This window comes from Methylomonas sp., assembly GCF_023228165.1.
Taxonomy (GTDB): domain Bacteria; phylum Pseudomonadota; class Gammaproteobacteria; order Methylococcales; family Methylomonadaceae; genus Methylomonas.
Window position 1 is genome coordinate 1 of the sequence record NZ_JALOBS010000022.1, and the last position, 57,671, is coordinate 57,671.

Sequence of the window (57,671 nt, forward strand, 5' to 3'; positions counted from 1 at the left end):
CAATAGAGTTGAGAGCGCTTCACGAGCACGCAACGCAGATAATATTAAGCTTTTATAACGGCTGAGATTTGCTGCTACATCAGTGTTCATGAGAAGCTCCTGCCTTGCCTTGCTCGGATTTAATGACGAAGCTGCCGTTAACCGCGTATTCCGTGCCCGGCATCAGTCCGGCTACGATTTCGGTGACTTTGCCATCGGACAAGCCGGTCGTAACCGGTTGGGCAATAAAGCCACCCGGCACGCGAATAAAGACCGTCGCTTGGTTTTTCACCATCTGAATGGCATCGCTGGCGACTGCGACCGGAACGACGCTTTCCTTTGCAGGCAGATCGACGGTGATAAACAAGCCGGGCCGCCAGGCCATCTGCGGGTTGTCGAGCGTGACCCGTGCCGTGGCGGTGCGGGTTTGTTCTCCCATTAGTGCGCCCACGTAGGACAAGGTGCCGGTAGCCGAAGAGTCGAATGCCGTGGCTTTAATGATGACCCGCTTGCCTACCTGGACCACATTCAAATCCTTCGCCGAGACATTGATTTCCGCCCATACCGAGGACAGATCGGTAATCGTAAAGATACTGGCGTCTTCCTTGACCGCTTCGCCCTGGGCAATGTGCTTTTCGACCACCATGCCGTCGAACGGTGCGCGAATTTCATAACGATTGAGGGCGCCGCTATTAGCCGATACTGTAGGGCTTGCGCCGAGTGCGATCAGTTTTTGCTGGGCATTATGAACGGCAATTTCCATTTCCCGCATCACCTGCTGGGCTTGTAAATAATCCTGCTCCGCCGAGATTTTGTCTTCCCATAAATGCTTTTCCCGCGCGAAAGTGGCACGGGCCAGTTCCAGACGTTGTTGCGCCGACAACAACTCGCTACGCTGTTCCGATAACGCCGTACTGGCAATCACTGCAATCACTTGACCTTTTTTCACGGCTTGGCCGAGATTGGCGGAAACGCTTTCGACGACACCGGCCAGACGCGGCACCACATGCGAGGTTTTATCTTCATTGAAGCGAATTTCACCGGGTAGCGTAACAACGCTGACAATGTGGGCCGGGCGGGCGGTTTGCAGCGAGATACCGGTTTCAGCGATTTGCTGATCGCTCAAGGCCACTTTGCCTTCTTCTTTACTGAAAGCGAATTGAACCGTTTGACCATCATGTCTGGCCGTCACGTTCGCTTCGAAGACATGCGGCTCTTCAATCGCCTGGATGCTTTGCCAATACGTCTTTTTCGGTTCGAATTCGATCTGCTGTTGTTCACCGCTCGGGCGTGTCAGCCGCATGGTGAGCTGCACAGCCGTGGGTTGTAGCGGTTTATCCTGATCAAACGCATAAACCTGGAAGCGTGGTTCGCCGCCTTCTTCACTGAGCACGATTTCCAGCTTGAAATCACCGTCGCTGTAAACAGCGCCGCCGTGCGGCCCTTGATCCTGTTGGGCTGCATCGGCGTGTTCATGATCCTCATCGCTGTCTGCATCATGGGGCTTTGCGGCTGCATGGCTTTCTTCGCCGTGTTCCTCGCCTTCCGGCATCGACTTATCGATGTTCAGAATGAATAGGCTGAGCAGGAGACCGACAGCAATAATCGCGGCAATAGCGGTCCATTGTTTTTTGTTAATCGTGTTCATCGTGATACCTCGGGTTGGCTATTCGCCGCTGTCTCGTTCATGCCGCTGCCAACCAGACGTTCTACGTCAGCCACGGACTTGTGATAATTGGCCAAGGCCACTAAATACTGATTTTTGGCGCCAAACAGGGTGCGCTGTGCATCCAACACATCCAGAAAACCGAACTTGCCCAAACGATAACCTTCGCGGGCCGCGTCGTAGGCACTTTGCGCACCGGGCAGAATTTCTTGCCGTAAGGTCATGATTTCGGAATGGGCGATATCCAAAGCCTGATAGGCAGTGTTCAATGCCGTGGCGATGCGTACTTCGGTGTTACGCATGTCCTGTTCCGCTTTGCTCAACCGATGCTCGGCTTCCTGAATGCGGCCTTGATTGCGATCAAACACCGGCAAGGGCACCGAGAAACCCACCACTAAAGCGTAATCATTGGGCATCAGATATTTACTGGCGCCGACGGTCGCGGTCACATCCGGGATGGCCTTGGACTTTTCCATGGCGATGAGGGCCTGACGTTGGGTGATTTCAGTGGCCCAGCGGGCTAAATCAGGATTTTTAGACAGGCGTTGCGCCAATGAGTCCAGGGAAGCCGGTACCTGGATGTTTTCCAAATTACCGCTCACCGCCTCAAACCGCGGTGCCGTACTGCCCCAGCCAGCGGCTAAACGCTTGCGAGCGGCTTCCAGTTCCTTCTGAGCACGCATCAGCTCAATTTGCACCGAGGCACGCGCGACTTTGGCCTTGGTTTCTTCGACGGGCGATACTTTGCCGGCCTGTACCCGTGCAGCCGTCGTCACCGCCGTCTGATTCGCCAATTCATGCGTTTGTTGGGTTAGTGCCAACTGTTGCTGGGCGGCCAACACGTCAATAAAGGCTTGAGTCACTTGGGTAAGCACATCGGCACGTTTGGCTTCGTAGTCCCAATCGGCGAGCTGCTTGGTCAGCGCGGCGGCTTCGATGCGTGCGGTACGCTTACCACCCAACTCGATCAATTGACTGAGTTCCAAGGTAACTGAATCGCCATCGAAGCCCTGAAGAACCCGATTACCGAAGTTCGAAGCATTGGCGTTGAAAGTGGGGTTAGGGAGTAATCCGGCTTGTAAGGTGGAGGCTTCCTGAGCCCGGCTCTCCCAGGAATAGGCGGACAGTTCCGGGTTTTGGGTTAACGCTAAAGCCAGGGCTTGAGATAAGACCAAGAAGCCGGTCGGTTCCTCGACGATTGGCAGACTGGAATCACTCGGAACCTGATGGTCTGGTTGGGCCGGGGGCAGCGTGCCGTCTGTCGGGCTGGCATCTACCGGACCGGCAATGATGAAACAACACAATGCGATGCCAAATGACCGCATATAATTCGAGAACATGGAAAACTTCTCCGTAGCATAGAGGTAACGTCAGCAAAAAACACAGGTAAATCTGCGTCTTTGGCTGGTAGGTTGCAGCTAGGAGATGGGGCTAAATCAGTAAAACGATACTGCGCAAAGCGAGCAGTCGGGGATCGGTGAACGGTGGATCGAAAAATGCCGATTGCCGAATAAAAGGTCGGTCATGAAGCGACAACAGCGACAATAGGAAAAATATCGACAATAGCCCGCTATCAAGCGCTATTTTTACAAAATCCGTTAACGACAATGGGATGTGATCATCGCCATCCAGAGCGATGTCGGTGCATGGGGCGTTACAAGGTGCATCGTCGTCGGTGAAATGAACACCGGCTGTATCGCTGAAATGGTCGATTTTGTCCGGACCAATGCCATGATCATACCCGACGTGCTCCACAGCGACATGGCCATCCTCCCCAAAACACAGAACAAAGGCCGACGCATCGCGATGACCCAGGCCAAAATGACCAAGGATAGCGAGGATCAGCGCAATAGAGAGCCAGTTTTTGGAGTGTCGTAAGGTATTCATCTTTGATGAATCTAGCACACGAAGAGCGAAACACCCAGTTTTTTGCCGATGTACATCTACGCGGCTGAATTAGTAATCTGACTTTTTGGACTTCGAAATGGCTGCAAAAGGCCGCCAGTAGTGATTCGTGGTGCATGAAAATAGTCATTCCGAACCGTCGGCTTTCAGAAGAGTCCAGTATCGGCAAAGGCCGAGTAGGTAACATGCGCTTTTCCGATTTGTATCCCCCCCCCCGCCACTGGACTTTCGACAGATTAAAATGGCGGCTGGTGACGCGACTGCTTGTCTTACCCCTATCATTGATGTTTTGATTAACGCTGTCGCCACTGGCGAACGAATTGAAATTCGCGGATTTGGTGGTTTTTCAACGATTCCCCGTAAAGCACGTATCGGCAGGAATCCCAAGACCGGGGAGTCTGTCAGTCTACCGAGTCGGCACACCGTTCATTTTAAACCGGGCCTTGATTTGCGCAACCGGGTCAATGCTTCGAAACTGGCGTTCCCCACCATTAAAGGCCTGTAACCCTGTCCTGGGATCAGATTAACCATCCCCGGTACTTACGGTGCGATCCCTACTGACTGCCAAAGAAACTCATAGGAAACCGGAGGGCGATGTTGCGCTTTGGCTTGCTGGGCTTCGCCATGTTCGTAGGTGTGCAGCAAGAATTTGACTTGTTCCAATCCTTCCGGGGTTCTGATGGCCTCGCGCGGCGTTTGATTGTTCAATATCGGTAATGGCTTGTCAGCCCAGTCAGCGTAAAGCTGCCGAATTCTTTTCTCTATGAGCTCGCCTATTATCTCGGGTGGCAGGGGTATCGGTTCCGACCTTTCCGGGATGTCATGAGGCTGCATATTTGCCAGCATGCCTTTGGGGGCGGCCAGTTCCCGGCTGATAAAGGCCACCGTAGTGCCTGAAACCGCTTCGAACCAAGGTCTGCCTTCGTCCGCATACTGTTGAGTATGATAGGACACTTTGATTCGATCCTGGCGTTTGCCGGGATGAATACTGAGACTTCGCCGTGTCAGCCCATCTTCGCCTACAAATATACGGCTCCAACCTGCATCACGATTGCCTTCGATATCAGCTGCACTGGTCAAGGCCTGGTCCAATGCGTCCCAGTCCAGAACCCCGTAATGATCTGTCACGAACAGCAGCGATTCACCCGTGACATGATCAACCACTGGCGGCATTTCAAAGGCCCTGACAAATAACTGGAGCCAGTGAAACGGAATGATGGCACCAGTGATTTCCTTGGCGAGAGCAGAATCCGGATCGACGCCCTCTAATTCGTCTTTGAGTTCTTCCAACAAATCCCAGCTTTGTTGGCGGGGGAAGGAGTAAACGGCGCCGGACAGTTCAAAATGAGCGTCAACCGGCACGATGCGTGCCGCGATCAGATCGTACCGGTTGGCTTGTTGTGAGCCCGATTTTTCCTGGACGAGAACGGGCGGGTGTTCGGGTAGCATCACATCCCTTAATGTCAGGCATTTGCCGGGCACCACCGCCACAATTTCGTAAAGCCTGAGGGGTAGGGCCGTGAGACGCTCAAGCCATTGTCGCTGTTCAGCAGACAATAGCGGACCCCCTTTTCCCAGTAACAAATCCGCAACACGATAGTCCTGGTCTTTGAGGGTCAGCATGCCATCTGCCAGCAGCCATTCCATGGCATTGATCATAATGCCGGCATACGAGTCCTCGGGTAGGTCCTGAAGCCCGGCATATTCATCGTCGTCGAGTCCCCCAAAAAACCCTTCATCAATCTCGGCACGGGCCGGCTGCTCATACTTCGTGAACAGCCACTGGATGGCTTTCGGGACGGCTTCAGCCCGATCATGCGCAATCTGGGCGTCTGCTGTCTTCAAGCAGCACTGCTTATATTTTTTACCGCTGCCACAAGGGCAGGGATCGTTTCGGCCTAGTTTTTTCATATCAGGGCGACTTTAAGCCAACCCCAGGATTATTGCATTGAAATTTTTGCCGCACAGCCCGGCAACCCGACACGACTTTCTTCCTTTCCAATTACTTTCTTTATCGTTATTTTCTTTCGTTTTATGTTTCTTACTTTAATTATTACTTTCTTTGTTTCTTAATTACTTTGTTTCTTGATTTGTGCTAGACTATGTACACAGTCAAATTGATGGGGGCCGTCATGAAAGAAGAGCTTGATTCCGCAGTGGGTCGTCCCGCCGATATAACCGATGAGCGCATTATTGAAGCCGGCGAGGCATTGGTGAGGGCCAATCGGAATGTAACGGGCTTTGCCTTGCGCAAAATCACCGGCGGTGGCGATCCCAAAAGACTTAAAGAAGTGTGGGATAAGCACAATGTCAGTCAGTCGGTGACCAATGCAGAGCCGGTAGCAGAGCTGCCCGTCGAGGTCGCTGAAACCTTGGCGGCCATGACCAAGGTCTTGGTGGACAAAATCAATACCTTGACCGTGGAGTTAAACGACAAAGCCGTCAAGACCCAAGAGCGCCGTGTGGCGGATGTCTTGCGGGCTGCGGGCGAACAGCAGGCCCAAGCGGAGCGCGAACTTGCCGATGCTTCGCAAGCTGTCGATGAGTTAGAGGCTATGCTGGCAGAAGAACGGTCCAGGGTAGGGGAGTTGGAAAAACGTCTGGCCGAAGTGTTAGCGACTGATCAAGCTAAAGCGGTTGAACTGGCTACCTTACGCGAACGGCTAGAGGCGGTCGAAAAAAACGCGAAGGTAGCGGGCGAGCAGCATGTTGCCGAACAAGCACAATTCCGGCAAGCATTGGCGGATCAAAAGCGGGCGGCACAAGAATTGGCGGTAGAACGGGATAAAGTGAAAACGGAACTGACCAAAGTACAGACCAAGGCGGAAGCCGCTGAAGAGTCCCATAAGGAAGAGAGAAAAAGGGCTGCCACGGAGCTACAGCGAGTCGCCGATAAGCTTATAAAGCTTGAAGCGGAAAGAGATGGCGCCAAAGGGGAGGCGGGTAAAACCCGAGAAGAGCTTGCCAAGCTAACCGGCCAATTGGAAGCCATGAAAATCCAGGCCGCTCAGTTGATGCAGGCCATTGGAAACCAACAACCGGAAAAAACCGAAAAACCGAAAAAGGTATAAGGCATTTTGCGGCTAGAGCAATGAGCTTGGGGTGGTCGCGTTGGGGGGGGGGCTTGATGCTTGAGGCCGGCTTCTGAAAATGACACACCTATATTAATGGTACGGATGCCAATGTCAGAAGACGACTGCACCATCTTATTGGGCTAGAACCACTTGGTGAAGTCAACTATTGAGCAAAAAAATATCAATAGACATCTGCACAGTGCGTCATTTTGCTCAGCACTTCTCTTCATAAGAATATGGTTTGGGGCGCTAAATTGCTTTTTGGCGCTGTCCGACGAACCTAGAGAGGGGGGTTCTTAATGTGTGCAGTCAACTTCTGATATTCGTGCAGTCGTCTTTTGACATTTATGTCCAAAATCGACCGGTTTCGGACAGGGCTTAAAAAATATGTACTAAAGTAGTGTCACTTTTCAAAGCTGCAGTCAGCGGATGGTCAAAGTTGATGTCAGCAGATTAATCAACAATAAGTAATTCTGTCAGTTGCGACATGCCGGCTTATTTTTTAGTTATTTTTGTTTTAAGGTCGAACCCTGTGTTCGCAGTCTCCCCCCGAAAGATTTCTAGCCAACCCACCTATATTGAAAGGTATCTTAAGTAATGAAGTTGGCTTCTGATATTGTTGCAGTCGTCTTCTGACAGCGGTAGTAGCCAAAATAGATAGCCAAGTAGGTGATGGCCAAATTACATTGCGGTTCTAATTATTGGCCATATGATTTATACTGGGCTAAATTAAGTATACCCATTTTGGCCGCCCAACCATGAAAGTTGCTCGTATCTACCTTCGTGTCAGTACCGAAGAACAAGACCTTACCCGTCAAACTGAAATCGTCCATACTGCTCGGGCGGAAGGGTATTACATCGCCGGCATCTACCGTGAAAAGGCTTCGGGTGCTCGTGCTGATCGACCCGAGCTACTTCGAATGATTGCAGACTTACAATCAGGCGAAGTCGTCGTTGCCGAGAAAATTGATCGTATCAGCCGGCTTCCCTTGACCGAAGCCGAACAACTAGTCGGATCAATCCGGGCCAAGGGAGCAAGACTGGCTGTGCCGGGCCTAGTCGATTTATCCGATTTTGCGGCTGAGGCCGATGGTGTGGCCAAGATCGTTTTGGAGTCGGTGCAGGAATTATTACTTAAACTTGCCCTGCAAATGACACGTGATGACTATGAGACTCGCCGAGAGCGACAGCGCCAAGGTGTTCAGCTTGCCAAGATCGCCGGTAAGTATGCGGGTCGCATCCCTGATACCACGACACATCAGCGTATCGTTGCGCTGCGTGGAGCAGGACATACTATCAAACGGACCGCTGAGCTGGCCGGATGTAGCCAAAGCCAGGTCAAGCGCATATGGGCAGAGCATAAGGGCAGTCACTGAATTATAATCCTGATCAATTGGTCTGCTTTCATGCCCCTGCAAGGCAAGGGTTGCTTTGCGGAAATTGGCGACTGGCAATCCAGAAGTATGACGAAGCGGCACTGGACTGCGCATTGACAACCCAGATATTGATAGAGGTGATCTGCAATGAAAAAAGAATACCGTAGCCGTTTGATGGCCTCCGTACATGAAACCGCCGAAGGTTTGCATGAGGCTGGCGTCATGGATAAGCGTACCATGCGCAAATTCGACGAACTGTGTCTAACGCCAATCAGAGGGTGTCAGATTGGAGCGCAAATCGACTTGGTGTCTGTACGAACGGAGAAATAGCGTCAGAGTTAGCTGGGTTCGTGCATTTCTTACCGATTCCGGCTCAACGTCTATTCGCACAACCGGACACCTCATCCCCTTGGCGGACGATTTTTTCCGAATTCTGGGGCGCCCTGCATATTCCACCCCAATCCAGCCACCGATTCCGATACGATTACGTCAGTAGTGAATGATAGCTTTTGAAAGTGGCGAAATGTCGCGATCGACCCCTTGCTGCCAGTCACCGATGTCAGTCAGCTATGTCCGCAATCCTTCATTTAGTCGCCATTCCCTATTCAAATCAAACGGCGTAGCGGCTGTATAAAGGTCCTGTTGCCCAACGGTGAAACGACAAAACCCAAAGCATGGTATAGAAGACCCCTCCGCTGCAATTGGCGTTGGCCCGTACCAAATGTCGCCCAAAGAAATGAGTTTCTTGGCCAACAGGCTGTCACGCAAAATTCAATTTGCTATCGGTGTACATGATCGTGGTTGGGTTTACGCGAAATGATCGCGAGCATGGCGATAACAGAACAAATCGCTCCGGCGATGGTAAAGGTCAACGGTGCTCCAAAACTGCTCACACCGTATCCGATGGCAGGATAAGTGATTAGCCAAAACATATGCGTCAGCGCGAAATGTGCGGCATAAGCCTTCCCTCGATCAGTTTTTTGTGTATGTTCGGCCAGTAAGGTTGAAGAAGACAATGCGATGAGCGCCTGCCCCACGCCATTCAACAGCCATAGCCCGACGAACAACAAGAATGGCGGCTGCTTCATACCCGGTAACAGTATCAACCCCAAGACCACGCCACCTGTCAGCAAAGCACGTTCAGTCCATTGATGGCGTCGACCATGCAGTTCAGAAGGTCCTTTAGCGCTTGACTCGTAACGCCCCGTAGCCCATCCCAAAAACAGCGCGGTGACCGTGGAACCAAGGCCCAACCCTGACATCGCCAACACAAATTCATTTTCACCCAGCATCAATACATCTTTGACATACACCACCGTCGCCACGATCGCCGCCGCCCCAGCAATCGCTTCAACCAAATTCAACAACAATGCCCGTCGCAAAACAGCCTGATGAAGCAATATCCGGGTGCCATAGGTCAATTCACCCAGAAAGGTTCTGAACGAAAACTGAATACTCGGTTTGGATACATGCGGCAACACGCTGGCGGTGACTAGAGCGGCAGAAGCTAAATAGGTGGCGGCATCAAACCAAAACAACCAGTTCAAGCCTAGTAGAGTAACCAGTAACCCAGCGACAGCAGGGCCTAAAACGGCTTCCATATCGACCGCTATCCGTGAAAGCGATAGCGCTTTGACATACTGATCGCTGCCAACCACTTCTGGAAGAGTGGAATCATAGGTAGGCGTGAAAAAAGCTGACGCAGCGTTAATCAAAAATATCATCAGATAGACTTGCCATACGCTGTGTACAAACGGAAATAACGCCATCAAAACGACGCGAACGAGGTCGGCTAAAATCAACAACAGTTTGCGGTTCGTGCGATCTGCCAGCACCCCTGCCGGCTGGGAAAACAGTAAAAACGCCAGGATGCGTAACATCAAGGCATTACCTATCACAGTCGCTGCCGAACTGCCGCCCACCAATTGATGGGCGAATAGTGCTAACCCAACCGTCGTGGCCCCGCTACCCGCGAGCGATATAAGCTGGGCGGAAAAGAGTAAGCTGAAATTTCGATTGCGAAAAAGTGATGGCGAAGACTGTGGCGGTTGACTCATGCTTTTCAGATAAATGGAGATGATTTCCTATGAACTGTCCAATCCTCCCTTTTACTATTCGTCTATGCGGAAGAAGGCGGCCAGTTATGTGTTTCGCTCTGGCAATGGCGACACCATGCAAAGAGTGCATCGTAAAGTACCAAACCTTGTTTGAGCATGTCGTGATCATTATTGAAAATGTGGGATAGGCCCAGCGATATAGCATATAGCCCTGACGATTCGGGTGTCAGATTCAGTCTCGATGTGTCTGCGCCTCGCACAATGCTTGCCAGCTGTTGTAAGGCAGGATCATCCAGTCCGTACCGACTCAAAAAGGCATCGAAACTGCATAGTTCCCCGACATGTGAAAGTTCGGCGCCAGGAATGTCATAAGGAATAGCGCCTGTTTCCTCTGCTACTCGAAATACCTGATCGGCAGTGACGTAAACAAATTCAGCATCTTTATCTATGAAGCGGGCAATTAGCCAAGGGCAGGCAATTCGATCAATTTTTGGCCGTTCACGGGTGATCCATTGCATGGGTATTTCCTCAAGTTTTCGATTGAGCATCTAGCGCGGCTTTAAAGGCTTTGGCCAGATCACTGGCTATGCCTTCACCCCAGTAGTGCAGAAAAACAATCCTCGGGGATTCGCCGACCATGTGATTGTGTATCGTGGTAATGGCGATACCCGCACCGCGCAAAGCTTTCAGTACACCTTGCAGTTTAGTTTCCAGCACAGCGAAATCGCCTTCGACAATGGCTTTGTCATTGCTGCCGGCAAATACCGCCCAAGTATTCACCCCCATGGTTTTGCCAACCGGATGACCATCCATTTGTGTGGTTCGACCGATGGTGACTTTATACACTTCACCAGTTTTCTCTACTGGCGCACCAATAATCGTTTCGATGGGTTTGGGATCAAGCGAGGTTTTACCGGCATCAAACGACTTAGGTTTTACATGGGTTTTAGCGCTGCTGGTTTCCTTGATTTTGGCAAACACCTTGCCGATACTGGTCGCCAGACTTTCTGCATCGCCGCTGCCGCCGATGTGCATGAACATCACTTTTGGCGTATCCCACAAGAAATGGTTATGCAGGGCAGTAACCTCAATGCCATTTTCCAATGCTGAGCTCATCACCGGATTAATCTGGTCTTCCTGCAACACCATATCCCCCATCACCATAGTTTTATCGCCTACTGGCGAAAAAGCAGCCCATGAGGTGAATCCGGTCGCCGCTGTCATTTTCACGCCTGCCACGGTGACAGCCAGATCACTGCGTGGCACGGTGACTTTGAACGCATTTTCGGCGGTATCGAGTTTGCCTTTGGCGCCAGTCAGTTGCTCTATCTTGGCGATATCCAGTACGCCAGTATGCTGAGTTGGCTCTTGAGCATAGGCTACGCCCAGTAGTGATGAAATTAACAGCGCTAAAATTTGAGATTGGCGAATTGTGTTCATACGGTAACTCCTTGCTGGGCAAGCCAGATTTTGATGAAACTAAACAACAGACCGGCACCGCCACAGGCAGCGATGACGGGGATAACACCTACTTTGTAACGAAACAATGACAAAAGAGCGCACAGGCTAATGAGTGCAGAAACCGTATCAAAATGTCCTGCAAAACCTTGTGGCCAGAACACATGCCAGGCGAAAAACACCGCCAGATTGAGAATCACACCGACGACGGCAGCGGTAATGCCGGTCAGAGGCGCAGTGAATTTCAGCTTGCCGTGAGTCGATTCCACCAATGGACCACCGGCCAAAATGAATATAAAACTGGGCAAAAAGGTAAAGTAGGTCACCACCGTTGCCGCAATGGCACCACCTAGAAATAGCTGATCGGGACCGAAGATTTCTTTTACCCAACCTGCGACGAAACCGACAAAGGTCACCACCATGATCAGCGGTCCCGGTGTGGTTTCGCCGAGAGCCAGACCATCAATCATTTGATGTGGCGTCAGCCATTGAAAATGTTCAACAGCCCCCTGATATACATAGGGTAAGACGGCATAGGCGCCACCAAAGGTGAGTAGCGCCGCTTTGGTGAAGAACCAGCCCATCTGCGTCAATGCACCGCCCCAACCATAGCGAGCGCAAAGAAAACCGATTACGCCGCCCCACAAAATCAGGCCAACCAGTATCACTTTTACCAAGCCCGCCCAGCTAAACAGTGCATGCGGTGGTGTTGGCGTATTGTCGTCAATCAATGCGGGATCGAAGCTTGTTTTAGCCGAGCCATGTCCGCCGCCAACAGTGAATTTCTGCGGAGCAAGCTTACCGCTAATAGCGCCGAGGATGGCGGCCGCCAACACGATCAGCGGAAAGGGTGTATCGAATAAAAAAATGGCCAAAAAAGCCAATCCCGCCATGGTCCACAGCACCCCATTCTTAAGTGCCCTTGATCCGATTCGATACGCAGCAAAAATCACAATGGCCGTCACCGCCGGTTTAATTCCGTACAGTACACCGGCAATCCCCGTGATATGACCAAAGGACAGATAAATCCAGCTCAAACCGATCAGAATCAATAATGATGGCAGCACAAACAAACCACCGGCAACAATGCCGCCCCAGCTGCGATGCATCAGCCAACCGATATAGGTGGCCAACTGCTGGGCTTCCGGTCCCGGCAGCAACATGCAGTAATTCAGCGCATGTAAGAATCGCTTTTCGGAAAGCCAACGGCGCTTTTCCACTAACTCCTGATGCATGATGGCGATTTGCCCGGCCGGGCCACCGAAACTGACGAAACCAAGCTTTAACCAAAAACGGAAGGCTTCCCAAAAGCCAACCGGATCGGGCTTGATCAATGTATTCGCAGATGATTGATTTTCAGATTGACTCATCGTGTGTTTATTCCTTTCTCAAACGTTACCAGCAAGCCGTCAAACACTGCACTGGCAGCCGCGAGCAGTTGATCATCATCGTTAATGGCATCGCGAAGTCCAGCCAACACACTTTCAATACCAACGGCTTCGGGTGGTTGCACACCGCCGACATCCAGAAAATGTACGAGCCCACCCAGCCGTTTGAGTGCAGGTTGTTCAAGATCGAAACTGGCTAATAACACTTCAAAGGTCACCCGGCCATCCACATGACTAAACGAGGCACCGTCAAAATCGAAACCGAGAGCATTAGCGGGGCAATCACTGGCAGACGCTAACCAAAGCAAATGCGCTTGAGGATCGATAAAGCGCCTAATCAACCAGGCACAAGCCAGTCTATCCACCCATGGTCGGCAGCGAGTCGCCCAAGTACGGCCTTGATAATCATTGATTGATAGGCGTGAGATTAAGCCTTCAATCGAATGTGGCTCATCCGGGGATAATATTCGAACAGTCGACAGTTCGAGTTCGCTCAGCGCACTCTCTGTTTGCCGTTGCGCTTCATCGGGAAAGAAGTCGATAGCAGACAGGTTGGCAAACACTTTGCGCAGCTTTCTGGTCTGCTTGATAAAGTCTTGAGCCGTATCAACAGACAGTTCGCCACGTTGCTTGACTATGTCTGCCAACAAAGCAGAATATTCATCACGACGGTCGAACAGGCTAATGAAATGGCTATCGGTCGGCTCATCAGTCCGCAAAACCAATGCGCTGCCGCCATTCTCACGAACTTCTACCGCGATGATTTCTAATGTTTCGCGGCAAGGATCGCGATCAGGCATTAGGTAGACGCCATCACGCAGCACTGCCGCACCGCAAGCTTTCAATGACCGCCAGATACGCATCCGTGCGGTTGCGTTCTCGGTGGGAAGACTAATTATAAGTAAATGCCAAATATTCATGTAGCAAATATTACTACCATGTAAAATACATTACAAATTAATAGGCGGGGATTTGCCACACAAATCCCATCACCAAGCTCGACATCCATTGCAACGAATTGAGGTAATCCAGCGTGTCGTTTACCATAGGCAATAAAGTGCTACTTTTCTCCCACTGAATATTTTAAATATGACACCACCAAGATCCCGTCTAGCCTGGCTTATAGGCTTACCGTTGTTCTTATGCTTTCTCAATTCCAGTGTCCTGGCTCATGGCGTTGATGCCAATACCGAACGTTTTTTACAGGTAAACCAGGGCATAGCCATCGGACCGTTTTTGTATATCGGCGCCAAACACATGGTCACCGGTTATGATCATCTGCTGTTTTTAGTCGGTGTAATTTTCTTTTTATTCCGCACCAAAGACGTGTTGGTGTATGTCAGCCTGTTTACCTTGGGACATAGCTTGACGCTGTTATTCGGCGTGTTAAGCAATATCGCAGTCAATCCGTTTCTGATCGATGCGATTATCGGACTGTCCATTGTCTACAAAGGCTTTGATAACCTGGGCGGTTTTCAGCGCTTGCTGGGCTTTCAACCCAATACCAAATGGGCAGTGATGATTTTTGGCTTGTTTCATGGTTTTGGCTTGGCGACCAAATTGCAGGATTTCTCCTTGCCTCAAGCAGAGCTATGGAAAAATTTATTGGCCTTTAATGTCGGCGTGGAGATAGGCCAATTTGTGGCTCTGTTGTTTATCTTGATCACTCTCGATTTTTGGCGTCGACACCGTAGTTACTATTCCTTTTCCACCGCTACCAACACCCTTTTAATGACCGGAGGACTGATTCTGTTCGGTTACCAAATGACCGGCTACATCATCAACGGATAACACCATGAATGACACCAAGCCTCCCGTTCAATCGTTAAAATCCCTAACTATCGCGTCCATTTTTGCAACGCTGCTGGCTGGTCTTATTCTCATTACCGCCATCCTGCCGGCTGAATACGGCATTGACCCGACCGGCTTCGGACGCATGACAGGCTTAACCGCGTTATCCACGCAAACAACAGCCACGAGTCAGTCGCTGACGATTGCCTGTCCGGCACAGAACACCGCTGAAAACTTGGCGCAAAATGGTCAACAACCACCCACGACCCAGTGGCAGGATACTGTCAAAATCGTGGTGCCCGCCGGCGAGGGGCTGGAATACAAATTCCATCTGATAAAAGGCGCTGCCCTGGAATATTCATGGGCTACCGACGGAGCAAGACTTTATTTTGATTTTCATGGCGAACCGCAAGGCGATAAGACCGGTTATTTTAAAAGCTACAAAGAAAGTACCGACAATCAGTCGAGCGGCTCTTTATCAGCACCATTCGAAGGCTCTCACGGCTGGTTTTGGGAAAACAAATCCAGCTCGCCAGTGACCGTTGTACTGAATACCAAGGGTTCTTATCGGATTTTGGGTTTAATGTAATGACGCATATCTACCTGGAGATGTCGTATGAAACCATTAAAAAAAATTGACAAGTTAGTAAAAAACGAGAGACACAAAAAGTGAAAAATCTGGACGCCTAATGTCTAGTAATTGGAAAATGCATGACAATAAAACTCCTTTGATTTAAGGCTCAATAAAATGCCGGCTTTAACCATAGGCAAACTTGCCAAACAAACCGGTGTCACTGTAGAAACCATTCGCCACTATCAACGCATCGGTTTATTGATGGAACCTGACAAACCTGATAGCGGTTATCGCTGTTATTCAGCTGATGCGGTTAGCCGAATCCGTTTTATCAAACGTGCGCAACAAGCTGGGTTTACCTTGAAAGAAATTGCCACCTTACTATCGCTTGACGGGGCGCACTGTGCCGATGTACGGCAACTCGCTGAGCAGAAATGCCAGCAGATCGATCAACAAATCAGGGACTTAACGGCTCTTCGGCAGATATTGGGAGTTATGGTCAACGACTGCCAGCAGACAGCGTCATCCGCTCATTGCGCTATTCTCGATGCCTTTAGCGAAGACACATCAACCCAGCCCTAATTTTTTATCTCGGACTTGACTCTGTTCTAAGCAACAGGGTTTAGACTCCTTGCCAATATTGAGCATGGTTTGGATTAGGAGATTACTATGAATACAGACCCTGAAACCCCCGCTAACACCCCGTCATGGTTAGGTATCGGAGCCCTATTGGCTGCTATAGGGGCTTCGGCATGCTGTGTCGGGCCATTTTTGCTGTTGTCGTTGGGTATTGGCGGCGCATGGATAAGCACGTTGACGACACTGGAACCGATCCGACCATTTTTCATCATCTTAACCCTGCTTTTTATAGGACTCGGGTATCGAAAACTCTATCTAACGCCTTACCGTTGCGAGGAAGGTGATATCTGTGCCACATCCGACATCCAAAACCGACAACGCCTAATTTTTTGGTTGGGTTCCGTATTCATTCTGCTACTGCTGGCCTTTCCCTGGGTAGCACCTTTTTTCATGGCTTGATCGGAGTCCGATATGACCATTAAAACCAGTTTGTTAATTTTGAGCTTGTCATCAAGCGCTCTATGGATGCCGGCAGCCTGTGCTGAAACAACTGTTGCACAGCCAAACCAACAGCAAACGGTGACGCTGAATATAGAAAACATGACCTGTACCCTATGTACAGTCACCATCAAAAAAGCCTTGCAGAAGGTCAAAGGCGTAAAAGAAGTGACTGTCGATTACGATGCCAAAACTGCGGTGGTCACGTTCGATGGCCTAAAAACCGATAGTACAGCATTGATCAAAGCCACCACGAATGCGGGATATCCGGGTTCCCTCGCTCCACCGGTTTCTCGATAAAGCTGAGGGTTGGTCTATGTCTGATTGCTGCTGCTCAAATACATCCACCAAAACCAAACAGATTTGTCCTGAATGTGGTTCGACTTGTAAAAGTGTCGGTATGCCTACGCTTTACCATCAGGTTAGGTTTCCAGAGAACCAGTCGCTTATCACTGATAGCTATTATTTTTGCCCGGCCAAACTATGCTCGGTTGGGTACTTTTCCAGTGCGGATAACACTATTCCAAAACAGCATTTACGAAGCTATCCAGCGATTCAAAATAACGCACTTTGTTACTGTTTTGATATTGATGCCGAGCGGTATTTATCAGCGCTCAACGATCACAGGGAAGAACCGATCATAAATTTCATCAAGCAACGCACCAAAGCGAACGAATGTGCGTGTGACATCAGAAACCCGTCGGGTCAATGCTGTTTAGCGAATTTTAAGAACATGAGCCAGGTAACAGCTTGACTAACAAATCCGACGCCTGGATCGCTTGTGGTTCGGTACATGAAACCAGGTTAATTGCATTGTATTTTTGGAGCAATAGGGCTACGATAAATAAGTAATGAAGATCCCTACACTTAAGTTTTAGACTTTTATCTGGTTAAACTGAATCACATGTTCAGCAATCGCATAGTATTGATGTTAACGCTCATTATGGCTCTCATGCCTATGGCGGTGACCTATGCGCATTACACGGATGTTGCCAGTCAAATTGCGGCGTTGCCTGTTTCTATGACGGTGGACCATGCAAATCAAAACACTCAATCAGAGCAGCAAGCTGCCGATCATTGCCAACCGCATTCGTCACATCCCGATAAACTACAGTCATCTGGCTGTGGCTTTCATGTTTGCGCCGACTGCGCAGTGATCTCGACTTTTCAATTCATTTCAACTCATAGCCCAAGTTTTTATAGTCTTTCAGAAAAACTGGAGCCACTCTCCCTGATTGCGCCTCCGGCTATCAGGCCACCCATCTCTCCCTTCTAAGCGTTTTAGGTCGATAGTGTCTTTCCCTAAAGACACCGCTCGACTATTCCAGGTAACTCAATTCTCGTCGGCTCGGTGATTTTTGCCGTGTCTATGCCCCAACTGGTTACCATGTGACAACAACGTTTCGAGAACAATCATGTCATCCGTATTGCAATTAACCCGTTATCTGTCGGTCGCTGCACTGGTGCTGGCTTGTGGCTTTGCCGTTGCCAATGAACAGTCGCTGTTAACCCTGGAGGCGGCCACGCAAAAAGTCACACAGGATAATCCTGATCTGGCGCAAATGCTGGCCCGTGCTCAAGCCATGGCGGCCATTCCCTCGCAAGAAGGCAGCCTGCCTGATCCGCAAATCAGTTTTAACGCCATGAGTCTGCCGGTGGATAACTTTAATACCCGGCAAGTCGATATGACGCAAATGAGTTTCGGCCTGTCTCAAGCCATTCCGTTCCCCGGCAAGTTGGCACTCAAGGAACAGGCGGCCAACTATGAAGCCGAAGCGGCCAATCTAAATGCTGATGAAGTACGTCTGCGACTAATAAGCGACGTCAAAACGTTGTGGTGGCAAGTGTTTTATCTAGATAGGGCGCTGGAGATTGTCGCTAGCAATCACAGCTTGTTACACCAGTTTGTCGATATCGCCCGCACTAAATATGAAGTGGGTGAGGGTTTACAGCAGGATGTATTGCTGGCTCAGCTGGAATTATCCAAATTGCTGGATCAAAAGATTGGATTAACCGGCTTACGCCGCAGCACGGTAGCCAGATTGAATGCCTTACTGGATCAGCCGGCCAATCATCCCGTGCAAGTTTCCGCCACCTTGCCTTTGCAGTTGCCGGAGATCAAAACGGAAAATCAGCTGTATCAACAAGCAGAAACCGCCAGACCGTTGTTGGCCAGCGAACGACAAGCCCTTAATGCCGCCCAGACCAGGCTGGATTTCGCCCATAAAGACCTCTTGCCCGATTTCAATATCGAAGCTGCTTATGGTGCGCGGTCAAACATGCCCGACGGCACTCGCCGCTCGGACTTATTGAGCCTGGGAGTAAGCATGAACGTACCGATCTTCGCCGGCAGCAAACAGGAAAAAGCCATCGATCAGCGTACTAGCGAACTGCTGCAACAGCGCTATACCTTGCAGGACAAATGGAATAATGTGCGGGCACAAATCAGCCAAACGCATAGCGATTATCAGCGCGCCCAACAACAGTTTGTGCTGTTCGATACCGGCATCATTCCCCAAGCGAGGCAAACCGTGGCCTCCATGCTGGCCGGTTATCAGGTCAACAAAGTCGATTTTCTGAACCTGGTGCGCAGCCAGATCACGCTATTCGAATACGAAACCCAATACTGGAAAGCCTTTACCGAAGCGCAGCAAGCGCTAGCGCAACTAAGCGCGGATGTAGGCGAGGATGCTATTTATGAATAAGCAACTGCTATTGACCGCAGCCGCTATGCTGACAATTGGCCTGATTGGCGGTTACTGGTTGGCAGACAAGCCACAGTCTGAAACTATTACCAAAACAGCCACCAAACAACCGCTGTATTATCGCAACCCCATGAATCCATCGGCTACCTCGCCCGTACCCGCCAAAGATGCCATGGGCATGGATTATGTAGCCGTTTACACCAACGATGACATTGACGGATCCACTGATAAAACGGTCGAACGCAAAATTCTGTTTTATCGCAACCCGATGAACCCTAGCGTGACCTCCCCGGTACCCGCCAAAGACAATATGGGTATGGATTATGTGCCGGTGTATGCCGACGCTAACGCCGCCTCCGGCGATCCGCTTGGCACGGTAAAAATCGATGCCGTGACGGAACAAAATATGGGCGTCCGTACAGCGATTGCCAAACAAACTCTGCTTTCACATGTGGTTCGGGCAGTAGGGCGCATCGCTTATGACGAAGAACGTATCGTGCGTCTGCACCCCAAAACCGAGGGCTGGATTGAAACACTCAGGGTGGATAAAACCGGCCAATGGGTAAAACAAAATGAAGACTTATTGAGCATTTATTCGCCGCAATTGGTGGCCAGTCAGCAGGAATACGTGCTGGCCCTGAATAACCTGAAAGTGTTGGAAAAAAGCCCCATCGAAGACATTCGTCGCGGCGCGGAAGACCTGGTGAAGAGTTCACGCGAGCGTTTAAAGTTATTAGATGTGCCCACGCACCAATTGCATGACCTGACTGAAACCCATCACATCAAAAAAAGTCTGCACATCCATACCCCGGCCAGCGGTATTGTCATCAATATCGGCGCCCGTGAGGGGCAATACGTCACTCCGGAAACCGAACTGTACATGATCGCGGACTTATCCAAGGTGTGGGCCTATGCCGATATTTATGAATACGAGCTGCCCTGGGTTAAAGAAGGTGATCCGGTGGAAATGCGTCTGGCAGGGGTACCGGGACGTACCTTCAAAGGTAAGTTGGCCTTCATTTATCCCTACGCCGAAGCCAAAACCCGCACTATTAAAGTACGGCTGACCTTTGATAATACCGGACTGCTATTAAAACCGGACATGTTCGCCGAAATCACCATTCATGCCGGCAAACAACTGGATGCAGTGGTAATCCCTGCTGAAGCGGTGATTCGTTCCGGAGCCCAGACTCAGGTGTTCGTGGTGCGAGGCGCAGGCAAATTTGAGCCGCGACTGGTCACCACCGGTCTGGCATCCGGTAGCGATATTGCCATCGTCGAGGGGCTGAATGCCGGTGAAGAAGTGGTCACATCCGCGCAATTTTTAATCGATTCCGAATCGAGATTGCATGAAGCCACCGCCAAGATGCGCGAACCTGAAGCCGTGTCAACACCGAATAGTGAGCCGTCCGTCAATGATCATGGAGATCATCAACATGACTGATTGGCTGATCAACAGTTCGTTAAAAGACCGCTTTATGGTGTTATTGGCTGCGGCTATCCTGGCCTTGGCCGGCCTGTGGTCATTTAAAAACATGCCGCTGGATGCGATACCGGATTTGTCGGATGTGCAGGTGATCGTCTTCACCGAATATGCCGACCAGTCACCCCAAGTGATTGAAGATCAGATCACCTATCCTTTAACCACCGCCATGCTGGCCGTGCCGCATGCCAAAGTGGTGCGCGGCTATTCCTTCTTCGGCTTGTCGTTTGTCTACATCATTTTTGAGGACGGCACCGATATGTACTGGGCCCGTTCGCGGGTACTGGAATATCTCAATTACGTCAAAGGCCGTTTACCGCAAGGCGTCACACCCACTTTAGGCCCGGACGCCACAGGGGTGGGCTGGATTTACGAATACGCCCTGGTGGACAAAACCGGCAAACACGACCTGGCCCAACTGCGTTCCATTCAGGATTGGTATTTACGCTATCCCTTACAGACGGTGCCTGGGGTGTCTGAAGTCGCCTCCGTCGGTGGCTATGTCAAACAATACCAGGTGGAAGTCGATCCGAATGTACTGCAGGCCTACCAGATTCCATTATCCACGGTCATCACTGCGATCAAGCGCTCCAATAACGACGTCGGCGGCCGTTTATTTGAAATGGCGGAGACCGAATACATGGTCAGAGGCTTGGGATACATCAAATCCATTGCCGACCTGAATACCATTCCGGTGGGTGTCGATGCCAATGGCACACCGATCCGTTTGCAGGATGTCGCCCATATCCAAATCGGCCCTGAATTACGCCGCGGCGTCACCGAGTTGAACGGCGAAGGTGAAGTCGCGGGCGGGGTGGTGATCATGCGCTTTGGTGAAAATGCCCTAGCCACCATCGAGGCCGTGCGCGAGAAACTCGAGCAACTCAAAAAGGGCTTGCCGGAAGGGGTGGACATCGTCACCGTGTATGATCGCGGCAGCTTAATCGAACGGGCCGTGGACACTCTGAACGAGGCCCTAATTGAGGAACTGATCATAGTCTGCAGTCTGGTAGCTTTGTTTTTACTGCATATACGTTCCTCGCTGGTAATTATCATCACCTTGCCGCTGGGCATACTGATGGCGTTTATCATCATGAAATGGCAAGGCCTGAATGCCAATATCATGTCACTGGGCGGCATTGCGCTGGCGATTGGCGACATGGTCGATGGCGCGGTAGTGATGGTGGAGAATGCCCACAAGCATCTGGCCGCCGCTGTTGCAAAGAAACAGGCCGAACTCACCGAAAAAGAACGCTGGCAAGTCATCGGTGCCTCCTGTCGGGAAGTGGGTAGCGGCTTATTTTTCTCACTGTTGGTGATTACCGTCTCCTTCCTGCCGATTATCACCATGCAGGCTCAGGAAGGCCGTCTGTTCAGTCCGCTGGCCTTTACCAAAACCTACGCCATGGCGGCAGCGGCGATCTTGACCGTCACCCTGGTGCCCGTATTAGTCGGATATTTTGTGCGCGGCAAAATCATTCCCGAGCAAAAGAACCCGATCAACCGCTTTTTGCATTTTATACACGCGCCGGTATTAAAGTCGGCGATGCGTTGGCGGCTGGTGACAGTCATCCTGGCGGCACTATTGATGGCGTCAACAATTTATCCGATTTCCAAAATCGGCAGTGAATTCATGCCGCCTTTGGATGAAGGCGATATTTTGTACATGCCGTCTACTTTTCCCGGCATTTCCATCACCAAAGCCAGGGAAGTGTTGCAGCAGACCGACAAGATTTTAAAAACCTTTCCCGAAGTGGAGCATGTATTCGGCAAGATCGGCCGGGCTGAGACCGCCACCGACTCGGCGCCGCTGATGATGGTGGAAACCACCGTCAAGCTCAAGCCGCAACAGCAATGGCCCGACCCGAGCAAAACCACCCGAGCGCTGATGGCCGAAATGGACAAAGCCATACATTTTCCGGGTTTAGCCAACGCCTGGACCATGCCGATCAAAACCCGTATCGACATGCTGTCGACCGGTATTAAAACCCCGGTCGGCATCAAGGTGTCAGGGCCAGACTTGAATGTTCTGCAAAAGCTATCGCTTGAGATTGAACGTGCGATGAAGACATTACCAGATACTTTGTCGGCCTACGGAGATCGGGCGGTCGGCGGCTATTTTCTGGATTTTGATATTAGCCGGGAAGCGGCGGCCCGTTACGGACTGACCACGGGTGATGTGCAAGATGTGATTCAAAGTGCGATTGGCGGCATGAACATCACCGAAACTGTGGAAGGGCTGGAGCGTTATCCGGTTAATTTACGTTATCCGCGTGATCTGCGCGACAACCTGGAAGCCTTGCGGCGGGTGCTAATTCCAACGCCCACCGGCAGTCAGATACCATTAACCCTGGTGGCTGACATTAATTTTACCCGCGGCGCTGATGTGATTAAAACCGAAGATGCCCGCCCCAATGCCTGGATTTATGTAGACATTAAAACCGCTGATATTGGCGGCTTTGTAGCCCAGGCGCAAAAAAACCTGGCCGAACAGGTCAAACTCCCACCCGGTTACACCGTAGCCTGGTCGGGTCAGTTCGAATATATGGAACGGGCGGCAAAACGCTTGAAAATGGTGGTACCTATCACTCTGCTGCTGATATTCATCCTGCTGTATTGCTCGTTCCGTAATATCACCGAGCCGGCTATCGTCATGCTCACCATCCCTTTCAGCCTGATCGGTGGCATCTGGCTGGTGTACTGGCTTGGATTTAATCTCTCAATTGGCGTCTATGTTGGTTTTATCGCCCTGGCGGGCACAGCCGCTGAAACCGGCGTCATGGTGTTGAGTTTTATCGATATTGAGATGGATAAACTGCGGGCACAAAAGCAAGCACCGCTCAGCGCTGCAGAAATCATAGCCACAGCCGAAGCCGCCACGGCCCTGCGGGTGCGACCGGTTGCAATAACCTCGCTGGCCAACATCATCGGCTTGATGCCCATCATGTGGGCTAGCGGTACTGGAGCGGATGTCACTCAACGCGTCGCCGCGCCTGCGATGGGTGGCATGTTGACGGTGTTGATATTGAGTCTGCTGGTGTTTCCGGTGGTATACAGCCTGGTGCTGCAATTTCAGGAAAGCCGCAAGTTGAGAGTGCCTAGTTAATCTTTGATGAACTCTCTGTATTGGCATACACACCGTTTCACTAACTTTTTATCATTTCAATTCTTACAAAGGAGTAAACCCGATAACACACCAATAATCTAAAAACCGATGTGATTAAACAATTGAATTAATTTGGAGAAACCCCCATGAAAACCAAAATCCTGATCCCCCTGTTATTAAGCCTGGGTCTATTGTATGGATGCGCCGAAACCAACCCGCATCCCATGGATATGAGCCAAGCCGTGGAAAACGCAAAAACCAAAGCTGATCACGAAGCGTTGGCGCAGCACTATGAGGCAGCCGCGAAAGACATGCAGTTGAAGGTCGATGAGCATAAGAAACTACTCAGCAAATATGAGTCACATTCTTATCTATATGGTAAGAAGGCGCAAGACTTAAAAGCCCATTGCCGAAACCTGATCACCATTTATCAAAATGGGGTGGATGCTAATATGAGTATGGCAAAAATGCATCGCGAGATGTAAGCGAGTTTGGGTCGCGAGGGGGCTTAAGGCTCCCTCACTACAGAAAATAAAGTGGGAAAATCATGACATCAAGACTGCTGAGCTTATGTTTGCTGACCAGCGTGTTGATTGCTTGCAATCCGGTACCGCCGCATCCCATGAACATGAGCCAAGCGTTAAAAAACGCCACAACCCGCGCTGACCACGAGGCCCTGGCGGCACATTACCAAGCAACGGCAGACAAACTGCAAGCGAAAGCCGATGAACATAGGGTTCTGCTAAGCGAATACGCCGCAGATTTCGGCTTAATGCCGGAGGATTTTCACGAAGATTTTAGAGGACATTGCCAATGGCTAATCGATGCCTATGAAAAGGCGGTCAAGATCAATTTGGATTTGGCCGATCAGCATCGCCACCTGTATCGCCATGAGTGATTCGGACGATTCCCTACGGAATTACGACAATGAATGCTAGGGCTGTTGCGATACCCACCTTATCGACCCGCCGGTTTATTCATCGCTTAATTTTGACTCGGCTGTTTTTGGGGTGGTTGTTACTGAGTTTGGTGATCGGCGGTGTTGTGCTATGGCTAGAGGTCAACCGCATTCAGCAGTTCGTGCACGAACTGGCCCTGAAAGAGTCGGCAAACTTTAGTGGAGAATCCGCCCATAATTTGCAAGGGCTGGATGCCAAAGCCCGGCAGCATCTTGAAAAGTTAGCGGAAAAATTGGTCAACCAACATTTTCTAGTGGTTGAACTGTATGACCTCAACAAACAACTTCAGCTCGAAACTGTCCGGCCCGGCCTGGAGCTTGTCGAACGCGACATTAATCGTTTTCGTCATCAATTTCCGCAGCAGGGTGCATTTTCGCATCAGTTTCATTTACTGCGTGGCGAATGGCTGCTGGTGATCCTGGTGCCATTATCCGATCCTCAGAATAGTTTGTGTGGCTATTTCGAAGGCATTTATCAGGTCGATCGGGACACCTTGAACTCAATCAAAACCGGCCTGCTGCGTAAACTGCTGTTTGCCGCCCTGGGCATCACCTTCACTGCACTGTTGATCTATCCAATTATCTTGATGCTTAATCGGGAATTGATCAGGCTGTCCGCCGATTTACTGAAGGGCAATCTCCAGCTCATGAATGTACTCGGCTGTGCAATTGCCGAACGTGACTCCGACACCAATAGCCACAACTATCGAGTCACCTTTTATGCCCTGCGTTTAGGCGAAGCCATCGGATTACCCCGAGCCAAACTACGTGATTTAATTACCGGCGCCTTTTTACATGATGTTGGCAAGATCGGCATCCGTGATCTGATTCTGCTTAAACCGGGCAAATTGTCGCCGGCAGAATTCGAAGTCATGAAGTCACATGTGGCACTGGGAGTAGACATCATCAATAAATCCAGTTGGCTAAAAGGCGCGCGCGACATTGTTGAATGTCATCATGAAAAATTCGACGGCAGTGGCTACGTGAAAGGTTTAACAGGCGAGGCAATTCCTTTGAATGCCAGGATATTCGCGATTGTGGATGTGTTCGATGCGCTGACGTCCAGCCGCCCGTATAAAGAGCCATGGCCTGTATCGGATGCCATAGCCACACTGGAACAGGAGAGCGGCAAGCACTTCGATCCACGCCTAGTCAGTGTGTTTACACCAATGGCACGCCGTCTGTATGACGAAATCAGCCGGATTGACGAGCAACGAATGGAGGTGATGCTACATCACCTGATTGCACCGTATTTTTTAAACACGGGCGTTGAAAGGAGTTCCTAAAATAATGGTACCTAAAAATTTCACAACAATTTTAAATCGAACCGGTATCGCTTAATCAGTGTGTAGTCTGGATGGGTGTTGGCTTCATACCATTTATGGTGCTTGAACTGACAAAAGTAATCCGCCTCACTAGCCAAACAGGATAAGACCATGAAGAACGCTACCCAAGAATCCACCTATACCTGCCCCATGCATCCGGAAATTCGTCAGGCACAGCCGGGAAATTGTCCTAAATGCGGCATGACTTTAGAGTTGATAATCCATGAAGGTAGGCAATCGCAAACCGAATACGTGTGTCCCATGCATCCAGAAGTGGTGCTTAAAGAACCGGGTTCCTGTCCCAAGTGTGGCATGTCACTGGAAGCCCGTCCTGTTGCTGGGGAGGCAGAAGACAATACCGAACTTGTCGATATGAGCCGACGATTTTGGATATGCGCGGCACTATCATTACCTGTATTCGTTTTAGCCATGGCACACGATCTTTTGCCGAGGTTGATCACTAATGATCTCGTCAACCATTGGCTGCAATGGTTTGAATGTGCTTTAGCTACTCCGGTGGTTTTATGGGGAGGCTGGCCTTTCTTTCAGCGCGGTTGGCGTTCTGTCATTAATCGTAGTTTGAATATGTTCAGTCTGATCGCCTTGGGTATTGGTGTGGCCTGGGGTTACAGCATGGTGGCACTGTTATTCCCGGATATATTTCCTTTGATCATGCGTAATGTGTATGGTCAGGTCGCAGTCTATTTTGAGGCTGCTGCAGTGATTACCACTTTGGTTTTATTAGGACAAGTGCTGGAGTTGCGGGCACGTAGTCGCACCAATCTAGCCATCAAGCTGCTGCTGGAACTAGCGCCAAAAACAGCGCGACGTGTGTATGACGATGGTCGGGAAGAAGATATTGCCCTGGAACAGGTCCAAGTGGGCGATGTACTGCGCGTCCGTCCGGGTGAAAAAATTCCTGTGGACGGCATGGTGCAAGAAGGCGCAAGTCATGTTGATGAGTCCATGGTGACCGGCGAATCGATGCCGGCGGCAAAGAACGTGGGGGACAGACTGATAGGCGCCACCGTGAACAGCAATGGCAGTCTGTTGATGCGGGCCGAGAAAGTGGGCAGTGATACGCTATTGGCCCAAATCGTAACTATGGTCAGTGAAGCGCAACGCAGCCGGGCACCGATCCAGAAGCTGGCCGACACAGTGGCGGCTTATTTTGTACCGGCAGTTGTGATGATTGCCATGGTGACCCTGATAGTCTGGTGGCAATGGGGACCGGAACCCCGATTGGCGCATGCCGTTGTCAACGCGGTCGCTGTGCTGATTATTGCCTGCCCCTGTGCGCTGGGTCTTGCCACGCCTGTATCCATCATGGTCGGCACAGGTAGAGGCGCACAAATGGGGGTGCTGATTAAAAATGCCGAAGCGCTGGAAATCCTGGAAAAAGTCGATACGCTGGTGGTCGATAAAACCGGCACGCTGACGGAAGGCAAACCGCGTTTACTGGCAGTAATAGCGACTGCGGAATTTTCCGAAACAGAGGTGTTGACGCTTGGTGCCAGTCTGGAGCGGGCCAGCGAACATCCCTTGGCCGCAGCTATTGTCGAAGGCGCTGAACAAAAAGGCATCACGCTATCTGCGATCGAAGAATTTGAATCGGTCACTGGGAAAGGGGTTATCGGCAATATAGAGGGTCGTCTGATTGCACTGGGTAACATCAAGTTAATGCATACTCAGAACATCGATATTAGCCCTTTACAACAGCAAGCAGATGAATTGCGTCAAGCCGGACAAACGGTGATGTTTTTGGGTGTAGACAGCGAATTGGCAGGATTAATCAGTGTAGCCGACCCGGTTAAATCCTCAACGGCAGATGCGCTGAAAGCCCTGCACACAGCCGGCATAAAAGTGGTCATGCTGACTGGCGATAATGAGACCACAGCTTATGCCGTAGCCAAGACACTGGGCATAGATCGGGTCGAGGCGGAAATATTGCCGGAGCAGAAAGCTGAAATCGTTAAACAATTACAGGCCGAAGGCTTTATCGTGGCGATGGCGGGCGATGGCATCAACGATGCACCGGCTTTGGCCCAAGCGCATGTGGGGATTGCTATGGGAACGGGTACCGATGTGGCCATGGAAAGCGCGGGGGTTACCCTAGTCAAGGGTGATCTGCGCGGCATCGTCCGCTCAAGGCTGTTAAGCCAAGCCACGATGCGTAATATTCGGCAGAATCTATTTTTTGCCTTTATTTATAACGCACTGGGTATTCCGGTGGCAGCGGGTGTGCTCTATCCATTCTTCGGTATGTTGCTTTCACCCATGATTGCTGCTGCGGCAATGAGTTTTAGCTCGGTGTCTGTCATCTTGAATGCTTTGCGGCTACGCAGAATATCCTTTTAATTGATCCATTGCTGAAAGTGACTGATTGTATTCTTGTTACGCTAGCAAGGATTTCTGACAGCAGGTAATTTAATATCTGTCATTCCCGATCCAGGCACCTGCGGCAGCACCGATGCCCGCAGCCAAAGGATCACCTCTACCCATTTCATAACCCATTACGCTTCCGACCACACCACCCACTAAACCTTGGGTTGAGCGTTGATCGTAACCGTAGTAATTAACCGGTGGTGGGGGCGGTGCATAGTAACGAGGTTGTACCGGAACATATTCAACCACTTGCTCGGGAACATAAACAATCTCTTCCCGATAAGAGGGATAATAATCCTGCCTGTGATGGCGGCCGTGATGATGCGCATGATAATCATCCCAGTCATCATCATCCGCAAATGCAGCCGATGAAAGCAACAATCCCAAAACTATAATTTGCACCATTCTGAACATATAAACTCCTTTTTGGAAAATGATTCGGTTGCGGCAGATTCTGCTGATAGCGGCTTAAAATTAACTTAATACCTAACCAAACCTCATTCAAGACTAAAAGGCAGAGTCTTTTTTGGAAAACTGGCTTCCATATGATGGATATTTAAGGCTTTGCAATAATAGAATAAAAATAAACTATGTTATATGACGCGCCTTAACAAGGTTATATACCGCATTTTTTTAAGCAACCTTGCCATAGAAGACGCTAAGGCAATGAAATTAAACAAGTCTTTTCATGGCATTTCATGTGCTTGCTGATTGTTTGCTTTAGACGTTCAATATGTGAGGTTACAGAAATGGCACAAGAGTTAATGGCTTCAAACTATGCAACAACAGCTGATCAAATCAATACCGGCGCTCTGATGTTAGGTGCTGGCTTGGCCTTGACATCAATGATTTTAGTACCTGCGTTGGCTATGCGTTTTGGCTTAAGCGCTAGTTTGACCGGTGCATTAAGAATCGCCATCATGAAAGCCTCTAATCGTGCAGCAACTGTTAAAGCAATTACAAATAGTCAGCAACATCTATTGCGGTAATAAATCACTAAATGGCACTGGATTTTTTGGGTGCCAGATGCCGTTTTGATTCGATGATCAATAGGAATTTAGCTGACCGATCACGAATAAGACTAATAATGAAATGCTTTTAGTGGATAGCCGTCAAAATGTGGATACAACTCCTCTAGGCATGTCTTCAAAAAACTGTGCGAGAAGCGAAACCAAAAGCAATTATTAATCGACAGCTTTTCTGCAGTAATCTGCCGTTCAAAATCGTGTTTTTCAGGTGTGTGAATGTCGCAAAGTGGCCGAAACTGCGATCTGAGCGGTTGAGCGTCGGTGATCCACTGCATGACCATGAAACGGCCGCGTAATTCGTGTTCCATCTTGATGGACATTTGAACGTCTTTAGCCATGCCAGCCTCACGGATATTGTTGAATGATGCTGATTATTCATTTATGCGGTGGATTTTCTACCAACTGCCTGTTCGCGACAAGTTCTAACGCAGCTTTGCCTTCAGCAGTTTCTACATATTGACGCACTTTGTCCATAAGTTGATCCCAAACACGCCGCCAAGTCATCTGCTCAAGCAGTTCAACAGAAATTCCCGTGCCATTGGATAGTCGCTGGAGTAGTTCCGGTGTGGGAGCCTGAAATTGTCTCGCTCGGCTATCGGCGACAGGGATACCAAGAGCGCGAAGGCAAAAGAGTTCATAACGAACACCGTAACACTCAGCAAGTCTGCGGACATACTGTTCTAACGTTTCGGCATCATGAGGTTTCGGATGCAACGGCCAGCGCTTTTGCACTCAACGCAATTCCCGCTCAACCATGCGCCGACGCACGCTGGGAGGATGATAATCAGCGCGCTCAATGACGGCACAATTAATGCGTTCTTCTCCCTGCAATAGCGCAGCGACCGTGGCACTGTTCAAGAGTGCGGTAATTTCACCAATAGTACCTTCAGATCGCCGCAAAATCAGCTCGCACAGCGGTGCAGTTGCTAAATGTGAGGGTTCACGCAAGGGCAAAACAGTTTCGAAGCTGGCCAGCAGACGTGCGAATTCCTCGCCAGCCTCCCAGAGTGGTAGTAACAGAGGATGAAACCGATTTTCAAGCTGGTCGTCGCTACGAATCGCAAGATAAGCGTCACGGATACCCAGGCAAACGATAGGAATGCGCAGATCGTTGCCAATAAAACGGAGCAGATTCAACAGTTCGCGTTGCCGCCTAGCCGTTGCGCCGAGTAAATTGTGTACCTCGTCAATTATCAGCATGCGGACGCCGACGGCTCGCATCAGTCGTAATGTCAAGGCCTCACGCACGTCGTGCCGACCATAAAAGCCAACTGGCGTACCCAGTGTAGCCTGCAATGCGGTGTGTAGTCGGTTAGCGGTTGCCTCGGCTGGCATTTGTAGCATGAGTACCGGAATGACCTCGTGTTCACCATCCTCTGACATCCGCTGGGGATGCGCGCGATGAAACTTTTCGGCAATCATGGTTTTGCCGTTGTTGCTTGGGCCTACAATAAGGATGTTTTTCGGACGCAGTTTGCCAGGCTCGTCGGAAAGTAACGCTTCAAGTTGTACCAATGCTTGGTGGGCACAGGTGTAGCCGATCCATCGCTCCATTCGAAGGCGAGCTAGACGCTCTGCACTGGGTAACATGGCCAGTGAGCGCGCTTCTGGACCTAAATGGCTAAGGCTTACCATGCTTCGATGTCATCAAACGGGAGTACTGGACCAATATCAACTGTCGACGTGGCATTCTCAATTTGAGATGACTCCCTCTCTAGCTTCGAACCCAATTGGCGGCGCGTCCGGTTGCGGCGGGCTGTGCGCGTAAGCGTCTCGGCCTTACGCTCAATCTCACGCATTTCATCAATGGCGGCGAACAAACTGGCTTCGTCGACCGCAGTGCGTCGCTGTTCACGCAGACGTTTTCGCGCTAGTTTGTGCTCCCATAGGCTGATAGCCGGTCGAGACAACATGCGATACGGTACTTCCAGGTAGACATTATGCTCTTCATCAAGCACGAAAATTCGTGACAAATCGCGGGGATCGCGGCGAATCAGCAAAGGAGTTGGCTGATTGCGCAACTGTATCCATGGACGTAGCGCATTGCTGTAGTAAGTGATGTGATCAATCGTAATACCGTCCCGTTGTAAAGAGCGGCGCACTACTGGCAGGAAGTCGATCAGGAAGGTGCGTGGGTCACGTGGTATTGGTATCGTTTTGTTGGCGGCAATAAGCGACTGGAGACCTTGCTGGTAGCGATGCAAGGGGATATCGTCATCCATACCTTCGTGCGGCCGCAGGTGGTAATACTTGGTAATCGCGACGGCAAACCAGCGTTCAAGTTCTTCAAGAGTTAGACAGGCCGTCTTGTCACTATCATAGACACCGCGTTGGGTTGGATTTGAAAAGGTTGTACCGGGCAAAGCATGAACAAGCTGCATCAACGTGCCAATAACGCGCTCGACGACTCCGCCGTAATGAGGCAGGCCAGGTGGTCGCCATTCGATGGCAATGCCATGCTGAGCACAGCCGCGTTCAAATGCTAGCGAATGAAATTCTGAGGCGTTATCGACGCCGATACGACGCGGCTTACCGTTGACGGGCCAGCATGCTTCAATATCACGCTGTTCTAACCACGGCGCCTTATCACTGGCTACCAGGGCCAGACAAAGGCCAACACTGGTGGCCGAGGGCGCCTCAAGCGATAGATGGAACCCGGCAATGCAGCGACTAAAAACGTCAATGGCCACCGTTAGCCATGGTCGGCCAATCGGTGAACGATCCACTGGATCGACGATAATCAGATCGACTGGCGTATGGTCTATTTGTAGCCAGTCAAGGGGAATATCAGAGGTTGGCGTGATGCCGTAAATCGGCTTGATTTCAGGATGGGGCTCGCCGCGTTGACAGTGTTCAGCTGGAGATAAAGTTTTCAAGCGGCGGCGGATAGTACTCTCAGAAGGCGGCGCTAATCCAGCTTTTAAGCATTGATTCCGGATTGCAAACACGAGTTCGGCAGCTGACCGTTTTTGCCGTGTAAGAAAAATTTCGGCTATCAGGCCACGGAGCAAATTTTCGCGAGGTGCGGCAAGTCGCTGTTTACCTCGCCCACCATTGGAGCCACCCGGCAATAGCGCAGTGAGGTCGCCGCCGGACTCGCGTAACCGTTGAATTAGCCGGTACACCTGCCTTTCGGATAACCCCAATTCAACGGCGGCTTCATGCGCTTTCTCGCGAGAACAATACTGGATTTCAAACAACGGACGCAAGACGACAGCACGGCGATACGCTTCATTCCATTCGCATTCTGCAATCTGAGAAAGGTCAGTCATAGTGCCCCCTTTGCGACGTGCTGACGTCGACTTTAACAATTTGCAGCTTACTGACATCGGGTTAGATGTCTGCTGTCATCGACTATGACATTTTAGTTTGTAGATAGCAAGGTAATACGCGAGCGTTGCTAATGACTGCTGACACCGGCTTCGGAAAGTCACAAGTAGTCAAAACGAATTTCGTACATGAGTTATAATTCGTACATCCATTTCGGACGGAATTAGAGCATGTCACGCGTCTTTGCTTACTGTCGAGTGTCGACCACGGACCAAGCCACCCAAAATCAAAGCTTGGAAATTCAATCCGCCGGTTTTGCCATTCAGCCGCATCGTTTGATTGAAGAAAGCATCAGCGGTTCAGTCGCGGCGAAAGAACGCCCCGGTTTTAATAAACTGATCGAGCGGCTGGAAGCGGGCGATGTGTTAGTGGTGACCAAGCTGGATCGCCTCGGCCGCAACGCCATGGATGTCAGAGCCACGGTCGAGCACCTTTCTGACTCCGGAGTGCGGGTCCATTGTTTGGCGTTAGGCGGGGTTGATCTGACCAGTTCTGCCGGCAAGATGACCATGCAGGTTATCGCAGCGGTCGCCGAGTTTGAGCGTGACTTGCTGATTGAGCGAACTCAAGCAGGCATTAGTCGGGCGAAGGCGGCGGGTAAACAGTTCGGTCGGCCGCCGGCACTCAATGCGGAAGATCGTGCTGAAGTGGTGAAACGATTGGCTGTTGGCAGCAATGTTTCGGAGTTGGCTCGGGAATTCAAAACCACCCGGCAAACCATTATGCGGATTAGGGAAGCTGCGTTGAAAGCACAAAAAGTCGACAATACGATCCACTCTTCTGGAGAGTAACTGATGAATCACGTGTATTTGGAACGGCATGATGACAATGACAACATGCATCGTTTTTATCAGATGTTTGTGACGCCGGGTCTATTTGACGATTGGTCGTTGATCAAGGAATGGTTCGATTGTGAGGAGGCCGCAGTAATAGCTGGTCAAAAAATCAAGAATAATAAAGTGAAAAAGGGCTACCAGCTAAGATAGTCCTATGGGACTTTAGTGACTTTTGTTTAAACGTACCCCCAAATAGTGTATTTAACGAACGGTGTTCTAATTGTGAAGCCAGAGTATTTTATCATCACAGAGCTATTGGATGGCGGTATTGGAGAAGTCAAAGATGTCGTATGGCGGCATGCGCTAACTCATGACGGCAAGAAAATTACTTTCTGGGGTTTAATTGATTCGATGAGAAACATCAAAATCATTGAAAATCAAGAATTGCCTTTCATCGTTGGAATTTGGAGTTCCAAAGAGAACTGGGACTTTAAGCGTAAATATGGCACCGATATGTCGGTAGATGAAGCATGCGGTATTGTCATCAATCCATTAGCTTCCAAATATGTCAGGCTGCTGCTAACACCTGAAAATATCGATAACCTTCAACAAGCCCTTGAGCAAATATCGGTCATTCCCGATTAAACTCTACCCACTCGTGATCAATCTCCTTTATGATTACACATGAACCACAAATAACCAGAGCGTAGCCATGGCCACAGAAGCATTTACCGTTAGAACCGAATCAGACATTGTGCATCAGCTTGATAGCATGGCCGGGGCGTTGGATCGATCGCGTAATTATCTGGTCAACCAAGCCCTGCGGGAATACCTAAAAACCCATGCCCGGCAGATTGAGAAAATAACCCAAGGCATAGCAGCCGCCGACCGGGGCGAAGTCATCGCGCATAAGGACGTGATCAAGGAAATGGAAGCCATCGCTCAACCTGCATCCGACGATGATTTCTTCGACTGTGTCGGCATCTGGGAAGACCGCGACATCGACCAAGCCAGCATCCGCTCAAAGGCCTGGCCGGATCGACGCGGATGATTCTGTGCGACACCAATATCCTGATTGAATTCTACAAAGGTAATCCGGCAATTGTCCAAACCCTCAGAACCATAGGGCCTGCCAATATCGCGGTCAGCGTCATCACCAAAGCCGAACTGTTTTACGGCGCTAGAGATAAACAAGAACTGGCAAAAATCGAACGCCATCTTGAGAAATGCCATTGCTACGGCCTGAATCCGGCCATTTCTACCTTGTTTATCGACTTGATGCGGCGGTATTCGCTCAGCCATAAAGTCACGATCCCCGACATGCTGATTGCCGCCACTGCGGTTAGTCATGATGTGATGCTGTACACCCTAAATACCAAGGATTTCAAATTCATCCCCGACTTGAATTTGTACCCCTCAAATTGACAAGGCATTTACGCCAATTGATACGGAAAGTGAAAGCAAGCAATGTCACGACTGACTGATTTAATTGCACAGACCAAAGCCAGGGACCCTCAGTTAGGTGCGGACCTGGAAAGAGAGTTCAAGGTGTTGTCTTCGCGCCTGCCATTCGGATTGAATTTCGAGCGCCATAGCCCCGAGGCCGTGGAATTGCCGCAACGCCCAATCCGCAAGGGCGACAAGGTGCGCGTGTTGCCCGAGCGTGGCTCGACGAAGAAAGGCGATCAACGGCTATGGCAGGTAAAAGCCATCCACAAGGCAGTTAGCGGCAAGGTTGCCGATCTTGAGTTGTTGGGGACTATAGAGGCGGAAACGCAGACTGTGGCGCTGGATGATCTAGTCGTCGTTGCCGAATTCCGCGACATCATTTATCCGGGGCTAGTCAGTACCGGCAAGGTTGAGCGTGGTGGCGATAAGCCTTTCCACACGGTTATCAACGGTGAAAATTACCATGTTCTCAAGGCGCTGACCTACACGCATCGTGGCAAGGTGGACGCCATCTATATTGATCCACCTTACAACACAGGGGCGAAAGACTGGAAATACAACAACGACTACGTTGAAGGCGACGATCTGTACCGGCACAGCAAGTGGTTGGCGATGATGGAGCGGCGGTTGTTGGTGGCGAAGGAATTGCTGAATCCGGCGGATTCGGTGCTGATCGTTACGATCGATGAGAAGGAATATCTGCGATTGGGAATGTTGCTGGAGCAAGTTTTCCCAGAGGCAACCATTCAAATGACCACCATTGTGATTAATCCATTGGGTCAAGAAAGGGCTCAGCAACTCGCTCGTGTAGAGGAATACGCATTCTTTTGTTTTTTGGGTAGCGCATCTCCTAGTGTCATGTCTGACGACTTACTCAACCGATCAGAAATTGCTGGAGATCAAGGCCTGGACAGCACCGATGAAAAGGTGCGATGGGAGCGACTTTTACGGGGAGGTTCAGATGCAAGCCGCCAGAAAAGCCCTGATCTATTCTATCCAGTCTTTGTTGACCCCAACCAACACACAGTACACTCAGTGGGTGAGCCTATTGCACTGGGTGTCTTGAGAGAAACGGTAGTGGCCCCTAAAGGGACAATTGCTGTTTGGCCTTTGCGTACCAGTGGAGAAGAGGGGCGTTGGCGCTGTTCTCCCGCCTATTATCGGCAGCTATTAGAAAAAGGATATGCGAAAGTCGGTGAATATGACAAATCGAATGATCGTTGGTCGCTGCTGTATTTGGGTAAGGCTCAAATACGGCGTATTGAAAGCGGCGAAATTAAAGTGCTTGGTCGTAGCGAGCAAGGGGCTTTGGAGCTAGGGCGAACCGCGAAAATAAAGCAGTTATTTTCGGTAAAAACTGTATGGAATCGACCTTCGCATCGTGCTGGTGAATACGGAACTTCTATGAATCGACTACTGATTCCTGGTAGACGTTTTCCATATCCGAAGTCTCTCTACGCGGTTGAAGATGCGCTGCGGATTATTGTGGCAAGTAAACCAAATGCAGTCATCCTTGATTTTTTCTCCGGCTCCGGCACGACTGCGCATGCCGTGATGCGCCTGAATCGCCAAGACGGCGGCCACCGGCAGTGCATTTCAGTGACCAACAACGAAGTTGCAGCGGATGAACAGAAGTCACTTCGCGAGCAAGGCTTACGCCCTGGCGACGCCGAATGGGAAAAACACGGCATCTGCGACTTCATCACCAAGCCGCGAGTGCGGGCCGCCATCACCGGCATAACACCCGACGGCGAGCCGATCAAAGGCGACTACAAATTCACCGATGAATTTCCGATGTCCGAAGGCTTTGAAGAGAATGCCGAGTTCTTCACCTTGACTTACGAAACCCCTATCTCGGTCAGTCATAACCGGGCTTTTGCTCGGATTGCGCCATTGCTGTGGCTACGGGCCGGCTCTCGGGGCAGACGCATCGACAAGATACCATCAGCCGGATGGGCGATCGCGGACGCCTATGGTTTGATGGTCGATGTCGATTGTGCTGAGCCGTTTGTCCAGGCCGTTACGCAGTCGCAAGGGCTTACTGTGGCCTATATCGTCACCGACGATGATCGTCGTTTCCAATCCATAGCGCGCCGCCTGCCCGCTCATGTGGAGCCGGTTCGCCTGTATGAATCGTACTTAACCAATTTCAGCTTTGCCAACGGGGAATAAAGGATGAAGTTCACGCTGAAAGACTACCAGGCCGATGCGGTACGCGATGCATTGGATAACTTGAGAAAAGCCAAAAAACGCTGGCATGAAGACGCAGACAAGCACGCTTTTTCGCTGACCGCTGTCACTGGCGCCGGTAAAACGGTAATGGCCGCCGCCGCTTTCGAGGCGCTTTTCCACGGCGATGATGAATATGATTTCGATCCAGACCCCGGCGCGGTCGTCATCTGGTTTAGTGATGATCCGGCGCTGAACGAACAAACTCGCTTCCGTCTTATGGAAGCCTCTGATCGCATTCGTCATACCGATTTGGTGGTGATCGAGAACACCTTCAACAGAGCCAGATTCGAGGCCAAGAAAATCTACTTTCTGAACACGCAGAAATTGGGAAAAAATAGTTTACTGGTACGCGGCTATAGCGATGAGGAACTGGATAAAAAGGCAGGACCATTGTTCCCGGAAACCCGTCCCGATATGCGTTCATATACGATTTGGGACACGATACGCAACACCATAGAAGACCCCGATTTAACCCTATATTTGGTGCTGGATGAGGCGCACCGTGGCATGGGTAACCCCAGCAAAGCCATGGAGAGCGCCAAGAGCACGATTGTTCAACGCCTTATCAATGGTACTCGTGATGTGCCTGGCATTCCTGTGGTGTGGGGTATTTCTGCTACCGTGGATCGCTTTAAAAAGGCAATGGAAGGGGCGCAAAAGCGTATTACTCTGCCGGATGTGGTAGTGGATTCCGCTAAAGTGCAGGAATCAGGCCTTATCAAAGACACGATCATTCTGGATATTCCTGATGAAGTCGGTGATTTCGATACGGTCTTGGTTCGCCGTGCCACCGACAAGCTAAAAGCCATCACGGAAGCTTGGGTCGAATATGCCAAGCAGCAGGATGATCCCCATTTTGTTATTCCGCTGATGGTGCTGCAAGTTCCCAACACACCAGACCCGAATGATATTGGCCGGGCCCTGGATACCATATATCAGCAATGGCCTGAGCTTCCGAGTGGTTGTATCGCGCATGTTTTCGGCGAACACACAACGCAACAGTTCGGTAATCGCCACGTGCCTTATATTTCGCCTGAGCGCGTTCAGGAATCAACGTGGGTGCGTATCCTCATAGCGAAGGATGCTATCAGCACGGGTTGGGACTGCCCACGCGCCGAAGTTATGGTGTCTTTCCGCTCTGCGGTTGATCGCACGCACATCACTCAGCTATTGGGCCGCATGGTCCGCTCTCCTTTGGCTCGACGCATTCCCGGCAATGAACGCCTCAATTCGGTGGACTGCTTGTTACCTAAGTTCGATGCCAAAACGGTCACACAGGTGGTTGATACCCTGATGCATGGTGACGATACTTCGCCTCCGCCCGGTGGTCGAGTGCTAATCAACCCAGTAGAAATGAAGCCAAATCCCGATGCTACGCAGGCTGTGTGGGATAAATTTGAAGCCTTACCATCGCAAACCCGGCCACAACGGGGTGCTAAACCGGCAAAACGTCTAACAGCACTGGCCCATGAATTGGCTTTTGATGGCATATTGCCGAGAGCAGGCAAGTTAGCCCATGCGGAAATGCACAAAGTGCTGGATGCGCTCCAGGAAAAACTGAAGTCAGACATTGAGCAAAAGCGCAATGGCGTCATGACGGTTGACGGCAAAACCGTGGTGGCCGATCTGAAGGGGAAAACAAAAACCTTCAACGAATTTCTTGAATCGGCTGACATGGCTGTGATTGATGACACCTACCGGCGCGCCGCCCGACTATTCAGCCCCGACATTTCACGCACCTATGTCGATGCTCTCGCATACCGGACCGCCGATCCAGAAGATGAAGAGGAATTTATTGATGCGTTGGTCGATGGACGGGTTTCTATTGCCGCGCTCGGTTTAGTCACAGAATCCCAGCCCTATTTTGATGCCGAGGCAGACAAGCTAGCCAAATGCTGGTTAGAGAAATACGGCCCAGTCATAAAAAGTTTGTCGCATGACCGGCAAGAGTCGTATCGCCAAATCAGGGAAATGAGCACCGAGCCGCAAGATGTCGATTTGGTGAAACCGGAGGGGAAATTCGAGCCAACCAAGGCACGTGAGAATGATGTTGAAACGCAGCTTCCCACATATAAAAACCATCTGCTTTGCGATGAGAAAGGGAATTACCCTGCGGAATTGAACTCCTGGGAGGAAAAGGTTGTTGCAGCCGAGATGAAGAGAGAAGGCTTCCGTTTCTGGTATCGCAACCCTCAACAACCAGGGCAATCATCGCTGGGGATTGCCTATCTATCCGGCGATCAGTACGGCATTGTACGACCTGATTTCATATTCTTTGCAAACAATCCGGATGGAACTGTCGTGGCGGACATCGTTGACCCGCACGGCCTACATTTAGCCGATGCGCTACCAAAGCTGCAAGGGCTTGCTTTGTATGCCGAGAAACATGCCAAATTTTATCGTCGGATCGAGTCAGTTGCCGAGGCGTCAGGGAAACTTCGCGTACTCGATTTGACTAATGAGGCTGTACGTAATGGAATTGCTGTGGCTAAGGATGCTGCAAGTCTTTTTAATGGTGAATTGGCGAGAGATTATTGAGGTGGTAATCCAGCGCGTCGGATGAGTTTAAAAAAACGACAGAATTGTTTTATAGGGTTTTTTGAGATACCACAACTTGCGCCGCTTTGAACCACTTTTTAATTTCCCAAAAAACCCCTGTTTTTCAGGGCTAAAATTGCGAAGTGGATACTCTTTATCGGATTCTTCTTGAGTCTGTTGTGGCATTGTGCTGTACACTAAGTTTAAAGAAATTTCAATCCACTATCGGACTGGTCTTCCGTTGAGTGAAGTGGCGTAGCAGCCAAAAAAGGAGCTGACCTATGACGACACCTTTAAATCGTGGTGGCGCGAGCATTTCTGCGCGCGACTGCACCCCATCCATTGATCTTGTCCCGATTTGCGATCAACTCGCCAAATCAGTAAGCGATGTTGCGGCACAAAGTGGTGAATTTCTTTCGCTTGATGGAGGAAAGCTTGCTATAAACGTTAATGCTGTAACCTCCCATTTCATTAAGAATCCGAAGTTTAGTGAGCAATTCTCTCCAGCAGGCGCATCTGCGCTCTTACGAGACATAACGCTTCCACCGCCGGGTACTGTTGCACGTCTTGGCGGCAGGTTGATTTCGGGATCAGAGCCAACTGCAAGCAAATCAATCGAGCGTCTGCACGATTCGATTTCTTCGGCGCTTGATGCGACGTTCAAATCTGGTGCCTATACAAGTCTTTTGGCCCCTTCTGTAAAGTCGGTGCTCAATGAGATGGCGTCATCTATTGGCGAGAAATCACTTGCCTTATCTGACTCAGCAACACTAGTTCCTGTTATCTTCGCTCCAAGTCAGCGAAACGCAAATGAGCGAACGAGCGATCTTGCTCGCTTGTTTACCGCAATCGAAATAATCGATGGTCGTGACTGGCTTGAAGCTCTTCTTTCCGGAATTTCCACAAGGCTTAAAACGCGGGGTGTTGATCCTTCAGAAATCGAAGACATTGTTGAAAGTATACGAACAACAAGGAATCAGCCGGGGAGTCAAATCCGACGATTTCTAGATTTTCTTGACGATGAGGCTCTATCGAGAGTTCGCTTGCAAGTCACTAAGCAATTGATGATCGCTATTGCTGCGCAAAGCAAGTATGAGGGGTTCAAAGACTATGTCCGTCGTGTTATTGATGCATACGAGTTGTTCGCCGGACCAAATGGCGAAACCCTAACACTTGATGTAGCCTCCGCTTATGGTCAACTCAACAATAGTGCTCTAGGGGACTATTTGAATATGGCCACGTTTTACTCCTGTCTTCCAGTCTGGTCTGAATGGTCGGTTCAACTATTCGAGACAAGAACTGAGCCAACGAGAGGTTTCAAAACCATGCGCGAGGTTTCTTATCGATTTCGTGTCAATGGCATGAATCCGCAACAGGGCTGCTCAGCATTTGATGCGCGGCTGAAGAGGATTTCAGACCGAGTGCTAGAGACCCCTTCCACCCAAGTCTCCGGTAAGCGAAGTATCGCGGAACTCATGTTTCTATGGCTGGTTACCCCCGATTCATTGCACACAACTAAGGCAAAGGATCTAGTTTCCAGTGCCACGGAAGTCGCCGCCGACTTGAAGGCCGATCCTGTCGGCACTTTGCAACGCTTGCACCAAGAACTCCAGGCGAGGTCATCGGTAATAGATGATCTAGCCTCTGAGTTAATCTCAATTCTCAAGGCCAAGTCAAAAACTATTATAGAAACAGCAGAAAGAACCGCTGATCGTTTCACGATTTCCCTTAGTCGATCTATTGTGAACTGGGAGGCAGTGGAATCGGCAGCTTCAGCAGACTATTTGGTTAAAGCCGAGCGCCGTGAGGATTCTGTTGAGTGGTTTAACCACTTGACGGTTTCTGCGTCTACATCGCCATCCGGTGGTATTGCATCGTATGCCGTGGAAATTCAGATTCAGGAAAGATCACTGGCCGCCAATGGACCTAGAAACATTATTCCAATGTCTCGTGATCTGAATCATCCCCTCCTGCCTGTTCGATTAATTCCTTCGCGTCAGATCAAGGCCAGCGGTCAATGGGTCTACGATGTACCAGACTCTTCCGTTTTTGAAACATCGTGCGGTATAGATATTTGTTATGCGCCACGCCACCTTGCATTGAGTCGTAATGACAATAATGATGGGAATAAACCTAAGGAACATTTGCGAGCAGCATCGTTAGTAGCGTTTGCCTTGGTTACATACATAACGCTGTGGGAACTTATTCGCCGGCTGAAAAGTATGACAACCAAACCGTTGACGATGACGATGGTTCGTTTGCAACATACCGGAAAGCAAATTGACCGTGAAGCAGATGCAAATGATGGCAACACCGCTGTATATAGCATCAGTCAGGCCCTTGAAAAAGCCTTATCGCGCGAATTGCCAGTAAAACTTCAAGGTTTAACGACCAGTGTGTCCGACGTCGATACAACCGGTCGATGGAAAAAGCGCGGTGCTCTGCATGCGCTTATGGGTAGCCAAACACTACATTTTCCGATGGCTGGAACTCTTGATCGCGTTGCTTTGATAACCTATGTGACTCGTCCGACCGACATGCATCCGTCGTATCCAGACGCTGATGGTTACATGTTTGTCAGTCGTACATATACAGCATTACAGCAAGACGGCGTTGCCGTAATGCAATTTGATTCGATGAGTACCAGGCTGGTTGATAACCGGAAAGAGTTCAAGACGCCACCTTCAATTTTAGAAGAAATCGCTCGCCTACAGACCAAAGGATTTGAGCACATCATTTTGCTCTCTCATCATTTCGGCAACCGGCATATTGGACGGGCAGCCGAAAGGCATTCTCCGCACGGCACCCTAGAGTTTCTTGATGATGCGACGCAGCGTTTCCCGTCTATACATCTATACCCGCTTCGCCGCGACGTATTCCCAGCGACACGACTGAGGAAACGGGACAATTCTGAAAGCGGCTTCGAAGTTACGAGTTTTACCGACCACCAGGCGATGTTCGACAATATATCTCATGATGTATTGCGCAGTCTGATGCCCATCTACACCTTTGCAACACTCGCGGTCGTTGGAGAAGAGCATCGTCCGCAATCAGGATTTTGTACCTACTTTTTTGACATTGAGCAACGGGTTTCTGATCTCGGGCGAAAAGAGGATATTCGTCAGAACATCCTCGGTATCGGAAACGGCCAAGGGGTTAACCAGAGTTTGATTTCCGTTCTTCGTGCCCTCCATTTTATGGAGAGCGAAAAACCATCAAACCGTGAAAATCTGCTGCCAGTTTTGGACCCATTTGATTGGACGACCCCGAATACAACCGCGTCTGCCGGAGAAATCCCTATTATTACGCGTCGGCAAGGCAAGCGTTCAGTCCTTTTGTCATTTCCTGCTGTCTTGGCTCATGTGACATCCGTGCTTCATAAGGAGTCTTAGTGAGTGATCTGCCATTCCAGAAACAAGCTGAGCTCTGGGGCAAAACCTACGAGATTCTTGTCAAGCGGGGAGTACTTGCAAGCTTGGTTGAGTGTGAAGTACTTCCAAGAGATCATGAATCGACCAAAGTTTGGCGTGAAACTAAGTTACTTAAAATATCTAGCGCACTGATTCGAGAACTGGATATTCTGGACGAACGAGAACGTGAGATTGCCAAAGCAGGAATCGACCACATGGCGCTCGGCGCATTCGGTCTTGGATACACCACGACACGGCAATACCTCCTGTCCCATGAGAAGGCACTTAAGCGCAAGAAGCTCATGTTACGTGGGATTTGGTGCCCCTTGACACTGCCTGGTGACGACACTTCAACTGCTGAAGCTAGGCTAGCGAACGCAACCGCGTTCCGACATGCCTTTCGGTTACCTGAAAATGTGGTATCGGGCCTATCTGGAAAAGGAGAGCCAAGTAATGCCGACTTTTTGCTCTGGCTATCTGGTAGTGCTAATGAAGACCATATTCTTGTTCAGGAATACTCCTACGACATGCCCGGTGAACTGGGCGACTTCAGGATGCAGGAAGCGCATCTGGACGAGCTTCTTCGACATCGCAGGATTGTTAATTCACGAAGCGTGTTTGCCAACGTAGCTGCCGAGGTTGCTGGAGAAGACTTCAATTTGTCAAGTGACATTCGGCATCACCTCACTGCCTTGTCTGGCGACAACAAACCTCTATTCAAGTTATGCCAGGCGTGTTCATATGCAGAGACTTTTGCCCAGATAGTATTGGGCACCAGTGAAAACAAGAAACCAATCGTAGCACGCGCTTTAGCGATTACACCGAATGGACTCGAAAGCCTTGCCGCACAATTTGGTCATTCTGAAAGATGTGATCCACGAGTGCCACTTATGCAACAACTTGGCGCCGCCTATCGAGGAACACAAAAACTTGCAGATGGCGACGAAGAGGGTCTCACTAAGCAAGTTGAAGCTGTTTTTAATAGTATTCGTCGTAAGCTGCCCATCGCACTTCAACAGGGCATGAGGCAACTGACACACCAGCCAGAGCCAGGCAACGATTACGTTTTTGAGTTTGAGGAGTCCATCCCGAACTTCGCCAACCCAATGATGCGGCTCAAATTGGACGAGGCCGCTAGTCTTGTAGAAGACACAAAGCCAGTCATCGACTATTTCGACGCGTCTGGCAGAGGGGCCGTTATGTCGGCAGTGAAGGACCTGATCGGCGATGCGACGAATATTTCACTTCGAGACCTCCATGCCGCGGCAACAGTAGCCGGCATTCGGCGGTCGACCAAGGGCATGATGAATGTCATAGCACTTGAAGGTAATCCAGGGATCGGAAAAACAACCGCTGTTCGCCGATACCTTAGCGAGACCGATAACGGTTACCTATTTATCTATGTTAGCCCGCGTGTCATTCTCAATCGTGATGTCACAGAAAGTTTGGCAAGGAACAATGGGCGTCCAACTGGCATCTTGGCGCTCACCTCGAACGCTCAGTTGAATGCAGCCGCAAAACGTTATCACGAATCGTTGGTCGAAAAGGGATTAGCTAAACCTCGGCATATCGACGGCGGAGTGATAGCGGATGGGGTGGGTGACCTCAATGTACCTTCGTCCGGCAGCATTCTCATCATAACACCCGAGCAGGAGACTGAAATTGACTCTGATCATGCCGGATCAACGGTGGCTAAAACTACGCTATCCGAGTTGGAGGACCGCGTTAAGGATGCGCACAGGATTGGCGTGCTTCAAGGTCTAGCCAAGACTACTCGTGAGTTGATGCAAATTAACCCATCGCTCAACCGAATTGTGTTGACCGCCGCGTTACAGGGATTTCGAGAGAGAGGGGCCGGGCAATCAACCATCAGTGCCTTGTCGAATCTGTTTGAGAACAAGGCCGAGTCAAATGCAGGCCGACGAGAGAGGCAGCGTCTTGCCGAACGTACTCCGAACATCATCGTCATGATCGACGAGTTGGCAGGCGATGGCGCCGGATCACCGTTTGTGCATGCAGTAGCGCGATGGCTTGAAAGCGAGTTCCTTGAGTGTTTTGAGGACGAACCGAGTCCGTTTGCCATTACATTGATTGCCTCAGACGCATCTTTAGGTAACGAGATTGTATTGTCACGATACCTTGATGCCGGCGAGCGAACGCCCGACAAGATCCTCGTATCTAGGTCATCTGGCGAGAGCTGCTTTCGCATCGCAGTAACCGATGTCCGGATCGGCGGCGTCAACCGGCCAACATTACACGTGATGGCCAACAGCTTCCCTGCAAGCTCATTGCATATTCGATACCAGACAAAGCTCACTGCCGTTCGCATTCAAGAACTAGACAACGGAATGCAGGAAACACCACGGCAAGCAATCAGAAGAGTGGCTGAAGACTCAACGTTGGACTTGGCCGTAGTAGGCTATTTTTGCCCATCCCCTCGAAAAGGTAAAAATTAGCAATATCTAATAGGCTAGCATGCAATTTCCACCATATTATCTGGCACATAATCCACCCCGCTATTATCCATTTCAACACGAGCCCTTACGTTTGGCCCGTAGTCAGTCTATTGACAAACGTAGCCTATAGGCTACACTTAAAGCATGGTCGATATAAAGAAAACCGATGTTTATGCCCGATGGCTGGACAATCTTCGTGACATTCGTGCTCGTGCACGAGTTTTGGCCAGGGTCGAACGTCTAGCTGCCGGCAATCCGGGTGACGTGAAGTCGGTAGGCGAAGGTGTATCAGAAATGCGCATCGACTATGGCCCCGGTTATCGGGTGTATTTCACTCGACGCGGCAACGAAATCGTCATTTTATTGGCCGGTGGCGATAAAAGCACACAGGATGCCGATATTAAAACCGCTCAAAGTCTTGCCCGTAACCTATAGGATAACACAATGACAAAAACTATCATCAGCCGCTACGATGTAGCGGAGCACTTGAGAACCACCGAAGAAATGGCGGCCTATCTGGATGCCTGCATCGAGGAGGCCGACGGCGATGCGGCCTTCATAGCCAAAGCGCTTGGCGATATTGCCCGTGCTCGCGGCATGTCACAGATTGCCCGAGACACAGGGCTTTCTCGCGAAAGCCTGTATCGATCCCTGGACGGCGAGCATATCCCTAGTTTCGATACGATTCTCAAGGTAACAAAGGCGCTAGGCATTCATCTGCATGCCGACCCGGCCTGATAAATTCAGCGGTACGAAAACGTACGTTAGCGGCTAATCTAATTCGCTTGCATGCTTTCTTAAGCAAACTGACGGACAACACCCGGCCAAAACCAGTCGCTCGTCGTTTCCGTAGTTAGATCGTTGAGAGGCTGCTTCACCTTTGATACCGGACCGGACTCGTATCGTTAAGTGAACTCCAAGTTGGCATACTCAGACATTTAAAATTTAAGATCATAAATACTTAGATCATTTTATGGATAGGTTGTTGGAAAACTGGTTGTAGAATGTGATTTTTTTCGACAGATCGTCTAGCGATCTCATGCCTAAGCAACTGCAAGGGACATACGGCCCAAGGAAAAACAACGAATGGAACCAATCAAAGTTTTCATTTCATACAGCTGGGACTCCGACGAGCACAAGGAGTGGGTAAAGAAACTTGCTGATACGCTAGAAGAGATTAAAGAGGTTCACGTCACATGGGACGGGTATGACTTAGACTCCCTCGTTGATAAAAATTACTTCATGGAAAAGGGAATCCATGATGCAGACCTTGTATTGGTCGTCACAACGAATAAATACAAAACCAAGGCGGATGATCGGCTAGGAGGAGTTGGACTCGAGACGTTTATGGCGACTGCTCTTCATTGGGATGGGATGCTTCGCGACAAGAAAAGCAAGTTGGTCATGATAGAGCGAGAGGCAGACTCAACGCCCCGATACCTGCAAGGACATTTTCACCTTGACTTTAAGGATGATAAAGAATTCACGAAACACATAGAAGAATTGCTCCGTCTTCTGCAGGGGAAGGCTAAATCTGATCGTCCGAATAAGCGCAGAAGTCTAAACTCCCCGGTTAATCATGTATATGAATTCACGCGCGTTGAGGAACTGATTCGCGTAAACCACCCAAATCGATGCGCCATCGTAAATGCAGAAGAGGGAACGGACTTTTCTGGCGCAAACAGAATTAAATATGAACTTTGGGAGACCAGATCCCCGGCAAAAAGCTACTTCTTGGCCCTTCATGCTAACGCAAACATTCAGCAAACTGCACACCACGCAGCAAACCGTCTTGTGGCCTCAGGAATCAAACCGTCAGATATTACAGTACTTCGCCATAGAGCAAGCCGCCCGGAGCAAGATCTCATTGCAAATGTATTTTCAGAAAAGCGACTTCCAACAAAGATACATGAATGTACGTACAAAGAGTATATCTGGGAGTACTGCATAGACGAAAGTCTTAAGGCGATTGATCCACCGAGTCCGATAGAGAATTACACCAATCAGGGCTTAACTTACACAAGCAACGAGACTGGGGAGCTTACACGTGTGGAATCCGCGCTGGATCACATCGTGGGAGTGTTACAGAAGCCCTCCAACGTCTCAGCGCATCTCGTCGTCGCACCAGGCGGCATGGGGAAGACGTCACTATGTCTTTCTGTCGCTAAGCATTTGCACTTTAGAAATGATCTTCGATCATCCGTCATACTGATCCAAGCCGAATCGATCAAAAAATACGTAACTAAACGAGGCCTGGTCCAGTCGAGGATAGACACGATTTACGACATCTACGAGCTATACGCGAAGTATCAGGAATACGGAAAACTCTTTGATCGGTCAACCTTCGATCTGGCGGTTGTCTGTGGCAATTTGACAGTGATCATCGATGGCTTGGATGAACTAAGTTCGCTCTTTCAGGAGCGGTTCGATGTAGCGGCTTTTCTTGAATCGTTAAAGCAACTTCATGATCAGCTTGGCAGCAGCAATATCCTTTTGACTAGTCGAAATAGTCTTGTGGATTATGGCTCCGCACTGGAGGCCCTAGCGATTGAGCGTTACGAACTATTGGGTTTCGACTCAGAGAGTTGCAAACGCTATGTAACACGACGCCTTCAGGGATATGAAGCGAGCCCGACTCTCATTCAAAAAGCAATGAATCAAATTGCGAAAGTTCGAATCCGCGACGATGAAGATCGGATCATTCCTTTCTTAGCTGACATTTCAACCACGGTAATAGAGGACGAACTCAGACAGGGCACAGATCAAGGTTTCGATGTGTTTGATGATTTGACCCCATATCCTTCAAACAACGATGTCACCGATCACATCGTCTTCTCCATCCTACGTCGCGAACAGACTCGGCATGATCTAGAGATACCGATCTGTGAAGTTGTTGAATTGATTTCAGATCTAGTTGTTGACTACGGTAAGCGTTGGCAGCTAGAAGAAATGCAGGATCGGTTAAAAATCTATTATGAGACCCGCGCCCAGTCGATTCTGACGAAGTTGCTACTAAACCCGCTCCTTGTCATTCAGAATGGGGAGATCGAATTACGATATTCATTCCTTGGTTCGTATTTTGAAGTACTGTTAATGCTTCGTGGACTGCTAAAAAGCAGCGTAGAGCGTGGTTTCATACGCGCACTCTCCCGTTTGAATAGAGAGAGCGAAGAAGCGCGAGACCTAAAACGCTACTTCCAGGCTCATCTTCCAGAGGTCGAGGATGCTATTCGGTCAATTATCCCTAAGCTCCGATCTATAGCTGTTAGCTGTGAGACAACAACGAATACACTGGGTGATCGCGAGAATGCTAAAGGGGCAATTTCGGGACTGCTAGCACTGTTTTTTGGGATGCAAAAATTGGCGATCGATACTACGTCATCCAAGCTTCTCTCATTTTACGGTATTCCAGAATACACCAGTTCAAGCCGTACTATAGACGGCTTGTTTATAAGGGGCTCATTTCCTCCTATTGACTTCTCGAATTTGATAATTATTAATTCTAAATTTCAGGACTACAAAAGTCTGTGGGCATGTCGATTTAAGGATACCAAGTTCATGTACTCCGTATTTGAGGATTGCTTCGATGTTTCTTGCGCGAATTCTCAGCTTGATTCTTCAATGATTGATGGGACATGTGATATTGGTGACCTTCGAGAAGCATTTGCAGCGGCCAAAACCACCAAGGCTGATGAGCAAGCTATGATTTACTATGAAGTGAATCGTTTCCTTAATTCATTTTTCAAAGGCGACCGATTCGTTGACAACAAGATGGATTATATTAAATTCTCTAACAAGGTCCCTGGTCTTGCCCGTCAGAGTTTCGATCGTCTGGTAGTAAATGGATATTTCAAACTCACCAAAGAAAAGACCGTGGCCAATTTTTACGAGGTAGCTCCTGATTTCAAAGCTAGTGTGCGCAAATTTCTAACTGATGGATATCCAGATGGCAAGATGAAGAAGTTCATAACCATAGTGCGTTGAAACACCTGTGTACCTAGGCTATCAGGTTAAAATGGATACCGGTGGACTTATCGACTCAACCTCGTCAAGCTAGAGCGCTCATCGCAGGTAACTAGAGGGTAACTTTTGTCGTGGATGACCGCTACATAACCAAGAGCAGACTTAACGCAGTAAGTTTGTCCGGTGACTGGTTTGGGTCGGTTGCAGCATGTCACGAGTGTCTGGTATCGGGAAGTATAAAATCATAGCCGACTGGCAGGTATAGATCGAAATTATCATTTCAATCATTGCCCCACACCATCTCAGTCAATGCACCATCGGCTACACACGAATCAATGTCTTGACAGTAAAGCCCCAGGCCACGCTGGAGATAGAATAGATACCGTAGGTTCGGCAAGCTACTGAGTAGTGGGTATAGACCAAGCAGGCACTTTCTCGCACGGTCCCTCATCAGCCAGATGATGAGGTGTAAAGGTTCATCGGCTAGTGCGGCAATTCTCGTCCAATGTCAAAAAGTCGCTCCAGATGCAGCCCCGTCAGGCTTCGAATCCGACCTCGCGGGAGGAAAGACCCGATTCGTCACCATAGATTAACGATAAACCGATCGGGTTCGGCTTATCGATTCGACTCGCTGAATAGGCATCCAATAGTGGCGTGATATGGCGGACTGAGCTAGGCGTGGTATAAACAAAATAGCACGCGCCATCATCAGCCCAGCAGCCAAACATTGCCATGCCCACAGGTCCGTTTCGCCCTATATAGGCGGCCCGGAATGCGCCCAACAGCACGTTCATTTCGCCGGATTCGTATTCCTGGCGCGAGAGTCTAATGCGGTGCCAACCCATGGTTATTGCCATCGGATACCTGCTGTCACTAAAACCTCCTGAATTTATCGGCCTAACGCCGGATGCGCCAGTGCTCAGCGCGACAGTGGTCATGCTGCTACGGTGGATGAATCTTACCATCTGCATACTGTTCAAACCAAAAGCCATCTCGAGGCTTGCAGGTATTGTTCAAATACAACCCGCTGGTTCAATCCCACACAGCAACTACGCGGCCGCGAATAAAACCCTGAATCTTTGAAACAGGGTATTTGATTGGTTTTGAATCGCACCTGCTCAAGAATGCTACCGATTAAAAGCAAGGAGTCATCAGCCATGCAGTATCGATCAGCAGTATTGAGTGCGCTTTTCGCCAGCTTGCCTTTGCTTACTGTTGCCGAACCGGTGGTGATTTTTGACAGCGGTCGCACCATACGGTTACCAAATCAGCCGCACACGCAGCATATTCAAACACCGGTCACGACAAACTTTGACGTGCAGATAGATCCATTGCCGGTCAAGACCCCATCGTTGTCGCCGGGAAAAGTTATGTCGCGCACGATAGACCGACCTTACCTGGATCGTCCGCTGTTTATAGTGGGTGCCGATACCCTGTCCATGCGCTGGTTGCGATTACATCAAGCCCAGCTCAAGCAGCTCAAAGCGATGGGGCTGGCGGTCAACGTTGAAACCCTGGCGCAATTACAACAATTACAAAACGCAGCCGGTGGGTTGGCGATCCATCCGCTGGCCGGCGACGCGATTGCCGCGCAATTAGCCTTGGCGCATTACCCGGTATTGATCACGGCGTCGCGGATCGAACAATGACGTCGCAGTATCCGATCGAAGCCTTGCTGCGGCCGCCGGTAGAGCTGTGGTCGGCAATTTGTGCCTTCGCTTGTGCGTTGATTGCCTGTCTGGCACCTTGGGCCATCATGATGACGCCCTCAGTCGGTTATGCCACTGCCGGTTTATTAACGCTGCTCGGATGTATCAGAACCCGGGAAGCATTGTTTGTATTGCGCTATCAACGCAATATGCGCAAGCTGCCGCGTTATGAAATCGCGGCCGAAGACATACCAGTCAGTCGTCAGCGCTTGTTTCTGGGTAAAGGCTTTTTATGGCAGCAAAAACACAGCCAGCGCTTACGCGATACGCTGCATCCTAAAGTAAGACGCTATATCGAGCCGTCTTTTGCCTATCAACTGGCCCGGCGCCTGGAAAGTCGTTGGGAACAATCACCGATTTTGCAGCAGGTGGCCAAGCTATTACAAAATCCTGCCTGGTGGAACCCGGTCGCTCCGTTACCGCCGCTTGGCGGTAAACCCCAGATTCACGCGGTGGAATTAAAAGAACAATCGGTCAGCATGGATTTGCGCGAACGGGTCGGGCATACCCTGGTGCTGGGCACCACCCGGGTTGGCAAAACCCGACTGGCCGAACTCCTGATTACGCAGGATATCGCCCGCGGCGACACCGTGATTGTGTTTGATCCCAAAGGCGATGCCGACCTGATGAAACGCATGGTCGCAGAAGCCAAACGCGCCGGCCGCAGCCAGGATTTATATATCTTCCATCTGGGCTATCCGGAGATTTCCTGCCGCTATAACGCCATCGGCAATTTCTCCCGCGCCACCGAAGTGGCTACCCGCTTGACCAACCCCTTACCCAGTAGCGGCAACTCGGCGGCGTTTCGGGAATTCGCCTGGCGCTTTACCAATATGATCGCCGTGGCCCTAGTTAAAATGGGTAAACGCCCGGATTATAAATTGATCACCCGTTATATCACCCACATCGAACCGCTGTTGACCGAATACTACCGACAATGGCTGCCCGAGGTGGCACCGCCGGACTGGGAACAACAAGTGCAACGCATCGCTGAAAACATCAACGAACGGGATTTGCCGTTTGCCCTCAAAGGCCGTTCGCCGCAAGTGATTGCCCTGGTGCGCTATGTCAAAGACAACGGCTTTTACGATGCGGTCGTCGATGGTCTGCGGTCGGCGTTTGAATACGACAAAACCTATTTCGATAAAATCGTCGCCTCGTTATTGCCATTGATGGAAAAACTGATTACCGGCAAAACCGCGGCACTGATCTCGCCGGATTACACCGACCTCAACGATACTCGGCCCATCATCGACTGGCGGCAGATCATTCGCCGAAAAGGCATCGTCTATGTCGGGCTGGATGCTTTATCGGATATGGCGGTTGCAGCCGCCGTCGGCAACTCCATGTTTGCCGATCTGGTGTCTGTCTCCGGCGAAATCTACAAACACGGCACCGATCATGGCCTGCCGGACGCCATAAAAACCCAGCACCTGCCGACCATTTCTTTGCATGCCGATGAATTCAATGAATTGATCGGCGACGAGTTTATTTCCTTGCTCAACAAGGCCGGCGGCTTGGGGTTTCAAGTGACGGCCTATACCCAAACCTGGTCGGATGTGGAAGCCCGGGTCGGCAACAAAGCCAAAGCCGGGCAGGTGGCCGGTAACTTCAATACCCTGATCATGCTGCGGGTCAAAGAACTGGCCACCGCCGAAATGCTCACCCACCAAATCGACACCTGCAACATCAGCACCCTGATGGAAGTATCCGGCGTCAATGATTCCGCCGATCCCAACTCCAGCATCGATTTTACCTCGCAAAACCAGGACAGGATATCCGTCACCGAAATGCCGATGATTGCCCCTGCCACCGTAATGGCCTTACCCAAAGGCCAGGCCTTTGCCTTGCTGGAAGGCGGCAATCTGTGGAAAATCCGCATCCCGTTACCCACTAAAACCAACGATGCACTGCTACCGAAAAACCTGCAGGAGGTGGCCACGGAAATGCAGCGCCGCTATTTGACGAACGATCACTGGTGGGCGAGCTAACATGGCTGCCCCGGCCGTGCAACGCAGCTCGGCCCAGCAAGCGGCGGAGCAGGGCATACTGGCCAGACTGGTCACGCAACTGCTGCAAGCACTGATTTTTCTGATCATGACTTTGGGCTTTTCCATTGCCACAGAATGGACCGGCATGGCCACCGGCTTTTGGGATGAAGCGGGCACTCAACACAGTCAAACCATGCTGGAGCAAGAACTCAGTGTTCTGAATGCCGACTTTCGCCGCAGCGTCATCGTCGAGCAACCAGTCCAGTTTGCCCGACGTTTTGCCGATAACTTTTACGACTTGATCTTTCGCAAAACCGGCATCGAAAGCCTGATCATCGCCTTGGCCAAACCGACCCAGGACGTCGATGACGGCGGCTTCAGACAGCGCTTGCGCCACTATTATCAGCTAGCCCAAGACTATATGCTGGCCGCCATGCTGGTCACCCAAGTGTTTGCCGTGCGCCTGGCCGTTTTGATCCTGGCGCTGCCGGCATTCGTGTTACTGGGATTAATGGGTCTAATAGATGGCCTGGTGCAGCGGGATATTCGCCGTTGGAGCGGCGGCCGGGAAAGCTCGTTTGTTTATCACTGGGCTAAAAAACTGCTCTATCCTGCGTTGATCTTGCCCTGGATACTGTATCTGGCCATTCCCAGCAGCATCCATCCCAACCTCATCGTGTTACCGTTTGCAATACTGTTTGCGCTGTCGATCAGGGTGATGGCGTCGACGTTTAAGAAGTATTTGTAATGCTGTAAAGTAAGCGATGTTTGGAGGTGAATGCTAAATTTAGACATCTTGCGGTCATTAGCTTATTTTGGTGTCGCCAATAGAAGCCGTATCGTTCGAGGTTGACGCTCTTAACTTTGTGAGGTGTGTCCTATGCCCCATCCTCAATCCGATCTGCGAATTTGTTATATTCTTCCTTAATACACGTGTTAATTTTAGTAAAATCCATAAAATGACCTGTTATGAACACTGACGCCATCGCTCGAAGCACTTGCAACATAGGCGGGATCACACTAAATCTTATAAATAACCTGCATAACAGCATTGCTAGTTTTCGTTCGGCTATGTCTCCGTCATTACATTGCATGGAAACATAACAACAAGCGTTGAATACTCTTTCCGCATAACCGTTATTTCTAGGGTTATGGATTCTCAGCCCTCTCAAAATATTCCCATCCAAATAAGCTTTTCCCAACACAGAAACAAGTAACTCGATCAGCGTAGCAACTGCTGTTTCGGTATCGGGAAAAGCTTTAGGATGAAGGTGAAGTATTTTTGCTAAGAAGTAATGGGCCTGTTCGTCATCCGAAATACTGAGCAGTCTCAAATCGTTATAACTTAAAGCGTAGGGAATGATTTGCTCGGCGTACAAATACAAACCGTCTTTCTTTTGTTCAAAAGCGACCGAGTTTCCGAGTTCAATAAAAAATTTAACAGCATTGGCTTGCTTATATCCTAATTCTTTAATGCAATGGGCAAAAATTTCGTCAATACAGAGCCAAGGAATATTGTTGCTGATTGATAAGCAAGCGCTTGAATATACGGAACTATCGACAATGTCTTGTATAGAAAGCATCAATGATGGCATATCTACCAAGTTAGGTTTAATAACTTCTGCCTTATCAATAATTAGGTGGAATGCCTTTTGAATATCTTGAGTGGATTGCCTTATATCACCAGCTGTTACTTTCCATAGCCCCCCACCAGGCATTGCACCTACGGACAAATAATCCTCACGACTTATCTCTTCCAACCATTGCTCAATAGCCATCTTGGTTTCTTGAGTAATAACAAAATTAATCGAAGTGTGGTTAATGCCATAAGCCAAACTAGTAATGGCAAGGTAAGTTACCGCATAAACATCAAGTATGATTTGAGTAGCCTCTTCTTCGCCAAAATTGGGCAAAAAGCACAGAACTGATTTTTTTGTTGTCAATTGTTCCAAAGCTGCTTTGGCGGGATTGTGGCGATTTAAAATATGGCCCTTACAAAACAAAGGGATTTCAGAATTATTAAAAATATTATCATCTCTATTTTTAGGTAATTTACGTTCAAGAAGCGCGAGTAATTCATTAGGATCATTTGGTGTTTTTAATGCAAAAAAACAATCACTTCCATCATTTTGCGTATGTCGCAATTCTAATGAAATTTGAAAGGCTGCAACATAAGGGGGTAATCGTTCAAGCAGTGTTATATCGTACATTCCATGTTGTTTAGTCTCTCCTACGTTCATATGGTAAAGTGCATTGCCTAGCTCCGAATTAACGTTTAGCAAGCATTGATGGTTGACACTTACTTGAGATACTAACATCTTAGTTAATTCATCATTATCTTTTTTGAATCTTACGCCAACAATACAATCACCAACTTTTTCAGGCGTGGGTATTACGTTAACATTGACAAACATGCAACTAAATTCGAAATTTGTTATTTCTGTCGCGCAGGAGCTTGGACTTTTAATAAACCAAGAAAGAATTATGTTTTCCGCTCTAGCAAAGTCTCCTGTTTTAGCGATTTCGATCAACAAATCCAAAGCCATATTTGATTTTATGAGTAAAACATCTTCTGGAATATTTTTTAGAATCGATGCTAAATCGCTGTCCGATATTGCCTGTTTTCTATTCAAATATGCTAGAAAATGCCACGCATCTAATAGATTTGAGTTAAATTTTAAAGCATTCTCAATAGCTCTTACAGCATTAGGATAATCATCTTGTTTTTTAAATTGGCGTGCTTGAACTCGCCAGACAAAACTATTCCATTCATCTTGATTTATATTTGACAGTACAGAAGAAAGTGTTGCCATTTGCTGACTAACGAGCAACGCATTTAAGTAAGACTCGACGATGGGTGAAGCCCATAAATCAGATGGGGGTAGTATGGGGCTGATTAAATCACAAGCAATGACAGCAAGCTTCGGGTGTGATCCCAAGCGTTCAGTGATATCGAGTAAAGGGACGGGATGAAGAAAAGTTAGCTTTTCTTTATATTTTTCAATTAATTTTTTAGCTTGAAGAGTAATTTCTTCAATTTGGTCTTTTTGATCAGAATGTTTTTTATTGGGTAGAGTAAGAAGAAGTAACTTAATATTATCAAAGTCTGTGGTTATTTCATCTTCCCCTACGACCTTTCCACCAGAATTAACCCATCTGCTCAAACTATTAGGATCAAAAAAAAGACTGACAATTACAAAATCATCATTGGAAATTTCTTTTTTATCAAATATGTCATTTAATAATTTGGTACGATAGCTTATATCGCTATGAGCTTTATTGCATTTAGACTGAAGATCATCTGTATTTGATATATCTTGCATATTGACTCGACGAAGAATAGCCGCTATTTCAGGGCGGACTTTTTCAACTTCATCAATATATTTCCAACAAACATCATTTAGCTCCTTATGTTCGCCTCGTAAGTTATACCAATATGGTGCAGCAATATTAAATAACCTTGAATCCGTACCTTTTGACTCATTTATCAAAAAAACCACTTCGTCAATGAGTTTGATGATTTCCGTTTTTAAGGCTGAACTGACAATCCAGAAGTGTTTGTTGGCAAGTTTTATATCGAGATTACAAGCGGTGGCAAAAAGCAATAAAACTTTGCTATTGAAAGATGGGAATATCTCGCCTAGGCGGTTAGCTGTGGTTAATGACAGTTCAAATTGTTTTGTTCTAAGAGAACCGCGAATAAGGCCGTTAAGCTGGCTTTCGTCAAGATCAATCCGCTTTTCTTTATACGCTTGCTCCAGTTCCTCAGTTGTTGCAACAAATTCATAAAATGCTTCTTGAGAATATGAGTTGAGCGTGTCAGCCTGAAGATAGCGCTCTCTAGCATCATCAATTCGGTTATTTTTTGCATCTAACCGGATTAACGTAGCTAAACATAAATCACGGAAGACACTATCAGTTGAGCTTTTGAATGTTGAAAGCAGCGAGCTGTGAACTTTAGGCCTTTCATTATCTTCAAGTAAATTCAGCTGAATAGAAAGCATATCAAGGATAGCTTCGCTATTGGAATCCAGATCAGTAGCCTTAATCGTTTCTAAACGGATTTTTGCAACATCTTGTTTTCTTTCCCGGATGCTGGAAAGTATTAGTTCAATCGGTTTGCGAAGTGCTTCTGGTGCAAGTTTCTGATAGATAGTTATATATTTATCTCTACCGACATTGTCACCATCGCCAGAAGCATTTTGGTAAACAGAGGGGTTACTTTCCGTCATTAAATCCATAACTTATTTTCCGCTATGGATTATTTTATCTCTGCCAATATTGTCCCCGCTACCTGAGTGATGCTGAATAATTGTGTTACATTCTGAAGTATGTTTTATATTTTTAATAAGCTTTTGGAGATCGTGTGAATCGGAAATTTTTCTTTCAATTGCTGTTTCGCTCATTTCATTGGTCAATTCAAGCTTCTTCAATTCATCAGCAAGAACCAATATTTCAGAATCACTAATTAGCCAGCCTTTT

Annotated in this window: 52 protein-coding genes (1 of these 52 running past the window's edge); 34 read left to right on the plus strand and 18 right to left on the minus strand. The window is 49.4% G+C overall.

What is annotated here, in order from left to right:
- Positions 1-79: 79 nt before the first annotated feature.
- From M0R33_RS16140 to M0R33_RS16150, 3 genes are all read right to left on the minus strand, one after another.
- Entirely contained in the window at positions 80-1,627 is a 1,548-nt protein-coding gene (locus M0R33_RS16140) for an efflux RND transporter periplasmic adaptor subunit (RefSeq protein ID WP_292571473.1), read from the minus strand.
- Entirely contained in the window at positions 1,624-2,985 is a 1,362-nt protein-coding gene (locus tag M0R33_RS16145) for a TolC family protein (RefSeq protein WP_292571476.1), read from the minus strand. The genes M0R33_RS16140 and M0R33_RS16145 overlap by 4 nt, the downstream gene beginning before the upstream one ends.
- A gap of 91 nt (positions 2,986-3,076) precedes the next feature.
- Positions 3,077-3,532, minus strand: coding sequence for a hypothetical protein (locus tag M0R33_RS16150; protein WP_292571479.1), 456 nt, complete (start codon positions 3,530-3,532; stop codon positions 3,077-3,079).
- Positions 3,533-3,791: 259 nt separating this feature from the next.
- On the opposite strand from M0R33_RS16150, the gene M0R33_RS16155 reads away from it, so the two are divergent.
- Positions 3,792-4,055 carry an HU family DNA-binding protein gene (locus M0R33_RS16155; protein WP_292571483.1) on the plus strand — a complete coding sequence of 88 codons (264 nt, stop codon included), beginning with the start codon at positions 3,792-3,794 and terminating at the stop codon, positions 4,053-4,055.
- 35 nt (positions 4,056-4,090) lie between these two features.
- Here the strand turns inward: M0R33_RS16155 and M0R33_RS16160 are convergent, their stop codons facing one another.
- The gene (locus M0R33_RS16160; RefSeq protein WP_292571487.1) at positions 4,091-5,461 is read right to left on the minus strand and encodes an SEC-C metal-binding domain-containing protein; all 1,371 of its coding nucleotides are present in this window, start codon (positions 5,459-5,461) and stop codon (positions 4,091-4,093) included.
- A gap of 191 nt (positions 5,462-5,652) precedes the next feature.
- On the opposite strand from M0R33_RS16160, the gene M0R33_RS16165 reads away from it, so the two are divergent.
- The 3 genes from M0R33_RS16165 to M0R33_RS16175 all read left to right on the plus strand — a co-directional run bounded on the left by M0R33_RS16165 (position 5,653) and on the right by M0R33_RS16175 (position 8,330).
- Positions 5,653-6,621: a DNA-binding protein gene (locus tag M0R33_RS16165; RefSeq protein WP_292571490.1), complete on the plus strand. Its 969-nt coding sequence runs from the start codon at positions 5,653-5,655 to the stop codon at positions 6,619-6,621.
- A gap of 761 nt (positions 6,622-7,382) precedes the next feature.
- The gene (locus M0R33_RS16170) at positions 7,383-8,000 is read left to right on the plus strand and encodes a recombinase family protein (RefSeq protein ID WP_292571493.1); all 618 of its coding nucleotides are present in this window, start codon (positions 7,383-7,385) and stop codon (positions 7,998-8,000) included.
- A gap of 147 nt (positions 8,001-8,147) precedes the next feature.
- On the plus strand, positions 8,148-8,330 hold the full coding sequence (locus M0R33_RS16175; RefSeq protein ID WP_292571497.1) for a hypothetical protein: 183 nt from the start codon (positions 8,148-8,150) through the stop codon (positions 8,328-8,330).
- A 449-nt stretch (positions 8,331-8,779) separates the two neighbouring features.
- Here the strand turns inward: M0R33_RS16175 and M0R33_RS16180 are convergent, their stop codons facing one another.
- The 5 genes from M0R33_RS16180 to M0R33_RS16200 form a co-directional block, all read right to left on the minus strand.
- The gene (locus M0R33_RS16180; protein WP_066986711.1) at positions 8,780-10,057 is read right to left on the minus strand and encodes an MFS transporter; all 1,278 of its coding nucleotides are present in this window, start codon (positions 10,055-10,057) and stop codon (positions 8,780-8,782) included.
- A 62-nt stretch (positions 10,058-10,119) separates the two neighbouring features.
- Positions 10,120-10,575 carry a chromate resistance protein ChrB domain-containing protein gene (locus tag M0R33_RS16185; protein ID WP_066986708.1) on the minus strand — a complete coding sequence of 152 codons (456 nt, stop codon included), beginning with the start codon at positions 10,573-10,575 and terminating at the stop codon, positions 10,120-10,122.
- Positions 10,576-10,585: 10 nt separating this feature from the next.
- Positions 10,586-11,497 carry a DUF1259 domain-containing protein gene (locus M0R33_RS16190; protein WP_066986704.1) on the minus strand — a complete coding sequence of 304 codons (912 nt, stop codon included), beginning with the start codon at positions 11,495-11,497 and terminating at the stop codon, positions 10,586-10,588.
- Positions 11,494-12,885, minus strand: a complete 1,392-nt coding sequence (gene chrA / locus M0R33_RS16195) for a chromate efflux transporter (protein WP_066986702.1) — start codon at positions 12,883-12,885, stop codon at positions 11,494-11,496. Before chrA ends, M0R33_RS16190 begins: the two co-directional genes overlap by 4 nt.
- Positions 12,882-13,823, minus strand: coding sequence for a chromate resistance protein ChrB domain-containing protein (locus M0R33_RS16200; RefSeq protein ID WP_066986699.1), 942 nt, complete (start codon positions 13,821-13,823; stop codon positions 12,882-12,884). Before M0R33_RS16200 ends, chrA begins: the two co-directional genes overlap by 4 nt.
- Positions 13,824-13,992: 169 nt before the next feature.
- On the opposite strand from M0R33_RS16200, the gene M0R33_RS16205 reads away from it, so the two are divergent.
- From M0R33_RS16205 to M0R33_RS16265, 13 genes are all read left to right on the plus strand, one after another.
- A complete protein-coding gene (locus M0R33_RS16205; RefSeq protein WP_066986696.1) occupies positions 13,993-14,694 on the plus strand; it encodes a HupE/UreJ family protein in 702 nt (233 codons plus the stop codon).
- Between the two features lie 4 nt (positions 14,695-14,698).
- Positions 14,699-15,283 (plus strand): hypothetical protein, encoded by a 585-nt coding sequence (locus M0R33_RS16210; protein ID WP_066986693.1) that lies wholly within the window; start codon positions 14,699-14,701, stop codon positions 15,281-15,283.
- A 159-nt stretch (positions 15,284-15,442) separates the two neighbouring features.
- Entirely contained in the window at positions 15,443-15,850 is a 408-nt protein-coding gene (locus tag M0R33_RS16215; protein ID WP_066986690.1) for a MerR family DNA-binding protein, read from the plus strand.
- 87 nt (positions 15,851-15,937) lie between these two features.
- A complete protein-coding gene (locus M0R33_RS24460; protein WP_331725255.1) occupies positions 15,938-16,645 on the plus strand; it encodes a MerT/CopZ fusion-like heavy metal transport selenoprotein in 708 nt (235 codons plus the stop codon).
- A 16-nt stretch (positions 16,646-16,661) separates the two neighbouring features.
- Positions 16,662-17,099, plus strand: coding sequence for a hypothetical protein (locus tag M0R33_RS24465; protein WP_366044079.1), 438 nt, complete (start codon positions 16,662-16,664; stop codon positions 17,097-17,099).
- Positions 17,100-17,249: 150 nt separating this feature from the next.
- Positions 17,250-17,621 carry a hypothetical protein gene (locus M0R33_RS16230; protein ID WP_066986682.1) on the plus strand — a complete coding sequence of 124 codons (372 nt, stop codon included), beginning with the start codon at positions 17,250-17,252 and terminating at the stop codon, positions 17,619-17,621.
- A gap of 139 nt (positions 17,622-17,760) precedes the next feature.
- Entirely contained in the window at positions 17,761-19,050 is a 1,290-nt protein-coding gene (locus tag M0R33_RS16235) for a TolC family protein (RefSeq protein ID WP_066986679.1), read from the plus strand.
- Positions 19,043-20,494: an efflux RND transporter periplasmic adaptor subunit gene (locus M0R33_RS16240; RefSeq protein WP_198159403.1), complete on the plus strand. Its 1,452-nt coding sequence runs from the start codon at positions 19,043-19,045 to the stop codon at positions 20,492-20,494. Before M0R33_RS16235 ends, M0R33_RS16240 begins: the two co-directional genes overlap by 8 nt.
- Complete coding sequence (locus M0R33_RS16245) at positions 20,487-23,639, plus strand: CusA/CzcA family heavy metal efflux RND transporter (RefSeq protein ID WP_066986875.1); 3,153 nt, start codon at positions 20,487-20,489, stop codon at positions 23,637-23,639. The genes M0R33_RS16240 and M0R33_RS16245 overlap by 8 nt, the downstream gene beginning before the upstream one ends.
- A gap of 146 nt (positions 23,640-23,785) precedes the next feature.
- Positions 23,786-24,124 carry a hypothetical protein gene (locus M0R33_RS16250; RefSeq protein WP_066986675.1) on the plus strand — a complete coding sequence of 113 codons (339 nt, stop codon included), beginning with the start codon at positions 23,786-23,788 and terminating at the stop codon, positions 24,122-24,124.
- Positions 24,125-24,186: 62 nt separating this feature from the next.
- Positions 24,187-24,537, plus strand: a complete 351-nt coding sequence (locus tag M0R33_RS16255) for a hypothetical protein (RefSeq protein ID WP_066986672.1) — start codon at positions 24,187-24,189, stop codon at positions 24,535-24,537.
- Between the two features lie 29 nt (positions 24,538-24,566).
- Complete coding sequence (locus M0R33_RS16260; protein ID WP_066986670.1) at positions 24,567-25,883, plus strand: HD-GYP domain-containing protein; 1,317 nt, start codon at positions 24,567-24,569, stop codon at positions 25,881-25,883.
- Positions 25,884-26,033: 150 nt separating this feature from the next.
- Complete coding sequence (locus M0R33_RS16265; RefSeq protein ID WP_066986667.1) at positions 26,034-28,280, plus strand: copper-translocating P-type ATPase; 2,247 nt, start codon at positions 26,034-26,036, stop codon at positions 28,278-28,280.
- 69 nt (positions 28,281-28,349) lie between these two features.
- Here the strand turns inward: M0R33_RS16265 and M0R33_RS16270 are convergent, their stop codons facing one another.
- Entirely contained in the window at positions 28,350-28,721 is a 372-nt protein-coding gene (locus M0R33_RS16270) for a glycine zipper 2TM domain-containing protein (protein ID WP_066986665.1), read from the minus strand.
- Positions 28,722-29,056: 335 nt separating this feature from the next.
- Between M0R33_RS16270 and M0R33_RS16275 the strand changes: the two genes are divergently transcribed.
- Entirely contained in the window at positions 29,057-29,296 is a 240-nt protein-coding gene (locus M0R33_RS16275; protein WP_083960717.1) for a hypothetical protein, read from the plus strand.
- Positions 29,297-29,388: 92 nt separating this feature from the next.
- Here the strand turns inward: M0R33_RS16275 and M0R33_RS16280 are convergent, their stop codons facing one another.
- The 4 genes from M0R33_RS16280 to M0R33_RS16295 are packed head-to-tail and all read right to left on the minus strand — an operon-like array spanning position 29,389 to position 32,607.
- The gene (locus tag M0R33_RS16280) at positions 29,389-29,673 is read right to left on the minus strand and encodes a hypothetical protein (RefSeq protein WP_292571534.1); all 285 of its coding nucleotides are present in this window, start codon (positions 29,671-29,673) and stop codon (positions 29,389-29,391) included.
- A 37-nt stretch (positions 29,674-29,710) separates the two neighbouring features.
- Positions 29,711-30,067 carry a TniQ family protein gene (locus tag M0R33_RS16285; RefSeq protein WP_292571537.1) on the minus strand — a complete coding sequence of 119 codons (357 nt, stop codon included), beginning with the start codon at positions 30,065-30,067 and terminating at the stop codon, positions 29,711-29,713.
- A complete protein-coding gene (locus M0R33_RS16290; RefSeq protein WP_292571539.1) occupies positions 30,068-30,970 on the minus strand; it encodes a TniB family NTP-binding protein in 903 nt (300 codons plus the stop codon).
- Positions 30,964-32,607 carry a Mu transposase C-terminal domain-containing protein gene (locus M0R33_RS16295; RefSeq protein WP_292571541.1) on the minus strand — a complete coding sequence of 548 codons (1,644 nt, stop codon included), beginning with the start codon at positions 32,605-32,607 and terminating at the stop codon, positions 30,964-30,966. Before M0R33_RS16295 ends, M0R33_RS16290 begins: the two co-directional genes overlap by 7 nt.
- Positions 32,608-32,835: 228 nt before the next feature.
- On the opposite strand from M0R33_RS16295, the gene M0R33_RS16300 reads away from it, so the two are divergent.
- The 7 genes from M0R33_RS16300 (at position 32,836) to M0R33_RS16330 (ending at position 39,660) form a co-directional block, all read left to right on the plus strand.
- Positions 32,836-33,456 (plus strand): recombinase family protein, encoded by a 621-nt coding sequence (locus M0R33_RS16300; RefSeq protein ID WP_292571544.1) that lies wholly within the window; start codon positions 32,836-32,838, stop codon positions 33,454-33,456.
- A gap of 3 nt (positions 33,457-33,459) precedes the next feature.
- A complete protein-coding gene (locus M0R33_RS16305; RefSeq protein ID WP_292571547.1) occupies positions 33,460-33,651 on the plus strand; it encodes a WGR domain-containing protein in 192 nt (63 codons plus the stop codon).
- A 72-nt stretch (positions 33,652-33,723) separates the two neighbouring features.
- Positions 33,724-34,086 (plus strand): hypothetical protein, encoded by a 363-nt coding sequence (locus M0R33_RS16310; RefSeq protein WP_292571550.1) that lies wholly within the window; start codon positions 33,724-33,726, stop codon positions 34,084-34,086.
- Between the two features lie 67 nt (positions 34,087-34,153).
- Positions 34,154-34,492, plus strand: a complete 339-nt coding sequence (locus M0R33_RS16315) for a ribbon-helix-helix protein, CopG family (protein WP_292571553.1) — start codon at positions 34,154-34,156, stop codon at positions 34,490-34,492.
- Positions 34,489-34,866: a type II toxin-antitoxin system VapC family toxin gene (locus M0R33_RS16320; RefSeq protein WP_292571556.1), complete on the plus strand. Its 378-nt coding sequence runs from the start codon at positions 34,489-34,491 to the stop codon at positions 34,864-34,866. The genes M0R33_RS16315 and M0R33_RS16320 overlap by 4 nt, the downstream gene beginning before the upstream one ends.
- 42 nt (positions 34,867-34,908) lie before the next feature.
- The gene (locus tag M0R33_RS16325) at positions 34,909-37,062 is read left to right on the plus strand and encodes a DNA methyltransferase (RefSeq protein ID WP_292571559.1); all 2,154 of its coding nucleotides are present in this window, start codon (positions 34,909-34,911) and stop codon (positions 37,060-37,062) included.
- Between the two features lie 3 nt (positions 37,063-37,065).
- Positions 37,066-39,660, plus strand: coding sequence for a DEAD/DEAH box helicase family protein (locus tag M0R33_RS16330; RefSeq protein WP_292571562.1), 2,595 nt, complete (start codon positions 37,066-37,068; stop codon positions 39,658-39,660).
- 27 nt (positions 39,661-39,687) lie between these two features.
- Here M0R33_RS16330 and M0R33_RS16335 read toward each other — a convergent pair whose 3' ends face one another.
- Positions 39,688-39,846 carry a hypothetical protein gene (locus tag M0R33_RS16335; RefSeq protein ID WP_292571565.1) on the minus strand — a complete coding sequence of 53 codons (159 nt, stop codon included), beginning with the start codon at positions 39,844-39,846 and terminating at the stop codon, positions 39,688-39,690.
- 95 nt (positions 39,847-39,941) lie between these two features.
- Here M0R33_RS16335 and M0R33_RS16340 point away from each other — a divergent pair, with 95 nt between their 5' ends.
- From M0R33_RS16340 to M0R33_RS16360, 5 genes are all read left to right on the plus strand, one after another.
- Positions 39,942-43,052, plus strand: coding sequence for a hypothetical protein (locus tag M0R33_RS16340; RefSeq protein ID WP_292571568.1), 3,111 nt, complete (start codon positions 39,942-39,944; stop codon positions 43,050-43,052).
- Positions 43,052-45,526, plus strand: a complete 2,475-nt coding sequence (locus M0R33_RS16345) for a hypothetical protein (protein WP_292571571.1) — start codon at positions 43,052-43,054, stop codon at positions 45,524-45,526. The genes M0R33_RS16340 and M0R33_RS16345 overlap by 1 nt, the downstream gene beginning before the upstream one ends.
- A gap of 144 nt (positions 45,527-45,670) precedes the next feature.
- Positions 45,671-45,961, plus strand: a complete 291-nt coding sequence (locus tag M0R33_RS16350) for a type II toxin-antitoxin system RelE/ParE family toxin (protein WP_292571573.1) — start codon at positions 45,671-45,673, stop codon at positions 45,959-45,961.
- Positions 45,962-45,970: 9 nt separating this feature from the next.
- Complete coding sequence (locus M0R33_RS16355; protein WP_221054647.1) at positions 45,971-46,264, plus strand: addiction module antidote protein; 294 nt, start codon at positions 45,971-45,973, stop codon at positions 46,262-46,264.
- A 348-nt stretch (positions 46,265-46,612) separates the two neighbouring features.
- Entirely contained in the window at positions 46,613-49,510 is a 2,898-nt protein-coding gene (locus tag M0R33_RS16360; protein WP_292571583.1) for a TIR domain-containing protein, read from the plus strand.
- Positions 49,511-50,025: 515 nt separating this feature from the next.
- Here the strand turns inward: M0R33_RS16360 and M0R33_RS16365 are convergent.
- Positions 50,026-50,346, minus strand: a complete 321-nt coding sequence (locus M0R33_RS16365; RefSeq protein ID WP_292571586.1) for a hypothetical protein — start codon at positions 50,344-50,346, stop codon at positions 50,026-50,028.
- Here M0R33_RS16365 and M0R33_RS16370 point away from each other — a divergent pair.
- From M0R33_RS16370 to M0R33_RS16385, 4 genes are all read left to right on the plus strand, one after another.
- A complete protein-coding gene (locus M0R33_RS16370) occupies positions 50,333-50,572 on the plus strand; it encodes a hypothetical protein (RefSeq protein ID WP_292571589.1) in 240 nt (79 codons plus the stop codon). The two genes, M0R33_RS16365 and M0R33_RS16370, sit on opposite strands and share 14 nt — an antisense overlap.
- A gap of 74 nt (positions 50,573-50,646) precedes the next feature.
- Entirely contained in the window at positions 50,647-51,138 is a 492-nt protein-coding gene (locus tag M0R33_RS16375) for an integrating conjugative element protein (protein WP_292571592.1), read from the plus strand.
- Positions 51,135-53,189 carry a type IV conjugative transfer system coupling protein TraD gene (traD, locus tag M0R33_RS16380; protein WP_292571594.1) on the plus strand — a complete coding sequence of 685 codons (2,055 nt, stop codon included), beginning with the start codon at positions 51,135-51,137 and terminating at the stop codon, positions 53,187-53,189. Before M0R33_RS16375 ends, traD begins: the two co-directional genes overlap by 4 nt.
- A 1-nt stretch (position 53,190) precedes the next feature.
- On the plus strand, positions 53,191-53,937 hold the full coding sequence (locus M0R33_RS16385) for a TIGR03747 family integrating conjugative element membrane protein (protein ID WP_292571597.1): 747 nt from the start codon (positions 53,191-53,193) through the stop codon (positions 53,935-53,937).
- Between the two features lie 130 nt (positions 53,938-54,067).
- Here M0R33_RS16385 and M0R33_RS16390 read toward each other — a convergent pair whose 3' ends face one another.
- Positions 54,068-57,430 (minus strand): hypothetical protein, encoded by a 3,363-nt coding sequence (locus M0R33_RS16390; RefSeq protein WP_292571600.1) that lies wholly within the window; start codon positions 57,428-57,430, stop codon positions 54,068-54,070.
- A gap of 3 nt (positions 57,431-57,433) precedes the next feature.
- Positions 57,434-57,671 carry the 3' portion of a hypothetical protein gene (locus M0R33_RS16395; protein WP_292571603.1) on the minus strand. 98 nt of this gene lie beyond the right edge of the window, so the window shows 238 of its 336 coding nt (coding positions 99-336); the start codon falls outside the window, past its right edge — the gene reads right to left on this strand; its stop codon occupies positions 57,434-57,436.

Bases quoted from the DNA above. Each gene is read 5' to 3' on its own strand.
- M0R33_RS16140 (WP_292571473.1), bottom strand. From the start codon at position 1,627: ATGAACACGATTAACAAAAAACAATGGACCGCTATTGCCGCGATTATT.
- M0R33_RS16145 (WP_292571476.1), bottom strand. From the start codon at position 2,985: ATGTTCTCGAATTATATGCGGTCATTTGGCATCGCATTGTGTTGTTTC.
- M0R33_RS16150 (WP_292571479.1), bottom strand. From the start codon at position 3,532: ATGAATACCTTACGACACTCCAAAAACTGGCTCTCTATTGCGCTGATC.
- M0R33_RS16155 (WP_292571483.1), top strand. From the start codon at position 3,792: ATGGCGGCTGGTGACGCGACTGCTTGTCTTACCCCTATCATTGATGTT.
- M0R33_RS16160 (WP_292571487.1), bottom strand. From the start codon at position 5,461: ATGAAAAAACTAGGCCGAAACGATCCCTGCCCTTGTGGCAGCGGTAAA.
- M0R33_RS16165 (WP_292571490.1), top strand. From the start codon at position 5,653: ATGTACACAGTCAAATTGATGGGGGCCGTCATGAAAGAAGAGCTTGAT.
- M0R33_RS16170 (WP_292571493.1), top strand. From the start codon at position 7,383: ATGAAAGTTGCTCGTATCTACCTTCGTGTCAGTACCGAAGAACAAGAC.
- M0R33_RS16175 (WP_292571497.1), top strand. From the start codon at position 8,148: ATGAAAAAAGAATACCGTAGCCGTTTGATGGCCTCCGTACATGAAACC.
- M0R33_RS16180 (WP_066986711.1), bottom strand. From the start codon at position 10,057: ATGAGTCAACCGCCACAGTCTTCGCCATCACTTTTTCGCAATCGAAAT.
- M0R33_RS16185 (WP_066986708.1), bottom strand. From the start codon at position 10,575: ATGCAATGGATCACCCGTGAACGGCCAAAAATTGATCGAATTGCCTGC.
- M0R33_RS16190 (WP_066986704.1), bottom strand. From the start codon at position 11,497: ATGAACACAATTCGCCAATCTCAAATTTTAGCGCTGTTAATTTCATCA.
- chrA (WP_066986702.1), bottom strand. From the start codon at position 12,885: ATGAGTCAATCTGAAAATCAATCATCTGCGAATACATTGATCAAGCCC.
- M0R33_RS16200 (WP_066986699.1), bottom strand. From the start codon at position 13,823: ATGAATATTTGGCATTTACTTATAATTAGTCTTCCCACCGAGAACGCA.
- M0R33_RS16205 (WP_066986696.1), top strand. From the start codon at position 13,993: ATGACACCACCAAGATCCCGTCTAGCCTGGCTTATAGGCTTACCGTTG.
- M0R33_RS16210 (WP_066986693.1), top strand. From the start codon at position 14,699: ATGAATGACACCAAGCCTCCCGTTCAATCGTTAAAATCCCTAACTATC.
- M0R33_RS16215 (WP_066986690.1), top strand. From the start codon at position 15,443: ATGCCGGCTTTAACCATAGGCAAACTTGCCAAACAAACCGGTGTCACT.
- M0R33_RS24465 (WP_366044079.1), top strand. From the start codon at position 16,662: ATGTCTGATTGCTGCTGCTCAAATACATCCACCAAAACCAAACAGATT.
- M0R33_RS16230 (WP_066986682.1), top strand. From the start codon at position 17,250: ATGTTCAGCAATCGCATAGTATTGATGTTAACGCTCATTATGGCTCTC.
- M0R33_RS16235 (WP_066986679.1), top strand. From the start codon at position 17,761: ATGTCATCCGTATTGCAATTAACCCGTTATCTGTCGGTCGCTGCACTG.
- M0R33_RS16240 (WP_198159403.1), top strand. From the start codon at position 19,043: ATGAATAAGCAACTGCTATTGACCGCAGCCGCTATGCTGACAATTGGC.
- M0R33_RS16245 (WP_066986875.1), top strand. From the start codon at position 20,487: ATGACTGATTGGCTGATCAACAGTTCGTTAAAAGACCGCTTTATGGTG.
- M0R33_RS16250 (WP_066986675.1), top strand. From the start codon at position 23,786: ATGAAAACCAAAATCCTGATCCCCCTGTTATTAAGCCTGGGTCTATTG.
- M0R33_RS16255 (WP_066986672.1), top strand. From the start codon at position 24,187: ATGACATCAAGACTGCTGAGCTTATGTTTGCTGACCAGCGTGTTGATT.
- M0R33_RS16260 (WP_066986670.1), top strand. From the start codon at position 24,567: ATGAATGCTAGGGCTGTTGCGATACCCACCTTATCGACCCGCCGGTTT.
- M0R33_RS16265 (WP_066986667.1), top strand. From the start codon at position 26,034: ATGAAGAACGCTACCCAAGAATCCACCTATACCTGCCCCATGCATCCG.
- M0R33_RS16270 (WP_066986665.1), bottom strand. From the start codon at position 28,721: ATGTTCAGAATGGTGCAAATTATAGTTTTGGGATTGTTGCTTTCATCG.
- M0R33_RS16275 (WP_083960717.1), top strand. From the start codon at position 29,057: ATGGCACAAGAGTTAATGGCTTCAAACTATGCAACAACAGCTGATCAA.
- M0R33_RS16280 (WP_292571534.1), bottom strand. From the start codon at position 29,673: ATGGCTAAAGACGTTCAAATGTCCATCAAGATGGAACACGAATTACGC.
- M0R33_RS16290 (WP_292571539.1), bottom strand. From the start codon at position 30,970: ATGGTAAGCCTTAGCCATTTAGGTCCAGAAGCGCGCTCACTGGCCATG.
- M0R33_RS16295 (WP_292571541.1), bottom strand. From the start codon at position 32,607: ATGACTGACCTTTCTCAGATTGCAGAATGCGAATGGAATGAAGCGTAT.
- M0R33_RS16300 (WP_292571544.1), top strand. From the start codon at position 32,836: ATGTCACGCGTCTTTGCTTACTGTCGAGTGTCGACCACGGACCAAGCC.
- M0R33_RS16305 (WP_292571547.1), top strand. From the start codon at position 33,460: ATGAATCACGTGTATTTGGAACGGCATGATGACAATGACAACATGCAT.
- M0R33_RS16315 (WP_292571553.1), top strand. From the start codon at position 34,154: ATGGCCACAGAAGCATTTACCGTTAGAACCGAATCAGACATTGTGCAT.
- M0R33_RS16320 (WP_292571556.1), top strand. From the start codon at position 34,489: ATGATTCTGTGCGACACCAATATCCTGATTGAATTCTACAAAGGTAAT.
- M0R33_RS16325 (WP_292571559.1), top strand. From the start codon at position 34,909: ATGTCACGACTGACTGATTTAATTGCACAGACCAAAGCCAGGGACCCT.
- M0R33_RS16330 (WP_292571562.1), top strand. From the start codon at position 37,066: ATGAAGTTCACGCTGAAAGACTACCAGGCCGATGCGGTACGCGATGCA.
- M0R33_RS16335 (WP_292571565.1), bottom strand. From the start codon at position 39,846: ATGCCACAACAGACTCAAGAAGAATCCGATAAAGAGTATCCACTTCGC.
- M0R33_RS16340 (WP_292571568.1), top strand. From the start codon at position 39,942: ATGACGACACCTTTAAATCGTGGTGGCGCGAGCATTTCTGCGCGCGAC.
- M0R33_RS16350 (WP_292571573.1), top strand. From the start codon at position 45,671: ATGGTCGATATAAAGAAAACCGATGTTTATGCCCGATGGCTGGACAAT.
- M0R33_RS16355 (WP_221054647.1), top strand. From the start codon at position 45,971: ATGACAAAAACTATCATCAGCCGCTACGATGTAGCGGAGCACTTGAGA.
- M0R33_RS16360 (WP_292571583.1), top strand. From the start codon at position 46,613: ATGGAACCAATCAAAGTTTTCATTTCATACAGCTGGGACTCCGACGAG.
- M0R33_RS16370 (WP_292571589.1), top strand. From the start codon at position 50,333: ATGGTTATTGCCATCGGATACCTGCTGTCACTAAAACCTCCTGAATTT.
- M0R33_RS16365 (WP_292571586.1), bottom strand. From the start codon at position 50,346: ATGGCAATAACCATGGGTTGGCACCGCATTAGACTCTCGCGCCAGGAA.
- M0R33_RS16375 (WP_292571592.1), top strand. From the start codon at position 50,647: ATGCAGTATCGATCAGCAGTATTGAGTGCGCTTTTCGCCAGCTTGCCT.
- traD (WP_292571594.1), top strand. From the start codon at position 51,135: ATGACGTCGCAGTATCCGATCGAAGCCTTGCTGCGGCCGCCGGTAGAG.
- M0R33_RS16385 (WP_292571597.1), top strand. From the start codon at position 53,191: ATGGCTGCCCCGGCCGTGCAACGCAGCTCGGCCCAGCAAGCGGCGGAG.
- M0R33_RS16390 (WP_292571600.1), bottom strand. From the start codon at position 57,430: ATGGATTTAATGACGGAAAGTAACCCCTCTGTTTACCAAAATGCTTCT.